At 68.8% G+C, this 55,065-nt stretch carries 55 protein-coding genes and 2 pseudogenes (2 of these 57 cut by a window edge); 31 read left to right on the top strand and 26 right to left on the bottom strand.

All coding sequences use genetic code 11. From position 1 onward, the window contains the following. Window positions 1–281, top strand: partial view of a KasA/KasB family beta-ketoacyl-ACP synthase gene (locus ACWEQQ_RS31900; protein WP_452350851.1) — the final stretch only. 964 nt of this gene lie to the left of the window's left edge; only the last 281 of its 1,245 coding nucleotides appear in the window; the start codon falls outside the window, past its left edge; it ends in the stop codon at window positions 279–281. A gap of 35 nt (window positions 282–316) precedes the next feature. Here ACWEQQ_RS31900 and ACWEQQ_RS31895 read toward each other — a convergent pair whose 3' ends face one another. From ACWEQQ_RS31895 to ACWEQQ_RS31885, 3 genes are all read right to left on the bottom strand, one after another. Next, window positions 317–730, bottom strand: coding sequence for a hypothetical protein (locus tag ACWEQQ_RS31895; protein WP_033091132.1), 414 nt, complete (start codon window positions 728–730; stop codon window positions 317–319). Beyond that, window positions 727–1,008, bottom strand: a complete 282-nt coding sequence (locus ACWEQQ_RS31890) for a ribbon-helix-helix domain-containing protein (RefSeq protein WP_354832698.1) — start codon at window positions 1,006–1,008, stop codon at window positions 727–729. The genes ACWEQQ_RS31895 and ACWEQQ_RS31890 overlap by 4 nt, the downstream gene beginning before the upstream one ends. A 971-nt stretch (window positions 1,009–1,979) precedes the next feature. Next, window positions 1,980–2,258 (bottom strand): hypothetical protein, encoded by a 279-nt coding sequence (locus ACWEQQ_RS31885; RefSeq protein WP_452344869.1) that lies wholly within the window; start codon window positions 2,256–2,258, stop codon window positions 1,980–1,982. 280 nt (window positions 2,259–2,538) lie between these two features. Here ACWEQQ_RS31885 and ACWEQQ_RS31880 point away from each other — a divergent pair, with 280 nt between their 5' ends. The 5 genes from ACWEQQ_RS31880 to mtnC all read left to right on the top strand — a co-directional run bounded on the left by ACWEQQ_RS31880 (window position 2,539) and on the right by mtnC (window position 6,944). Then, a complete protein-coding gene (locus ACWEQQ_RS31880; protein WP_452350850.1) occupies window positions 2,539–2,925 on the top strand; it encodes a TROVE domain-containing protein in 387 nt (128 codons plus the stop codon). 450 nt (window positions 2,926–3,375) lie between these two features. Further along, entirely contained in the window at window positions 3,376–3,576 is a 201-nt protein-coding gene (locus ACWEQQ_RS31875; RefSeq protein ID WP_452350849.1) for a hypothetical protein, read from the top strand. A 414-nt stretch (window positions 3,577–3,990) separates the two neighbouring features. Continuing rightward, window positions 3,991–5,652: an S-methyl-5-thioribose-1-phosphate isomerase gene (mtnA, locus tag ACWEQQ_RS31870; protein ID WP_452350848.1), complete on the top strand. Its 1,662-nt coding sequence runs from the start codon at window positions 3,991–3,993 to the stop codon at window positions 5,650–5,652. Between the two features lie 33 nt (window positions 5,653–5,685). After that, window positions 5,686–6,264, top strand: coding sequence for a 1,2-dihydroxy-3-keto-5-methylthiopentene dioxygenase (locus tag ACWEQQ_RS31865; protein WP_452350847.1), 579 nt, complete (start codon window positions 5,686–5,688; stop codon window positions 6,262–6,264). Then, window positions 6,261–6,944, top strand: coding sequence for an acireductone synthase (gene mtnC, locus ACWEQQ_RS31860; RefSeq protein WP_452350846.1), 684 nt, complete (start codon window positions 6,261–6,263; stop codon window positions 6,942–6,944). Before ACWEQQ_RS31865 ends, mtnC begins: the two co-directional genes overlap by 4 nt. Before the next feature lie 76 nt (window positions 6,945–7,020). Here the strand turns inward: mtnC and ACWEQQ_RS31855 are convergent, their stop codons facing one another. The 6 genes from ACWEQQ_RS31855 to ACWEQQ_RS31830 form a co-directional block, all read right to left on the bottom strand. After that, a complete protein-coding gene (locus ACWEQQ_RS31855; protein WP_354832684.1) occupies window positions 7,021–7,611 on the bottom strand; it encodes a GTP-binding protein in 591 nt (196 codons plus the stop codon). Then, the gene (locus ACWEQQ_RS31850) at window positions 7,592–7,969 is read right to left on the bottom strand and encodes a DUF742 domain-containing protein (protein WP_354832682.1); all 378 of its coding nucleotides are present in this window, start codon (window positions 7,967–7,969) and stop codon (window positions 7,592–7,594) included. Before ACWEQQ_RS31850 ends, ACWEQQ_RS31855 begins: the two co-directional genes overlap by 20 nt. Then, a complete protein-coding gene (locus ACWEQQ_RS31845; protein WP_040857697.1) occupies window positions 7,966–8,391 on the bottom strand; it encodes a roadblock/LC7 domain-containing protein in 426 nt (141 codons plus the stop codon). The genes ACWEQQ_RS31850 and ACWEQQ_RS31845 overlap by 4 nt, the downstream gene beginning before the upstream one ends. Next, window positions 8,369–10,987 (bottom strand): sensor histidine kinase, encoded by a 2,619-nt coding sequence (locus tag ACWEQQ_RS31840; RefSeq protein ID WP_452350845.1) that lies wholly within the window; start codon window positions 10,985–10,987, stop codon window positions 8,369–8,371. Before ACWEQQ_RS31840 ends, ACWEQQ_RS31845 begins: the two co-directional genes overlap by 23 nt. A gap of 166 nt (window positions 10,988–11,153) precedes the next feature. Next, a complete protein-coding gene (locus tag ACWEQQ_RS31835; RefSeq protein ID WP_354832678.1) occupies window positions 11,154–11,552 on the bottom strand; it encodes a roadblock/LC7 domain-containing protein in 399 nt (132 codons plus the stop codon). Beyond that, window positions 11,530–13,860, bottom strand: a complete 2,331-nt coding sequence (locus tag ACWEQQ_RS31830; RefSeq protein WP_452350844.1) for a sensor histidine kinase — start codon at window positions 13,858–13,860, stop codon at window positions 11,530–11,532. The genes ACWEQQ_RS31835 and ACWEQQ_RS31830 overlap by 23 nt, the downstream gene beginning before the upstream one ends. 171 nt (window positions 13,861–14,031) lie before the next feature. Here ACWEQQ_RS31830 and ACWEQQ_RS31825 point away from each other — a divergent pair. The 4 genes and pseudogenes from ACWEQQ_RS31825 to ACWEQQ_RS31810 form a co-directional block, all read left to right on the top strand. After that, window positions 14,032–14,271, top strand: a pseudogene (locus ACWEQQ_RS31825) (alkaline phosphatase); the annotation flags it as partial. A gap of 23 nt (window positions 14,272–14,294) precedes the next feature. Further along, window positions 14,295–14,540: a hypothetical protein gene (locus ACWEQQ_RS31820; RefSeq protein ID WP_452350860.1), complete on the top strand. Its 246-nt coding sequence runs from the start codon at window positions 14,295–14,297 to the stop codon at window positions 14,538–14,540. Window positions 14,541–14,858: 318 nt separating this feature from the next. Then, window positions 14,859–16,412, top strand: coding sequence for a succinic semialdehyde dehydrogenase (locus tag ACWEQQ_RS31815; RefSeq protein WP_452350843.1), 1,554 nt, complete (start codon window positions 14,859–14,861; stop codon window positions 16,410–16,412). Window positions 16,413–16,472: 60 nt separating this feature from the next. Further along, window positions 16,473–17,288 (top strand): class I SAM-dependent methyltransferase, encoded by an 816-nt coding sequence (locus ACWEQQ_RS31810; protein ID WP_452344861.1) that lies wholly within the window; start codon window positions 16,473–16,475, stop codon window positions 17,286–17,288. Between the two features lie 86 nt (window positions 17,289–17,374). On the opposite strand, the gene ACWEQQ_RS31805 is transcribed toward ACWEQQ_RS31810, so the two are convergent. From ACWEQQ_RS31805 to ACWEQQ_RS31795, 3 genes are all read right to left on the bottom strand, one after another. Further along, window positions 17,375–17,782 (bottom strand): DUF779 domain-containing protein, encoded by a 408-nt coding sequence (locus tag ACWEQQ_RS31805; protein ID WP_354832666.1) that lies wholly within the window; start codon window positions 17,780–17,782, stop codon window positions 17,375–17,377. Window positions 17,783–17,859: 77 nt separating this feature from the next. Beyond that, entirely contained in the window at window positions 17,860–19,377 is a 1,518-nt protein-coding gene (gene exaC / locus ACWEQQ_RS31800; protein ID WP_354832664.1) for an acetaldehyde dehydrogenase ExaC, read from the bottom strand. A 193-nt stretch (window positions 19,378–19,570) separates the two neighbouring features. After that, window positions 19,571–20,791, bottom strand: a complete 1,221-nt coding sequence (locus ACWEQQ_RS31795; protein ID WP_452350842.1) for a transcriptional regulator — start codon at window positions 20,789–20,791, stop codon at window positions 19,571–19,573. Window positions 20,792–20,972: 181 nt separating this feature from the next. Between ACWEQQ_RS31795 and ACWEQQ_RS31790 the strand changes: the two genes are divergently transcribed. After that, a complete protein-coding gene (locus tag ACWEQQ_RS31790; protein WP_452350841.1) occupies window positions 20,973–21,854 on the top strand; it encodes a TIGR03621 family F420-dependent LLM class oxidoreductase in 882 nt (293 codons plus the stop codon). A 12-nt stretch (window positions 21,855–21,866) separates the two neighbouring features. On the opposite strand, the gene ACWEQQ_RS31785 is transcribed toward ACWEQQ_RS31790, so the two are convergent. Together ACWEQQ_RS31785 and ACWEQQ_RS31780 are read right to left on the bottom strand one after the other, a co-directional pair. Continuing rightward, window positions 21,867–22,313 carry a nuclear transport factor 2 family protein gene (locus ACWEQQ_RS31785; RefSeq protein ID WP_452344858.1) on the bottom strand — a complete coding sequence of 149 codons (447 nt, stop codon included), beginning with the start codon at window positions 22,311–22,313 and terminating at the stop codon, window positions 21,867–21,869. A 131-nt stretch (window positions 22,314–22,444) separates the two neighbouring features. Next, window positions 22,445–23,665 carry an FAD-dependent monooxygenase gene (locus tag ACWEQQ_RS31780; protein WP_452350840.1) on the bottom strand — a complete coding sequence of 407 codons (1,221 nt, stop codon included), beginning with the start codon at window positions 23,663–23,665 and terminating at the stop codon, window positions 22,445–22,447. A gap of 73 nt (window positions 23,666–23,738) precedes the next feature. Here ACWEQQ_RS31780 and ACWEQQ_RS31775 point away from each other — a divergent pair, with 73 nt between their 5' ends. From ACWEQQ_RS31775 to ACWEQQ_RS31750, 6 genes are all read left to right on the top strand, one after another. Beyond that, a complete protein-coding gene (locus ACWEQQ_RS31775) occupies window positions 23,739–24,305 on the top strand; it encodes a TetR/AcrR family transcriptional regulator (RefSeq protein ID WP_452350839.1) in 567 nt (188 codons plus the stop codon). Window positions 24,306–24,352: 47 nt separating this feature from the next. After that, complete coding sequence (locus tag ACWEQQ_RS31770; protein WP_452350838.1) at window positions 24,353–25,003, top strand: ABC transporter ATP-binding protein; 651 nt, start codon at window positions 24,353–24,355, stop codon at window positions 25,001–25,003. Beyond that, entirely contained in the window at window positions 25,000–25,776 is a 777-nt protein-coding gene (locus ACWEQQ_RS31765) for an ABC transporter permease (protein WP_357005905.1), read from the top strand. Before ACWEQQ_RS31770 ends, ACWEQQ_RS31765 begins: the two co-directional genes overlap by 4 nt. A 118-nt stretch (window positions 25,777–25,894) precedes the next feature. Next, window positions 25,895–26,875, top strand: coding sequence for a terpene synthase family protein (locus ACWEQQ_RS31760; RefSeq protein WP_452350837.1), 981 nt, complete (start codon window positions 25,895–25,897; stop codon window positions 26,873–26,875). 150 nt (window positions 26,876–27,025) lie between these two features. Then, entirely contained in the window at window positions 27,026–28,189 is a 1,164-nt protein-coding gene (locus ACWEQQ_RS31755; RefSeq protein ID WP_452350836.1) for a polyprenyl synthetase family protein, read from the top strand. Window positions 28,190–28,343: 154 nt separating this feature from the next. Continuing rightward, complete coding sequence (locus ACWEQQ_RS31750; protein WP_452343611.1) at window positions 28,344–29,936, top strand: MFS transporter; 1,593 nt, start codon at window positions 28,344–28,346, stop codon at window positions 29,934–29,936. A 96-nt stretch (window positions 29,937–30,032) separates the two neighbouring features. Here the strand turns inward: ACWEQQ_RS31750 and ACWEQQ_RS31745 are convergent, their stop codons facing one another. Beyond that, entirely contained in the window at window positions 30,033–30,707 is a 675-nt protein-coding gene (locus ACWEQQ_RS31745) for a class I SAM-dependent methyltransferase (RefSeq protein WP_452350835.1), read from the bottom strand. An 86-nt stretch (window positions 30,708–30,793) separates the two neighbouring features. Here ACWEQQ_RS31745 and ACWEQQ_RS31740 point away from each other — a divergent pair, with 86 nt between their 5' ends. After that, on the top strand, window positions 30,794–31,528 hold the full coding sequence (locus ACWEQQ_RS31740; RefSeq protein WP_452350834.1) for a glutamine amidotransferase: 735 nt from the start codon (window positions 30,794–30,796) through the stop codon (window positions 31,526–31,528). Here the strand turns inward: ACWEQQ_RS31740 and ACWEQQ_RS31735 are convergent. The 7 genes and pseudogenes from ACWEQQ_RS31735 to ACWEQQ_RS31705 all read right to left on the bottom strand — a co-directional run bounded on the left by ACWEQQ_RS31735 (window position 31,476) and on the right by ACWEQQ_RS31705 (window position 39,111). Continuing rightward, on the bottom strand, window positions 31,476–32,789 hold the full coding sequence (locus ACWEQQ_RS31735; RefSeq protein WP_452350833.1) for a glycosyltransferase 87 family protein: 1,314 nt from the start codon (window positions 32,787–32,789) through the stop codon (window positions 31,476–31,478). The two genes, ACWEQQ_RS31740 and ACWEQQ_RS31735, sit on opposite strands and share 53 nt — an antisense overlap. Window positions 32,790–33,222: 433 nt before the next feature. Further along, entirely contained in the window at window positions 33,223–34,257 is a 1,035-nt protein-coding gene (locus ACWEQQ_RS31730; protein WP_379428833.1) for a zinc-dependent alcohol dehydrogenase family protein, read from the bottom strand. 194 nt (window positions 34,258–34,451) lie between these two features. After that, on the bottom strand, window positions 34,452–35,027 hold the full coding sequence (locus ACWEQQ_RS31725) for a YbhB/YbcL family Raf kinase inhibitor-like protein (RefSeq protein WP_452350832.1): 576 nt from the start codon (window positions 35,025–35,027) through the stop codon (window positions 34,452–34,454). Window positions 35,028–35,058: 31 nt separating this feature from the next. Next, window positions 35,059–35,544: a LeuD/DmdB family oxidoreductase small subunit gene (locus ACWEQQ_RS31720; protein ID WP_452350858.1), complete on the bottom strand. Its 486-nt coding sequence runs from the start codon at window positions 35,542–35,544 to the stop codon at window positions 35,059–35,061. Window positions 35,545–35,552: 8 nt separating this feature from the next. Further along, window positions 35,553–36,799: pseudogene (locus ACWEQQ_RS31715) on the bottom strand (aconitase/3-isopropylmalate dehydratase large subunit family protein). Window positions 36,800–36,802: 3 nt separating this feature from the next. Then, on the bottom strand, window positions 36,803–37,675 hold the full coding sequence (locus ACWEQQ_RS31710) for an isocitrate lyase/PEP mutase family protein (RefSeq protein WP_452350831.1): 873 nt from the start codon (window positions 37,673–37,675) through the stop codon (window positions 36,803–36,805). Next, window positions 37,672–39,111, bottom strand: a complete 1,440-nt coding sequence (locus tag ACWEQQ_RS31705; RefSeq protein ID WP_452350830.1) for an MmgE/PrpD family protein — start codon at window positions 39,109–39,111, stop codon at window positions 37,672–37,674. Before ACWEQQ_RS31705 ends, ACWEQQ_RS31710 begins: the two co-directional genes overlap by 4 nt. 101 nt (window positions 39,112–39,212) lie before the next feature. Here ACWEQQ_RS31705 and ACWEQQ_RS31700 point away from each other — a divergent pair, with 101 nt between their 5' ends. Further along, complete coding sequence (locus ACWEQQ_RS31700; protein ID WP_452350829.1) at window positions 39,213–40,238, top strand: Lrp/AsnC family transcriptional regulator; 1,026 nt, start codon at window positions 39,213–39,215, stop codon at window positions 40,236–40,238. Window positions 40,239–40,283: 45 nt separating this feature from the next. Here the strand turns inward: ACWEQQ_RS31700 and ACWEQQ_RS31695 are convergent, their stop codons facing one another. Genes ACWEQQ_RS31695 through ACWEQQ_RS31685 form a run of 3 tightly spaced genes read right to left on the bottom strand, consistent with a single transcriptional unit; the run spans window position 40,284 to window position 44,348 of the window. After that, complete coding sequence (locus tag ACWEQQ_RS31695) at window positions 40,284–41,756, bottom strand: hypothetical protein (protein WP_452350828.1); 1,473 nt, start codon at window positions 41,754–41,756, stop codon at window positions 40,284–40,286. Between the two features lies 1 nt (window position 41,757). Next, window positions 41,758–43,404, bottom strand: coding sequence for a sulfatase-like hydrolase/transferase (locus ACWEQQ_RS31690; RefSeq protein ID WP_452350827.1), 1,647 nt, complete (start codon window positions 43,402–43,404; stop codon window positions 41,758–41,760). Then, window positions 43,401–44,348, bottom strand: coding sequence for a haloalkane dehalogenase (locus ACWEQQ_RS31685; protein WP_452350826.1), 948 nt, complete (start codon window positions 44,346–44,348; stop codon window positions 43,401–43,403). The genes ACWEQQ_RS31690 and ACWEQQ_RS31685 overlap by 4 nt, the downstream gene beginning before the upstream one ends. A 67-nt stretch (window positions 44,349–44,415) precedes the next feature. Between ACWEQQ_RS31685 and ACWEQQ_RS31680 the strand changes: the two genes are divergently transcribed. From ACWEQQ_RS31680 to ACWEQQ_RS31670, 3 genes are all read left to right on the top strand, one after another. Next, entirely contained in the window at window positions 44,416–44,973 is a 558-nt protein-coding gene (locus ACWEQQ_RS31680; RefSeq protein WP_452350825.1) for a TetR/AcrR family transcriptional regulator, read from the top strand. A gap of 28 nt (window positions 44,974–45,001) precedes the next feature. Next, on the top strand, window positions 45,002–45,358 hold the full coding sequence (locus tag ACWEQQ_RS31675; RefSeq protein WP_452350824.1) for a DUF1330 domain-containing protein: 357 nt from the start codon (window positions 45,002–45,004) through the stop codon (window positions 45,356–45,358). A 72-nt stretch (window positions 45,359–45,430) separates the two neighbouring features. Next, the gene (locus ACWEQQ_RS31670; RefSeq protein ID WP_452350823.1) at window positions 45,431–46,060 is read left to right on the top strand and encodes a hypothetical protein; all 630 of its coding nucleotides are present in this window, start codon (window positions 45,431–45,433) and stop codon (window positions 46,058–46,060) included. A 171-nt stretch (window positions 46,061–46,231) separates the two neighbouring features. Here ACWEQQ_RS31670 and ACWEQQ_RS31665 read toward each other — a convergent pair whose 3' ends face one another. Next, complete coding sequence (locus tag ACWEQQ_RS31665) at window positions 46,232–46,615, bottom strand: hypothetical protein (RefSeq protein WP_452350822.1); 384 nt, start codon at window positions 46,613–46,615, stop codon at window positions 46,232–46,234. Between ACWEQQ_RS31665 and ACWEQQ_RS31660 the strand changes: the two genes are divergently transcribed. From ACWEQQ_RS31660 to ACWEQQ_RS31620, 9 genes are all read left to right on the top strand, one after another. After that, a complete protein-coding gene (locus ACWEQQ_RS31660) occupies window positions 46,586–47,113 on the top strand; it encodes a DAPG hydrolase family protein (protein WP_452350821.1) in 528 nt (175 codons plus the stop codon). The two genes, ACWEQQ_RS31665 and ACWEQQ_RS31660, sit on opposite strands and share 30 nt — an antisense overlap. Before the next feature lie 281 nt (window positions 47,114–47,394). After that, the gene (locus ACWEQQ_RS31655) at window positions 47,395–47,940 is read left to right on the top strand and encodes an arylsulfotransferase family protein (protein ID WP_452350820.1); all 546 of its coding nucleotides are present in this window, start codon (window positions 47,395–47,397) and stop codon (window positions 47,938–47,940) included. Between the two features lie 608 nt (window positions 47,941–48,548). Further along, window positions 48,549–49,889: a DegT/DnrJ/EryC1/StrS family aminotransferase gene (locus tag ACWEQQ_RS31650; protein ID WP_452350819.1), complete on the top strand. Its 1,341-nt coding sequence runs from the start codon at window positions 48,549–48,551 to the stop codon at window positions 49,887–49,889. Continuing rightward, window positions 49,886–51,040, top strand: a complete 1,155-nt coding sequence (locus tag ACWEQQ_RS31645) for an MFS transporter (protein ID WP_452350818.1) — start codon at window positions 49,886–49,888, stop codon at window positions 51,038–51,040. The genes ACWEQQ_RS31650 and ACWEQQ_RS31645 overlap by 4 nt, the downstream gene beginning before the upstream one ends. A gap of 15 nt (window positions 51,041–51,055) precedes the next feature. Beyond that, entirely contained in the window at window positions 51,056–51,991 is a 936-nt protein-coding gene (locus ACWEQQ_RS31640) for a sulfotransferase (protein WP_452350817.1), read from the top strand. A gap of 6 nt (window positions 51,992–51,997) precedes the next feature. Beyond that, on the top strand, window positions 51,998–52,822 hold the full coding sequence (locus ACWEQQ_RS31635) for an SDR family NAD(P)-dependent oxidoreductase (RefSeq protein ID WP_452350816.1): 825 nt from the start codon (window positions 51,998–52,000) through the stop codon (window positions 52,820–52,822). Beyond that, a complete protein-coding gene (locus tag ACWEQQ_RS31630; protein ID WP_452350815.1) occupies window positions 52,816–53,691 on the top strand; it encodes a family 3 encapsulin nanocompartment shell protein in 876 nt (291 codons plus the stop codon). Before ACWEQQ_RS31635 ends, ACWEQQ_RS31630 begins: the two co-directional genes overlap by 7 nt. 9 nt (window positions 53,692–53,700) lie before the next feature. After that, complete coding sequence (locus tag ACWEQQ_RS31625; protein ID WP_452350814.1) at window positions 53,701–54,990, top strand: NAD(P)/FAD-dependent oxidoreductase; 1,290 nt, start codon at window positions 53,701–53,703, stop codon at window positions 54,988–54,990. Between the two features lie 12 nt (window positions 54,991–55,002). Then, on the top strand, window positions 55,003–55,065 hold the beginning of the coding sequence (locus tag ACWEQQ_RS31620) for an aspartate/glutamate racemase family protein (RefSeq protein WP_452350813.1). 663 nt of this gene lie beyond the right edge of the window; only the first 63 of its 726 coding nucleotides appear in the window; it begins with the start codon at window positions 55,003–55,005; the stop codon falls past the right edge of the window.

Below are 55,065 nucleotides of genomic sequence, written 5' to 3'. Positions count from 1 at the left end.
CGAAGGCGATCATGACGGTCGCGCCACATGCCTCGGTGTACGCGCCCAAATCGGCCCTGGGCCACTCCATCGGCGCTGTCGGCGCCCTCGAAGCCATGCTCACTCTGCGCACGCTCAACGAGCAGATCGTCCCGCCCACACTGAATTTCGAGACCCCGGACCCGGATACCGAGCTGGATGTGGTGGCCGACAAGCCGCGCCATCAGGAACTCCGGTACGCGCTGAGCAACTCCTTCGGCTTCGGCGGCCACAATGTCACCCTCGCGCTGGGACGCGCCTGACCGATAGCCCTTGGGCCGCGGCCGGATTCGAAAGCTCAGGGCAACTTGTCCGTCTGGACACGCGGGTCCAGCTTGCGCAGCGTATCGGGGCGGTCGGTCAGGCACGGCCAATCCCGGCTCACCGCTTCGAGAGTCGCGTGACCCGCCGGAATGAGTGCGTCGGCGTCGGGGCGATCGGCGAGGGTGTCGCCCAGATGGTCACTGGCCGGGCGGTCGAGGGGCTGGATGACGGTGTTCGGCAGATCCAGCAGCACCGAGAGGATGTCCAGGCGGCCGGGCGGAATCAGCGCGCGGGCCGCGGCGAGAGCGGTGGCCGGAACGATGATGGTGTGGCCCGCGTCCGCGGTCGCCCATACCACCGATTGCACGTATGCCACGCGATGCGCCCAGGCGGTCAGCGCTGCGGTGTCGAACACGACGCCGCCCAGCGTCGGGGCGGCGGGGGTCATGCCGCGCCGGCGTGATCGCCGGGATCCTCCTTATCCGATAAGGGCGGCAACCCCTGCACGGCACGGGCGCGATTGATCAGATCCAGCGGCGGGCGGCCGCCGAGCGCGTTCTCCAGGCGGGCCAGCGATTCGGCCCGATCGACCCGGGCCTTCACGGATTCGGCGACGAACGCGGAGATCGAGGCGATGCGGCCGGTGCTGCGCCAATCGTCGAGGGTGGCAGCAATCTCCTCCGGCATCGTCACGGTGATCTTGCGGGTACGACGCGGTCTCGCCATACCGCGATGGTATCCCAGGCATACCGGAAAACCCCTGGCGACCGCACGGAATTTACACACTGGCCTGCAAGTTCGGTGAAATCCGTCCTGCTCGCGCCTACCCCGGATTACACCGGTTCGGCCGCGATTTCGATCCGAAACTCGGAGCCGATCCTGGAGCGCACTGCCCGCAACTGCCCGGGCATATCGGAGACGGATCGCCCGATTCGAACCGCCGCGGAGAGCGCGCGCCGTGTATCAGCCTGGCGCTCCTGGGCCGTTCTCGGACGCAGTCCAACCACTGCCGACCTGGTCGCCAGTCGGCGTGTCGCGCTACCGACTCGCGGGCAGGTTTTGAGGTCCCGCGATCCATCAGCAACCACACGTACCGGGCTGCAACGACGAGAGGACCCAACTCGTGACCGCCGGACACACGCGCGAATGCCAATGGGCGGGAGAGGAGCACGGTGACCCGGCCGCCGCTGGCGAGGAATGACATCGGCCGGCTGGTGCCTAAAGGTTCGGAGCCCCACCTTTGAACGCGCAGGTCAAACAGCATCCGGATCAAAGCCGACTTCAATCCGGAATTCGGGCGTACGGAAGCGATGTCGGCAGGCCGCGAAGCGACGAGATCGTCACGCCACCGGATGCGGTTCCGGCACCGCCACCGCGGTGGCATCCCGATCGGCCCGCACCCCACGAAACGACGAATGCCGTAGCAGACCTTCCGCACTGACCTCCCGGTATTCGATGTCGGCCGGTCCGGATTCCCCCTTCCTGGACCGGCTTTCGTCGTTTCCGGCGGTAGCAACGCGAGAGGGCCGAAAAGGACTCGGCCCCAGCCTGTTTGGCGTCGGCGCTTTCAAGCCGATAGATTGACCTGGACAGCCGTTGATGTGTCTCTGCAATTAGATGGTCGCCGCCGGTACGCCCCGCCATCGAATGCCCGGCGGCGGACCATGAGAGCCACTTCTCCGGTGAGACGTCCCCGGCTACAGCATTTCGGCGTACATGTGGCCGTCGAGGATTCCGAACTCGATCCGGCAGGGGAACGCCGACGGGTGCCCGGCCGCAACAGCGTGCAGGTTTCCCCCGATGACGGTGGTCGCCCAGTTTCGCAGCTGCTCGGGTAGCTGGTAGCGCGCGCCGTTGGTTGCCCGCAGATACAGGGTGTCGGCGCCGGCGGGGTCGTGGATGCCGACGGCGGCGACGTCGAGGATCATCCCTATCTGCTGCGGCGTGGCGATCATGGGTGGCTCGAGTGGTGTCATGCCAGGAAGATAATGCTGGTAGCGGGCGGTGCGGGCTGCTCTGGCCGATACGGTCCGATACGTCCGGGTCGGTCTCGGCTTCCGGCTGAACGCACCGAGACCTGCTGCAGCTGTCGCACCCGGAGACCGGTCAGGACGAGCGGCGCCGCCTGTTCGACTGGATCTGCCACCGCGACGCATCCCTCGACGGCCTGTGCCTGATCGAGGGCTTCGAGCGCGCCCAGACCGCGCCGGCGCAGCAGATCCCCGAGCTCTCCGCGAGTACCGGCTGTCATGGGAGATGCTGCCCGACGAGGCACTCAACGACCCGTACGTGTGGGAAGCGCTGCTGCACAACGGGATGCCGCAGACCGCGCTGATGCGCCAGCTGCCGCGCCTTACCCGCCTCGGCCTGTTCTCGCCGCTCGGCAGCCATGCGAACGAGGTCGCCGCGCGACTGGCCAACCCGGAGCGCCTGCGGAAGGCGCGCGTGCACCCGGTGAATGTTCTTGTCGCGCAGCGCACCTACGCCTCCGGTCGCTCCGCGCGTGGCGAAGGTATGTGGGAGCCGTCGCGCCCTATCGTCGATGCCCTCGACGGGGCGTTCTACGCAGCGTTCGAGGCAGTCGAGCCCGGATTCGACTCGGCGGTCCCGACATTGCTCGCGGACTTCGCTCGTGGTCTCTGACGGTCGCGCCGAGCAAGCGCGCGAACACCATCGGCTCGGTCAGGAGACAGACCGCCTCGGTGAGCAGAACACCGCTCGGCCCGCAACGCACTCATTCGCGCGTTGCGGGCCGAGAATCCGATCATTTGGACGTACGCGGCTCTTGCGAAGGCCGTCAGGTCCAGTCAGGAACTGATCGAGGCAATCGTTAACCGGCGCGTTCCCTCGGGCTGGCTGGCTAAGCCGCTGACCCAGGTCGGTGACCTCGTGCAGGGCGCGTACACCAAGCTGCGCGGCGGCGATACCTCCGGGGTGACCGACTTGCAGACTCGATCGACTCGATCGAGGCGCAGGCGAAGGGCGCGGGCGACGCGATCAACGAGCCCGCCAATACCGACCCAACTCCGTACCGAACTAACTGTCGGAACCGTTCCCGTCCGACATCCGGGCGGTATTCGAAAGGAGACGCTAATGCGCGACGCCGACGGCCATCCCATCTTCTCTCGATGCCTCGCCTGCACCAACCGCATCCACTGGGTGGAATGCCCGACCGGCGGGTCGTGGAAGCACGACAGGCATCCCGGCGACGACCACGACGCGGTCTCGCCGCTGCGTGTGCTGGAAGAGAGGGACGACAGCGGCAACTATGTGGTCGTGGGAACCACCATATGACCGCGCCCCTCCGTTGAGCACCGCCTGGGTCATCTCCGAACCCCGGGGTCTGAGTGCTGTAAAAGCCCTGATCGCATCGAATTTGGCGGTGTGTTTGTGATTGACAGGGGCGTGTTCCCTGAGGAACGCAGCGGTACCGCAGGATTTGAGTGGAAATCGACTGTCGATGTCTCCCCGGATCGACATCTTCCGCTCGGCGGTGCCGGTGACCTTCGGGCCGTCGACCCGACCACGCGAGCTGACATCGCCGTGAGACGCGCTACCCGTTCCCGGGGCATCCCGCACGAAAACCGGTCATTCGGATTGCGCTGATCCGAAACCTGCCGGTCAGGCGCGGATCCGAGTTCGATACGGTGGAGTGTGCCCACGGCCGTGGGCGTCGCCGCAATTCTCCAGTCAAGAGGGCAGAACTAGATGGATCAGAGTTCGATCGCGTGGGCCGACGGTGCGCTCGTCACTATCGACCAGCGGGCGTTGCCGCACGAGGTGCGGGAGCTTCGGATTACGACGGTCGACGAGGTCATCGATGCGATCAAGACTCTGGCCGTGCGTGGCGCGCCGGCGATCGGCGTGTGCGGCGCGTTCGGTGTGGTGATCGCGGCCCGTGCCGCCACCACCGACGGCGTGGTCGACGCCGGGCGGGTCGAGGCCGAGGCCGCGCGGATCGCGGACGCCCGGCCGACCGCGGTGAATCTGGCCTGGGGTGTGCAGCGCACGCTGGCCAAGCTTCCCGAGGGGCTGCAGGCCATGCTCGACGAAGCCCTCGACATGCTGGCCGAGGACGGGCGGGTGAATCTGGCCGCCGCCACCGCGGCCGCCGATCTGATCCAGCGGCTGTGCGCGGACCGCCCGCTGCGGCTGCTCACCCACTGCAACACCGGCCGCCTGGCCACCACCGCGTGGGGGACCGCCATCGGCGCGCTGCGGGTGCTGCATCAGCGGGGCGCGCTCGCCGAGGTGATCGTCGACGAGACCCGCCCGCTGCTGCAGGGCGCGCGCCTGACCGCGTGGGAGATGGCCGAAGCCGGTATCCCGCACCGGCTCACCATCGATTCCGCCGCCGCGTGGGCCATGGCCACCGAGCAGGTGGACGCCGTGGTCGTGGGCGCGGACCGGATCACCGCCGACGGGTCGGTCGCCAACAAGATCGGCACCTACATGCTGGCCATCGCGGCGCAGCACCACGGCATTCCGTTCATCGTGGTCGCACCCGAGTCGACGCGGGACATCTCCACCGCGAAGGGCTCCGACATCGTGGTGGAGCAGCGCGCCGCGGCCGAGGTGACCGGATTCGGCGGCGTCGCAACGGCTCCCGAGGGCACGAAGACGTTCAACCCGGCCTTCGACGTCACCCCGGCCGAGCTGGTGACCGCCGTGGTCACCGAGTTCGGGGTGCTCCAGGACCCGGCGGCCGCGCGGACTTCCGCGTCGGCGGCCACCACCCCGAAGTCTGCGGCGGGCGCGGAGATCGCGGAGATCGCGCGCGGCCTGTATGCCAGTGGCTGGATGCCCGGCACCGCGGGCAATATCTCTGTGCGCCAGGGCGATACGGCCCTCGTCACCGCCAGCGGGTTGTCGAAGGGCGAGCTCACCGCCTCCGACATGGTGACCGTCGCCGTGGTCGACTCCGAGCCCGTCGACGCTTCCGGCCGCAAGCCCTCGGCGGAGACCACCATCCACACCGCCGTCTACCGCACCCGCGGCGCCGACGCGGTCGTGCACGTACACCCGCCGCACGCCACGGCCGTCTCGATCACGACGGCCGGATCAGGCGTCACCACAGCGCGTTTCGCGGGCTACGAGCTCATCAAGGGCCTCGGCTCGGCCCGCCCGGATGTCATCGACATCCCCGTGTTCCCGAACCATGCCGATGTCCCGCAGATCGGCGCGGATATCGAGAAGTACCTGACCGAGCATCCGGAGGCCCCGCCGGTGCTGTTCATCGCCGGGCACGGCATCACCGCCTGGGGTTCGAGCCTGGCGCAGGCACGCGATCGCGCGGAGTGCCTCGAGGCCGTATGCCAGCTGACCACCTTGACCGGACACCGAGAGATTCCGGTGGGCGACCATGTATGAACTGAATACAGCGTTCCGAGAAAGGAACCTCCCATGACCCTGTTGCAGATCATGTCCGCCAAGGACGCCGGTGATGTGGTGCTGCGCACCGACGATGACGCGGTGATCGCCGCCGAGCTGGCCAAGCGCGGCATCACCTTCGAGCGCTGGCCGCTGCTGGAGGGTTTCAGCGTCGCCACCACCACCGAGCAGCTGCTGGCCGAATATCAGGGCCGCATCGACGAATTGAATGCCGACGGCCGCTACAAGTTCATCGACGTGGCGCGCATCCACCCCGACGACAGCGATCCGGAGTGGCCCGCCAAGGCGGTCGCCGCCCGCACCAAATTCCTGGACGAGCACCGCCACGCCGAGGACGAGGTCCGCTTCTTCGCGGCCGGCGCGGGCTGCTTCTATCTGCACCTGGGCGATGAGGTGCTGGCCACCGTGTGCACCGCGGGCGATCTGGTCTCGGTGCCGGCGGGCACCCTGCACTGGTTCGACATGGGCACCCGGCCGGAGTTCGTGGCCGTGCGCTTCTTCGAGGAAGAGGACGGCTGGATCGGCGATTTCACCGGCGACAAGATCTCGTCCGGCTTCCCGACCCTCGACGAACTGCTGGCCCCGGCATGATCAAGGCGGTCGTGCTCGATATCGAGGGAACCACCAGCCCGACCAGTTCGGTGCGGGAGGACCTCTACGGCTACACCCGCGACCGGCTCCCCGCCTGGCTGGCCGAGAACACCGGCGGCGCAGCGGATCCCATCCTCGAGGCCACCCGCGCCCAGGCGAACCGCCCCGACGCCGACGCCGCCGAGGTGGCCCGCATCCTCGTCGAGTGGCTCAATACCGACGTGAAGTCCGAGCCGCTCAAGGCCGCCCAGGGCATCATCTGCGCCGAGGGCTTCCGCAACGGGTCCCTGCACGGCGAGTTCTTCCCCGACGTACCGTCGGTGCTGCGTGCCTGGCGCGACGCCGGTCTGGAACTCTACATCTACTCCTCGGGTTCGGTTCGCAACCAGAAGGATTGGTTCGCGTTCGCCCGGGGCGGCGATCTGTCCCCGCTGATCAGCGGCCACTTCGACCTGTCCACCGCGGGCCCGAAGCGCGAAGCCTCCTCCTACGAGAAGATCGCGAGCGCCATCGGCGTCCCCGCCGACCAGATCCTGTTCCTGTCCGACCACCCCGACGAGGTCGACGCCGCCGTGGCGGCCGGCTGGCAGGCCATCGGCGTCACCCGCCCGGGCGAGCCGAACAGCCCGCGCGGTCCGCACCGCTGGATCGGCGACTTCGCCGATGTCGTGCCCAACTGACCTGCCGCACAAGCGAAGACGAGGCGAGCCCGTCCGGATTTCTCCGGGCGGGCTCGCCTCGCGTTCGGGACAGCTGTCAGCGCACGCCGGCGGTGGCAGCCCGGTCGATGAGGTACTCGACCAGCGTCATCAGCACGTTCTTGCACGAGCCGCGGTCGCGGGCGTCGCACAGCAGCACCGGGATTCGCTCGTCCAGGTCGAGCGCGTCGCGCACCTCGGCCGGGGTGTACAGGGGCGCGCCCTCGAAACAGTTGACGGCCACCGTGAAAGCGACGCCGCGGCGTTCGAAGAAGTCGATCGCCGCGAACGAGCCCTCCAGGCGGCGGGTGTCGGCCAGCACGACCGCGCCCAGCGCACCGCGCGCCAGTTCGTCCCACAGGAACCAGAAGCGGTCCTGGCCGGGCGTGCCGAACAGGTAGAGCACCAGGTTCTGGTCGATGGTGATACGACCGAAGTCCAGCGCCACCGTGGTGGTGGTCTTGCCCTCGACGCCGCGCAGATCGTCGACGCCGGCGGACAATTCGGTAATGAGTTCTTCGGTGCGGAGCGGAGTGATCTCGCTGATCGCCCCCACCATCGTTGTCTTACCCACGCCGAAGCCGCCCGCGATGAGGATCTTCACCGAGGCGGCCATGGGCTGGGCGGTATCAGAGTTTTCGAATGCCATCGAGTACCGCTCGCAGAATGTTGAGGTCACCGGGCGCGGCCTCGGGGGAGGCCGGGGCCCGGAAGTTGAGGATGTTGTCTGAAATCAGGTCCCCCACCAGGATTTTGGTCACCGCCAGCGGCAGCCGCAGGGCGGCCGAGACCTCGGCCACCGACAGCGGCAGCCGGCACAACCGGACGATTTCCGCATACTCCGGTTCGACACGACGCAGCGGTGGGGCGGCATTGGGTACCACCACCACCGTGAGCATGTCCAGATCGTGCCCCGCTCCCATGGTTCGGCCACCGGTCCGTGCGTAGGGACGCACGAGCGGACCGGCCGCGTCATCGAACCACTGTTCCCCCGGCCCCGGCCTCATGACAGTCGGGGGTTGCCTTGTCCGGCCAGATTGTGGCGCGGGGTGGTGGACAGGTAGTTGCCTACGCGCTGCACGGTCAGGTTCATCTCGTAGGCGACCATGCCGAGGTTGGCCTGTTCGGTGGCCTGCAGCGCGAGGCAGGCATGGCTGCCTGCGGCGGTCACGAACAGCACCGCGCGCTCGAGTTCGATGACCGCCTGGCGGACGCCGCCGCCGTCGAATCTGCCTCCGGCGCTGCGCGCCAGGCCGTAGAGGGTGGAGGACATGGCACCGAAGTGCTCCGCGTCCTCGCGGCTCATGGCGGAGGAGCGGCCCAGCAGCAGCCCGTCGGTGGAGTGCACCACCGCGTGACGGACGCCTGCGAGCCGGTCGACCAGATCATCGAGTAGCCAGTTGAGATCACCAGCGTTTGAGGTGGTCACCGTCGCCTTCCTGTCGTTCCGACTGTGTGCCTTCGAAGAAGGCCTGGGACTCAGGCCCGAACGAACCGGGGTCGGCCTGGCGGCCCTGCCTGGTTCCGTTTTCGATGGCGGAGAAAAGGTCTCGGGCCTGCTCGGCCGTGCGGGTGGCCTGGACCGCCGACTCGGGGGCCGACTGCTCCTGCGCCAATTCCGGTGCGAGACTTGCCTGCCGGCGCCTACGCGGGAGCGCGGGCCGGGCGTCGGAGCCAGTGTAATGGGAGCGCCCGAATTCGCGAGACCGGAAACCGTTTTCCACCGGCGGGATGGGTTCGGCCGGCGGATTCGGGTTCGGCCGCGGGTTGGTCGGCGGGTCGAACGGCGTTGCGGCTCCGAAGGACATGACCGGCGGCACCTGCGAGCCCGTGGACGGCCCGAACGGCTCGCGCTGGGGCGCGACCGGGGCCACCGGCGCGCTGGGCGCGACGGGCGGTTCCGGTGCGGCCGGGGGTGTGTAGGACTCGTAGCCGACGATGGGCAGCTCGTAGCTCGAGATCATCGACGCGGGGACCGCCGGCGCCGCGGGGAGCTGGGGCAGCGCGGCCACCGCCAGCGAGGCCGCGGACGGCTCGGCGGCGTCCAGCTGCCGCGGCACGACCGGGATCTCGCCGGTGCGGCCGGAGGGCTGCACGACCACGATGTTGGGCACCAGCACGATGGCCCGCACGCCGCCGTAGTCGGATTCGGTGAGCCGCACCGAGATCCCGTTACGGGCCGCCAGCTGGGCGACCACGAAGCGGCCGAGGCGGAAATCGTCGGGCAGCATGGCGACACCGAAATCGGGTGCGTCGCGCAGGATCTCGTTGATCCGCGCCAGCTCCTCCTCGGGCATACCCATGCCCTGGTCGATCACCTCGATCGCGACACCCTTGCCGACCACATTGCCGCGCACCTCGACCTGCGACTGTGGCGGCGAGAAGTGGGCGGCGTTGTCGACGAGTTCGGCGAGCAGGTGCACGAGGTCGGCGACCGCGCTGCCCGCGATGGACACGTCGGGCAGCCGCGCGATCTTGACGCGGGTGTAGTCGAGGGTCTCGCCGACGGCCGAGCGCACGATCTCGAGCAGCTGCACCGGATTACGCCACTGCCGGCCGGGCTGACCGCCCGCGAGAATGATCAGGTTCTCGGCGTTGCGGCGTTCGCGGGTGGCCAGGTGGTCGAGGCGGAAGTAGATGTCGAGCAGCGCCGGATCCTCCTGCGACGACTCCGCGGCGTCGAGGATCTCCAGCTGGCGGTGCACGATGACCTGGCTACGGTGGGCGATATTGAGGAACATCGCCTTGACGCCCTCACGGGTGCGGGCCTCGGTGACGGCGGCCGTCACGGCGGCGGCGTGGGCGTGGGTGAACGCCTTTGCCACCTGGCCGATCTCGTCGTGGCCGAAGTCCAGCACCGCGGCCTCGGCGGCGATGTCGACCGGCTGGCCCGTGCGCAGCTTGGCCATGATCTCGGGCAGCCGCTCGTCGGCCAGCACCAGCGTCTCGTTGCGCAGGCCCTTGAGGCGGCGGATGATCCGGTTCGCGAGCACCAGCGACACCAGGAAGGCCAGCCCGGACACCGCCAGCATGCCGCCGCCGGCGAGTGCGGAGTTGCGGGAATTGCTGTCGGCCACATCGGCGGCCATCTTCTCGTTGTGGCGGCTCATCTTCTCCCACAGGTGCAGGATCTGGGTGTTCAGCCGGGCAACGGTGTCGCGCCACTCCTGCGGGGTGAACGTCAGCGGTGCGACCTGCGGAGCGGCACCGGGTTTCGCGGGCGGCACCGTCATGGGATCGAGTGCTCGCGAGAGCAGCACGTTCTCCATCATGACGATCTTCGTCCAGTCCGGATCGTTCATGAGGGCCTGCATGTCGACGTCACCGTTGGTGCCGTCACCGCCGGCCAGCACGCCGAGGTTCACCCGGTAGGTGCCTGCCACGCGGGAGAATTCGATGGCCAGCTCGGGCGGCAGGGCGCCGCCAGCGAGCAGGACCTCGCCGACCGCGGCCTCGCGGGAGAGCATCTCGGCGGACTGCACGACCTGCAGGCCGTTGGCGACCTCCAGAGCGACTTCGGAACTGGGCGCGGTGTCGGCGACGATGCGGGTGCCGATCCAGACGAACTCGAGCAGCTTGCCGTAGAAGTAGTAGACGTCGGAGACCGACACCGCACTGGTGTCGATCTGGGTGCGCAGACCTGCCAGCTGGCGGGTCAGGGTGAGCAGCCCGCCGACGTCCCCGGTGACGGATTTCGGGCCGACCTTCTCCATGGCGGCGCTGACCGGGGCCATGCCCTGCAACGCGGTGTCGAGACGGGTGCGCGCCTGCGCCAACGACTTCGGATTCGCGTCATCGCCGCCACCCATCTGGGCGAGGGAGAGCTGGCGCTCCTGCTCCACCGCGGCGATCACTTCTCCGGTGGGCGGTCCCGCGGCGGACAACGCGTCCGCCCAATCCCGCGCGTGCTTGCCCTCGACCACCAGGTACCCCGCGCCACCCACGCCGATCACGAGCAGCGCCAGGCTCGGGACGAGTGCGATGGCGAGCACGCGGGTCCGGACCCCGAGCCTCGCTCTGAACATCGGGCAAAGGTAACGGGGCGTAAGTCACATATGCCCCACCGATCCCGTTGAGCGGGACTGAGGTTGACTTTCTCATTCATGTATGCGTGTGCATCGCAAATAATGCCCTCGATCAGCTACCTGCTGGCAACCGGAATTCCGGGCAGGACAGCACAATTCGCGACTCTCACGCACGCTGGCGCGGTGCGGCGGAGAGGAAGGATCCGACCCGCTGCACGGTCAGGTTCATCTCGTAGGCGACCATGCCGAGATTCGCGTCGGCCGCGGCCTGCAGCGCCAGGCAGGCATTGGCACCCGCCGCGGTGACGAACAGGACGGCGCGGTCGAGTTCGATCACGGCCTGCCGCACCCCGCCCGCGTCGAATCGGTGCCCGGCACTGCGGGACAGCCCGAACAGGGTCGAGGACATGGCACAGAAGTGCTCCGCGTCCTCCCGGCTCATCCGCGCCGACCGGCCGAGCAACAGCCCGTCGGTGGAATGCACCACCGCATGCCGCACGCCCGCGAGTTTGTCGACGAGATCGTCGAGGAGCCAGTCGAGATCACCAGCGGGGGAGGTGTTCACCATCGCCTTCCTGTCGGGTGGCGGGCGGCGCGCCGGGATCGGTCTGCCGCCCCTGTCGCGTGCCGTTCTCGATGGCCGAGAACAACTCTCGCGCCTGCTCGGCGCTGCGTTCGTCCGGCGCCGGGGCCGGAAAGTGCTCGGGGCCCGGATGCCCGGCCAACTCCGGCGCGAGATGCTCCTGGCGGCGGCGCCGCGGCAGCTCGGGCCGGAGATCGGCGGTGACCTGCGTATCCGGTGCGGGAAAGTCCGGTTCGGGCGGGCCCGGATGCCACGCATCGAATGATGCCGCCGCCGCTCGGAATTCCGGCGACGCGATCGCCGCCTGCTCGAGTTCGGCGCGGCGCTGCGGGGGCATGGCCTCCGTCCGCGGTTCCGCCGCGCCGAGCTCGCCCTCGATCAGCCCGGACGGGATGAGGACGATGGCGCGCGTGCCGCCGTAATCGGAATCGGACAGGCGCACCGAGATCCCGTGCCGGGCGGCCAGCCGCGACACCACGAACAGGCCCAGGCGGGAATCCGAGGACAGGCTGGTGACGGCGAAATCCGGTGGCCCGGCCAGCAGCTCGTTGAGCCGGGCCAGGTCGGACTCGGGAATACCCATGCCCTGATCGCTGATCTCGACCGCGACCCCGCGGCCCACCGAGGCGCCGGAGATCTCGACGCGGGACTGCGGCGGGGAGAAGGAGGCGGCGTTGTCGATCAGCTCGGCCAGCAGGTGGATGAGGTCGGCGACGGACCGCCCGGCAATGAAAGCCGCAGGCAGGCGGCCGGTCTGGACCCGGGTGTAGTCGGCGGTCTCGCCGACCGCGGACCGCGCCAGTTCCAGCAGCGGGACGGGATTGCGCCACTGGCGGCCGGGACGCCCGCCCGCGAGAATGATCAGGTTCTCGGCATTGCGGCGTTCCCGGGTGGCCAGGTGGTCGAGCTGGAAGTAGATGTCCAGCAGCTCCGGATCCTCCTGCTGGGATTCGGCCGCGTCGAGGATCTCCAACTGCCGGTGCACCACCACCTGGCTGCGGTGCGCGATATTGAGGAAGACCGACTTCACGCCCTCGCGGGTATGCGCCTCGGTGACCGCGGCGGCGACGGCCGTCCCGTGGGCGTGGCCGAAAGCCTCGGCGACCTGTCCGATTTCATCGTGGCCGAAGTCCAGGACGGGAGTTTCGGTCTCGATATCGAGGTGTTCACCGGCGGCCAGCCGGCTCATCGTCTCGGGCAGCTGCTCGTCGGCCAGGGCGAAGGTGCGGTCGCGCAAACGCCGGAGCCTGCGGATGATCCGATTGGCCAGCGCCAGCGCGACCAGGATCGCGCCCACCCCGACCACGACCATGCCCGCCCCGGCCGCCAGCGATTTCCTGGTGGTGTCGTCCGCGGCGGCCCCGGCCAGCTGCTGGGCCTCGGCGTTCTCCGCCTGCCAGAGGTTCGCCAGGCCGTGCGTGACCTCGCCGGCGCTGTGCTGCCATTCCGCGACCGAGATCGGGAGCGGTTGCAGCGCCGAGCGTTTGGCCGAGCCGTCCGACGGCACCAGAGTGTGCTGGGCCAGGACCGGCTCCACCACGCCCAGCTGCTGCCAGGCGGTGGTCGAGACCAGCGCCCGGGCCGCGGCGGCCTGCTTCTCGTCGGGTGCGCTGACGATGCCGTCGATCCGGGTGCGGTAATAGCCGACCAGGCTGAGGTATTCGGCGCCCAGCTCGGGGGAGAGGTCGTTGCCGTCGACGAGGGCCGCGCCCAGCGCGTTCGCGCGGCTCATGGCCTCCAGGCAGTGCAGTACGTCCGCGGCCTGGGTGAGCTCGACGGCGGTGGCGGCATCGGGCGCGGTCTTCTGTGCGACCTGCACGCCCGCCATGACGGCCTCGGGAATGTGGTTGTAGAAGGCGTAGGCGTCGGCCAGCCCGAGCGTGCCCGCATCGACGCCGGCGCGAATTCCGGCCAGCTGCTTGCTCATTTCGCCGAGGGCGCCGGTGGCCTGGCCCATGGACGCGGGCCCGATCCGCGACAGCGCCGACTGGGCCGGGGCGATCAGGCGCACGGCACTGTCGAGCCGCTGGCGTGCCGTCGTCAGCTGGCGCACATCGGAATCCATCCCGGCCACCCGCCACAGGGTCAGCTGCCGTTCGGCCTGCACGGCCTCGATCAGCTCGCGGGTGGGCGCGATGCCCGCCTGCATCTCGTCGGCCCAGGTGCGGGCCTGGTGTGAGCGGTCGATCAGGGTGCCGGCGACGCCGAGGCCGATGGCCGCCAACGCCACGCTCGGTACCAGCGCGATGGCCAGGATCCGGGTGCGGACCCCGAGCGTCGGAAAGCGCATCGCTGCAACGTAACTGCGCGGCGATGCGCTCGGCGGGTCGAGTCCTTTTGTGCGGGACGGGATTTGACACTGGCGAGACGAGTCCCCTAAGCCGGGAGGTTGCCTATACCCTGCGACTTCTTTGGAATTCGTTTACCTTCGAGCCAGCTGTGAGCTTCCCGCGAGACCAGAGTGGGCAAACTTTCAGCACTAGCTTCGTCCGCGCCCGGGACAGCGGGCCGCGCCCGGCGATCCGGGCGCGCGGACGGAGAATACGAAGTGCAGCACAGGAAACGCGCATGGCCGGCAGCCATCGCGGTCGCCACGGCCACGGTGTCGGCGGCGACACTCATGGAGCGGGCCAAGGCCGCCGGATTCGCGACCGGCAATGTCAGCACCGCCGAGATCACCGACGGCACACCGGCGGCCGGCACGCTCGTCCGGGTTGGTCAACGGTGCGGGACGCTCTCGCCACCACCTCCGATATCAGTGATGTGCTGGCACTGGAGGTGCACGCGGGCTTCTACGACGCGACCGGTCAGGTGGTGGGTGCGGGGACCTTCCAGCACGCCGACGCGGAACCCGGCGGTGGCGCGCACGCACGGAACCCGGATGGCATCCCCTTCACGACCACCGCGTCCCCGGCCGATGCGCCGATCTCCGCCGCGGTGCTGTCGATTCCAGTGCTGGTCAACGAATAGTCTTTTCCCGCAGCGCTTTTCATGATCCCGCGCACGCACCCCTCGTGCGTGCGCGGGATCGGGTCCGGTAGCCGGTGCTGCCTCACCGGCGATGGATCCCTGCCCGGGTACTGCTGGCTGTTTCTTCGTTCCGCGTTCATGAACGGTTACAGATTTCGCAGGTAGCAGCCAGAAACAAGGCAATCACGACATTTCGGCCCAGCTGGCCCTCCGGCCGAACCCGATCCGAGCGGGCGGAACCGCGCAGTCCCGGCCGGGCGCGGACGTGGCGGAGTAGATTGTGTGTATCCGCAAGTTACTCGCAAGTAGGAGGCAATGATGTCGGTGCCGGCTGCCGCGGTGTTCGAACGGTTGCGCTCGTTCGCGGCCGTGGATACCACCCAGGACCATGCGACCCGAGCGATCACCGAGGTGTTCACCGGCGAGACCCTGGGCTCGGTGCCGGTCGGGACCGCCGCCGATGTCACGGCCGCCATCGCCAAAGCGCGTATCGCGCAGGCCGAATGGGCCGCGCGCACGCCCAAGCAGCGGGCCGAGGTGCTGGATCGGTACCGGGCGCTCGTGGTCGAGAACCGCGAGTACCTGATGGACATCATCCAGGCCGAGACCGGCAAGGCGCGGTGGGCGGCCCAGGAGGAGGTCATCGGGCTGATGTTCGCGGCCCGCTACTTCTCCCGCGTGGCTCCGCAGCTGCTCGCCCCGCACGGTGCGGCCGGCGCGTTCCCGGTGCTGAACCGGGCCTCGGTGCGTGCGGTGCCCAAGGGCGTGGTCGGGGTGATCGCGCCTTGGAACTACCCGATGCTGCTGTCGGTGGGCGACTCGATTCCGGCGCTGCTGGCCGGTAATGCCGTGGTGGTCAAGCCCGACAGTCAGACCCCGTACTCCTCGCTGGTCAACGCCGAGCTGTTCGCGCGCGCCGGGCTGCCGCGCGATCTGTTCGCCGTGGTCCCGGGACCCGGCACGGTGGTCGGCACGGCCATCGTCGAGGACTGCGACTACCTGATGTTCACCGGTTCCTCCGCCACCGGCCGCACCCTGGCCGAGCACTGCGGGCGCCGCCTCATCGGCTTCTCGGCCGAGCTCGGCGGCAAGAACCCGATGATCGTCACCCGCGGCGCCGATCTGAACAAGGCCGCCAAGGCCGCGGTCCGCGCCTGCTTCTCCAATGCGGGCCAGCTGTGCATCTCCATCGAGCGGCTCTATGTCGAGCGTGAGGTCGCCGACCAGTTCACCGCGAAGTTCGTCGCGGCGGTGCGGGCGGCGAAACTCGGTGCCGCGTACGACTTCTCGCAGGATATCGGCAGCCTCATCTCCGAGGCCCAGCTGGAGACGGTCACCAAGCATGTCGCCGACGCGGTGTCGAAGGGGGCGAAGGTGCTCGCCGGCGGCAATGCCCGCCCGGACCTGGGCCCGCTGTTCTTCGAACCGACCGTCCTGTCCGACGTCACCGACGCGATGGAGTGCGGCCGCAACGAGACCTTCGGCCCGCTGGTGTCGATCTACCCGGTCGACTCGGTGCAGGAGGCCATCACCCGCGCCAATGACACCGAGTACGGCCTGAATGCCAGCGTGTGGGCGGGCAGCAAGGCCGAGGGCGAGCACATCGCGGCGCAATTGCACGCGGGCACGGTGAACGTCGACGAGGGCTACGCCCCGGCCTGGGGCACCACCGGTGCGCCGATGGGCGGCATGGGCATCTCCGGCGTCGGCCGCCGCCACGGACCCGACGGCCTGCTGAAGTTCACCGAACCCCAGTCCGTCGTGGTCACGCGGTTCCTGAACCTGGACGCCCCGCCCTTCATCCCGCAGAACACGTGGCAGCCGTTCCTCATGGCCATCGCCCGCGGCATCCGCTTCCTGCCGGGTCGCTGATCCTCCCGCTGGACCACCCGTCCGGCGTGCGTACACTGTACCCGTCGGAAGGGTGGTCGAATGCCGGAGAATCCGCTTGCCGCGCCGGGCGCGTGGGACCAGGTCGCTGAGAGTTACGACGACGTCGTATCGGACATGATGCGGCCGTTCGCGATTCGCGCATTGGAATCGGCCGAACTGAGCGGCCGGTCCCGGGTCATCGATGTGGCCACCGGGCCCGGCGTGCTGGCGCTGCTGGCCGCGCCGCGGGTCGCGGAGGTGGTCGCGGTCGACTTCTCCGAGGCCATGATCCGGCGGCTACGGCGCGCCATCATGCAGACCGGGGTCGGCAATGTGCTCACCGGCGTCGGCGACGGGCAGGATTTGCGCTACGCCAGTAACACTTTCGACGCCGCGTTCTCGATGTTCGGGCTCATGTTCTTCCCGGACCGGGCCAGCGGGTTCGCCGAACTGCACCGGGTGCTGCGACCGGGCGGCATCGCGGTGGTGTCGAGCTGGGCCCCGATCACGGACTCGCCGCTGATGACATTGCTGTTCGAGGCGTTCCAGGCCGGAATTCCGGGATTCCCCGCGCCCCAGCCGAATCCGGAGAGCCTCGAGAATCCGAACCTGTTCGAGAAGGAGCTGCTCGCGGCCGGTTTCACCGAGGTGGTGCTGCGGCCGCACGCGGAATCGTTCAGTTACGACAGCGCCGAGCAGATGTGGGACCGGCTGACCCGGGGCAGCGCGCCACTGCAGGCGACCCGCCGGCGCACCGACAAGGCCACCTGGGCAGCCCAGGAAAAGGTCATGATCGACTATCTGCGCGAGCACTACGTGCCGGGCACACCGCTGTCGACGACCGCGTGGCTGGGCACCGGTCGCGTTCCGCGATAAGGACTTCCGGGTTCGGAGCTGCCCGGAGGCTCCGTAGGTTTACGATGGCGCGGCCGACCCGGAGAAACCGGCCGCGCCACCTTCCTTCATCCGGCCAGCTCGTTGCCGCGCAGCGGAGCGGGAGCCGCTTCCAACGCCGCTGTCTCGGCATCGGTGAACAGGCGTGACCGGATGACGAATCGGACTCCCTCGGGGGCCTCGAGGGAGAAACCACCGCCGCGGCCGGGGACCACGTCGACGGTCAGATGGGTGTGGCGCCAGTACTCGTACTGGTCGGCGCTGATCCAGAACGCCGTGTCCGGGAAGACGCGGCCGAGCAGCACATCGGCCGCGCCCACCCGGAATTCGCCCAGGGGGTAACACATCGGGGAGCTGCCGTCGCAGCAGCCGCCCGACTGGTGGAACATCACCGGACCATGGTGATCGATGAGGTCCTGCAGCACGTGTGCGGCGGCCTCGGTGATGGTCACCCGGGATACGGAACCTGCTTTCATCACGCTCCTCGCAGACCTTCCGGCCTGTCCGACTCCGAATTACCGACAAGTTCTGAATGAACCGAATTGCTTGCGGTTCAGAAGAATCCGAGCTTGTTCGGGGAGTAGGACACGAGCAGGTTCTTGGTCTGCTGATAGTGGTCGAGCATCATACGGTGGTTTTCCCGGCCGATGCCGGACTTCTTGTAGCCGCCGAAGGCCGCGTGCGCGGGATAGGCGTGATAGCAGTTGGTCCACACCCGACCGGCCTTGACGGCGCGGCCCACCCGGTAGGCGGTGCTGCCGTCGCGGGTCCACAGGCCCGCGCCGAGGCCGTAGAGCGTGTCATTGGCGATGGTTACCGCTTCGACCTCGTTGTCGAAGCGGGCCACCGCTACCACCGGACCGAAGATTTCCTCCTGGAAGATCCGCATGTCATTGCGGCCCTCGAAGATCGTCGGTTCGATGTAGTACCCATTGGGGAAGCCCTCCACCTTGCGCATCTCGCCGCCGGTGAGGACCGTCGCGCCCTCTTTGCGGCCGATGTCGATGTAGGACAGGATCTTTTCGTACTGGTCGTTACTGGCCTGCGCGCCGATCATGGTCGTGTCGTCGAGCGGATTGCCGCCCTTGATGGCCTTGGTGCGCTCGAGGCAGCGGGCCATGAACTCGTCGTAGATCGACGAGTGGATCAGCGCCCGCGACGGGCAGGTGCAGACCTCACCCTGGTTGAGCGCGAACATCACGAAGCCCTCGACGGCCTTGTCGAGGAAGGCGTCGTCGGCGGCCATGACGTCGGGGAAGAAGATATTGGGGCTCTTGCCGCCGAGTTCCAGGGTCACCGGGATGATGTTCTCGCTGGCATACTGCATGATGAGTCGGCCCGTGGTGGTCTCGCCGGTGAAGGCGACCTTGGCGACGCGCGGGCTGGAGGCCAGCGGCTTGCCCGCCTCGACGCCGAAACCGTTGACCACGTTGACGACTCCGGGCGGCAACAGGTCGGCGATGAGCTCGATGACCAGCAGCAGCGAGGCCGGGGTCTGCTCGGCGGGCTTGATGACCACGCAGTTGCCGGCCGCGAGCGCGGGGGCCAGTTTCCAGGCGGCCATGAGGATCGGGAAGTTCCACGGAATGATCTGCCCGACCACACCCAGCGGTTCCTGGAAGTGATAGGCGACGGTGTCGGCGTCGATCTGGGAGAGATGGCCCTCCTGCGCGCGCACCGCGCCGGCGAAGTAGCGGAAGTGGTCGACCGTCAAAGGCAGGTCGGCGGCGAGGGTTTCGCGGACCGGCTTGCCGTTCTCCCAGGTTTCGGCGACGGCGAGCCGCTCCAGGTTCGCTTCGATCCGGTCGGCGATCCTGTTGAGGATGTTGGCACGATCCGTCACCGACGTGGCACCCCAGGCGTCGGCCGCCCGGTGCGCCGCCTCCAGGGCCATATCGATGTCCGCGGCACTCGAACGTGCCACCTGGCAGAAGGTTTCACCGTCGATCGGGGAGGGATTGTCGAAGTATCTGCCCTCGATCGGCGCTTTCCACTCGCCGCCGATGAAGTTGTCATAGCGGCGGTTGAAACTGACGATGCTCCCGTCGGTGCCGGGTTTTGCGTAGATCATGGCGCGGCTCCTGATCCCGTATATGCGGTGACGGGGGCCACTATGAACCGCGAAGGTTGGCGGGAGGTTGGCGCCGGGTTGGCGAAACGTTGCTGAGTCACTGCCGTCGAATATGGCTGCGGCAATGGACATTCCGGACAAGGTGGGCATATTCGTGGCACGGCGTGCACCTGCGCACGCGCTGCGGCATCGATTACGCGCGCAAGGCGGTGTGCAGGCGCGCGGTCGCCAGGGCGCGGCGGCTGTCGCCGTGCGGGAGCAGATGCAGCACGTGCTCGTGGATCTCGATGTCGTCCGGGCAGCGCTGGCCGAAACGCAGGGCGTGCTCGGGGTTGTGGTCGGCGAGCACGGCGGTGCGCAGGCAGACGTCGAGGTGTTCGCGCCACTGCGCGATGCCCGGAACGTCCGAATCAGGCAGCAGCGGACCGCGATACAGGCGGACGGCGGTGGTGAGGTCGCCCGCTTCGAGGGCGGCGAGCAGTTCGACCGCATCACAGGCGAGGGGTTCGGTGAGCATGTACCGGCGGTCGGCGATGCGGCCGTCGGTGGCGGCGCGCAGTCGGGAGACGTCGGCCTTGAGGGTGCTGGAGGACACCGACCGGTCGCCATAGACGGCCTCGTGCAAGCGTTCCGGCGTGAAGCCCTCGGGCTCCAGGGCGAGCAGGGTCAGGATCTCCAGCTGCCGGGGCCGCATCGCCATCTGCTTGCCCTGCTTGTAGAGGCGCGGCACCCCCAGCGACTCCAGCCGGGTATCACCGGCCGGGCGGGACTGTTCGGCATGTACTCGGGCTTCGATGGCTGCCACCAGGGCTCGGACCGTTGTGAGGATGAGCGGATGTGAGCGATCCCAATACGTCGACAAATCCAGCACGCCGAGCTGACGACCGTCGGCGGCGCGGATGGGCGCACAGTAACAGACCCAGCCGTGCAGCGCCTCCACCAGATGCTCGGCGGCCCAGACCGAGGTGGGGCGGCCGCTGTGCAGCGACAGCGCGACACCGCTGGTGCCCATGTACGGCTCGTCCCAGCAGCCGCCGGGCGCGAGATTGACCGATTCCGCCCGCCGCCGGACCGAGCGGTCGCCACAGCTGAAGAGCACGGTCCCCGTGTCGTCGGTGACCACCGCGACCATGCCCGAATCCTCCGACAGCGCCCGGAGCTCACCGGCCATCTCGGTGATGGGCGCGCGCAACGGCGATTCGGCCCAGCGCGAACCCAATTCGTCCCGATCGGTTCCGGGCGCCACCGCACGCGTCGGATCCACCGTGCGCAGCGACCGCTCCCACGACTCCGCCACCTCGTTGCGCAGCACCACCTCGGTGCCGGGCGGGCGGCCCGAGGAGGCCGTGGTCCACCGCACCCATGCCTTCTCCAACTCCGCACGCTGGTGCGAAGGAACCGGCAGCTGTGTCATGGCGCAAACTCCTCGCGGTGCGACCGGACCGAGCGATATCCCATGATGGCGCGCGGTCGCATCGCGCGGGCCGCATTCGCCGCAGTCCGTGCGCTAATTCGTTCCGGGCGGCTGCGCAGCCTTCGCCGCCCCGGTTCCGCGCCCTCGAACGGTTCCGGATTCCACTGGTAGACAAGAAGTCATGGTCCTCCCTTTCCGCTTCGGCGTGAACCTGCTGGCCCCCGCATCCCGCCCGGAATGGATCGAGAAGTGCCGTCGCGCCGAGGGACTCGGCTACGACGTCATCGGCGTGCCCGACCATCTCGGGCTGCCCGCGCCGTTCCCGGCGCTCATGCTGGCCGCGGATGTCACCGAACGGCCGCGGCTGAACACCTTCGTACTCAATACGCCCTTCTACAACCCGGTTCTGCTGGCCCGCGACGTGGCCGGGCTGGATCAGCTCACCGGAGGGCGGTTCGAGCTGGGGTTGGGGGCCGGGTACGTGCGGGCCGAATTCGAGGCCGCCGGAATGCCGTTCCCGCCGGCGGGCCGCCGCGTCGCCCACCTCGCGGAGACGGTCACGACGCTGCGCCGCCTCTACGCCGATCCGGAGTATCAGCCGCGTCCGGCGCAGCCGTCCGGGCCGCCGCTGCTCGTGGCCGGCTGGGGTGAGCGGGCGCTGCGGCTGGCCGCCGAGCACGCCGACATCGTCGCCTTCACCGGCGCGAGCTCGGCCGACAGCGGGCTGCTCACGCTCGCGGACGCCGACTCGACCGCGAAGAAGACGGACTATGTGCGCGGGCTGCTCGGAAACCGGGCCGGAGCCGTCGAATTCAACCTACTCGTGCAGGGCATCGCCGCACCGGCCGACCGCGAGGCCGCGGTCGCCTACCTCACCGAGCACCTGCCCTTCGGCTACACCGGCGCGCCCGAGGACCTGCCCGTGCTGCTGGTCGGCACCGCCGCGCAGATGGCCGAGGTCCTGCGCGAACGCCGGGAACGTTTCGGGTTCAACTACATCACCGTGCTCGAGCACAACATGGACCGGTTCGCGCCGCTCATCGAGCTGCTGACGGGGGAGTGATCCCCGCAGGACTCAGGTGCCCGGGACCGCGTCGGGGGCAATGAACATGTAGCTCTTCTCCTCCACCCGCTGCTTGATGCGCCATTCGCCGTCCATGCGCACGAAGGTGTCGTGATACCAGAGCCCGCACAGCATGAGCTGCCGCGTGCCGTCGGCGGCGGTGACCAGCATGGGGTTGTGGCACATGGTGCGGGCGGTGGCGTTATCGCCCTCCACGCGGATGGAGGAGTTACTGATCAGGTGCTGGAAGGCGGAGAAATTCGGCATGACGGTGGCGAGGAACTTCTTGGTCGATTCCACGTCACCGGCCGGGCCGCCCATGGCGGTGTAGTCGATGTGCGCGTCGGGGGTGAAGATCTCGTCCAGCAGTTCCCATTGGTGGGTGTCCACGGCGTGGGAATAGCGGACCATGAGGTCCTCTATTTCCAGGCGGTCCGAAATCTCCTGCAGGGACAGCATGGTGCCTCCGAGTGGTGCCGATAACTGTTCAGGGACGGTGGGCCAGCGTACGGCGAGGTGGGCCTTGATCTTGCCGTTTCCGAAAGATACGGGGATGCAATAGATCTCGCTCGGACCGGTCCGTCATCAGGTCAGACCGCTTTTTCGCCGATCCGGTAGTCCTTGGCCGCGATGGTCCGGGCCACCTTTTGCGGCGCGCCGCCGATGAGGCCGCGCCAGGGCAGGTAGGGGAGCAGGCGGACGTTCAGGTTGCGGAAGGCGATCATGGCCTTGGAGTTCGGGGCGTACCAGCCGCCGACGCCCGCGGCGAAGCGCTGGCAGGCGTCGACCATGGGTCGCATCTCGCGCTCGTAGGCGGCGAAGGCCACGCGGTGATCGCCTGCGGCGGCGGCCAATTCCCCGGCCAGCACATACGCGCCGACGAGGGAGAGATTGGCGCCCTGTCCCGAGAGCGGCGAGGCGCAGTAGCCGGCGTCGCCGACCAGGGCGATGCGGCCGGTCGACCAGGTGTCCATGCGGATCTGTGCCATGGCGTCGAAGTAGAAGTCCGCGGCGTCGGGCAGTTCGGCGAGCAGACGCGGCACCTCCCAGCCCTGGCCCGCGAAGATTTCGGCGAGGATGCGGCGCTGGGTCGCGGTGTCGCGGTAGTCGTAGTCGAGAGGCTTGGAGGCCCAGGCGAAGATGGCTTTGGCCTCGGTGTTGTGGCGGGCGCTGTAGCTGCCCGCGATCTTGCCGGGAGTGTTGTAGTCCAGTTCCCAGTGGTCGAGGTCCAGCAGGTTCGGGGTCGTGTAGATCGCGATGTAGTAGCCCATGTGGTGCAGGAAGCCGGACTCCGGGCCGAAAGCCAGCGTGCGCGTGTGGGAATGGACGCCGTCCGCGCCGATGACCAGGTCGAAGGTACGCGGCGCGGCGTGCTCGAAGGTGACGTGGACGCCGTCCTCGTCCTCGCGCATCGCCGCGATGGAGTCACCGAACAGGTATTCCACGCTGTCCCGGGTCGCCTCGTACAGCACTTCGGCCAGGTCGCCGCGCTGAATCTCGGTGTCGCCGTTGGCCCCGACGCCATTGAAGATTTCGGCGGAAATACTGGCGCGGGCCTTTCCGGCGGCGTCGACATAGGAGGTGCCGCGCTTGCCGGTGCTGCGGGCGTGGACCTGCTCGAGCAGGCCCATCCGCCGGATCACCTCGGTGGCGGTGCCGAGGACGTCGATGGCCTGCCCGCCCGGCCTCGGCGTGGGGGATTTCTCGACGATCGTGGGTGTGAATCCGTAGCGCTGCAGCCAGAACGCGAGGGCGGGCCCCGCGATGCTCGCGCCGGAGATGAGGACGTTCTTGGTGCTCGTCTGCTGCATGTCTCGACCATAGAACCGATTTGGGCATTTGCGCAAGACATTCGTCTCATGCACATGCGCTAGTCTGGCCGGCATGGGAAATCGTGAGGATCTGCTTGCCGGCGCGCGGCAGTGCCTGTTCGACAAGGGCTATGCCCGCACCACCGTGCGCGATATCGCCGCCGCCTCAGGGGTGAGCATGGCCGCCATCGGCTACCACTTCGGGACCAAGGAGTCGCTGCTCACCGCCGCCCTCGTCGAGGCCACCCGGGAGTGGGGCGACGAACTCGCGAGCACGCTGGGCGAGGCGGCCGACCCGGGCCCGGATCCGCTGCGGCACTTCGCCTCTCGCTGGGACGCGGTCCGCGAGTCCATCACCGAGCACCGTGGGCTGTGGGGAGCGACCTTCGATGCGCTCTCTCATCCCGAGACCCGGGCCCAGCTGGCCGAGCAGACCGACGAGTCGAGGTCGGGGCTGGCCCGGCTCTTCGGCGACAGCGGCGCGGGCGACACCGGCCGGGCTGTCGGCGCGTTCTATCAGGCGCTGCTGGTGGGGCTCGCGGCGCAGGCGCTCATCGACCCCGAAACCGCACCCACCGGAGCGGAACTCGCCGAAGGGCTGCGTCGGATCGCCGGGCTGCCGGCGGCTTCCGATGAGTAGGCGACCCCGCACCGCACCACCGATCCGGAGTGGGGCAGGGTGAGGCGGTGCCCAGCATTGTCTTGGACCGGGTCAGTCTCGGCCACGGATCGACCTCGGTACTCGTCGAGGCCGATGCCACCTTCGCGGCCGGGCGGTGCACGGCGGTGGTCGGACCGAGCGGGGCGGGCAAGACGACCCTCCTGCGGCTACTGAATCGGTTCGGGGAGCCCGACAGCGGCCGGGTGCTACTGGACGGGATCCCGGTGGCCGACCTGGATGTACTGGCGCTACGGCGGCAGGTGGGGTTGGTGCCGCAGCGTCCGGTGCTGCTCACCGACACGGTCGCCGAGGAGGTGCGCGTGGGGCGGGCCGTCGATTACGAGCGGGTGGGCGAATTGCTCGGGGCGGTCGGCTTGCCCGACGGGTTCGCTGCGCGCCGCTGCGCCGAGCTGTCCGGGGGTGAGGCGCAACGGGTTTGCCTGGCGCGGGCGCTGGCGGTGGAGCCGCGGGTGCTGCTGCTCGACGAGCCGACCTCGGCGCTGGACGGGGCGTCGGCGGTGGCGATCGGTGCGTTGATCCGGGCGCATGTGGCGGCCGGCGGCAGCGTGGTGCTGGTCAGCCATGATCCGGGATTCGTGGCCGAGGTGGCGGACGAGGTGTGGACGCTGGCCGCCGGGCGGCTCACGCGCGGTGCGGAAGCGGGGAATCAGCCATGACCCAGGGACTTTCGGTGCCCGACTGGACAGGCGTCGGCGCGTCGCTGGTCCTGGTCGCGCTGGCGGCGGCCATCGCCTACCGGCAGCAGCTGCATCTGACCCGCGAACTGCTGATCGCGGCGGCCCGGGCCGGGGTGCAGCTCGTCGCGGTGGGCGCGATTCTGCTGATCCTGTTCCGCCACACCGGATTGCCGGGCGCGCTGGGCTGGGTGGTCCTGATGATCGTCATCGCCGGGCAGGTGGCCGGGCGACGCGGGGCGGGGCTGCCGCATGCGACGCGCTCGGCGACCATCGGCGTGGCGTTCGGCGCGTCCATCACTCTGGGCGCGCTGATCGCGCTCGGCATCATCTCCACGCAGGCGCGGGTGGTGGTACCGGTGGGCGGCATGATCGTGTCGTCGGCGATGCAGTCGACGGGAATCGCTCTGCGCCGCCTGGTCGAGGATGCGCGCCGGGCCCGTGATGCCGTGGAAGCGCGGCTGGCACTGGGTCTTTCGGCGTACCAGTCGTTCCTGCCGAATCAGCGTTCGGCGCTGCGCACCGCGCTGATCCCGGCCATCGACTCGACCAAGGTGGTCGGTCTGATCAGTCTGCCGGGCGCGATGACGGGTTTGATTCTGGCGGGCGTGGATCCGCTGACGGCCATCCGCTATCAGATCGTCGTGATGTACATGCTGCTCGCAGCCACGACCCTGGCCGCGCTGGCGGCCACGCGGGTGGCCGAGCGGACCCTCTTCGACGGTGCACAGCGCCTGGTCCGGCTGCCCGACTGACGACCGTCAAGCCCGCAAAATCCTAATGAGTGAGATTTCAAATGCGAGCTCAAACGTCCGAAATGCCGTTATCGTTACGGTGCCGCCGGTAAAACGCTTGGGGGATAGGTAGTTTCGTATGGAAGCGATCGAGTTCTTCATGCCGTTCGACGCCGCGGGGGTCAATCCGGCGGAGCCGGAAGCCGAAGCGGGGATGTGGTCCTGGCTGGAGGCCTACGGGCTGGTTCCCACCGAGCCCACCCGGCGGCGCATGGAACGCACCCGCCCGGCGCGCATGTATGCCCTCTGGTGTCCGAGTGCGGACGCCGACGAGCTCACGCTGCTGAGTCAGTACACCGCATGGGCTTTCATCGTAGACGATCAGTTCGACATCGAAATTCCCGATCCACGCCGGTGCCTGGAGGCCATTACCGCCATCGAGGCCGTACTGGACGGTACGACAACACCTTCCGGCGTGCTGGCCGTCGCCTTGGCCGAGCTGTGGCCGCGGCTATGCCACGGCCGGTCGGCAGCCTGGCGGCGGAGCGTGCGCCGGGAGATCCACGACTGGCTGTGGACCTACTACACCGAGAGCGTCGGCCGGCTATCGGGCAATCTGCCCGACCTCGAGACCTACCGCGCACATCGGCGAGACGGCGTGGCACTGTTCGTGTTTCTCGATATCAGCGAACGCGCCGAGGGCGTGGACCTGTCCGCCGCCGTCCGCCACCTGCCCGCCATGCGCAGCCTCCGGATGGCGGCCGTCGAACACATGGGCCTGTTCAACGATGTGCTGTCGGTTGCCTCGGACGAGGCCTCCGGCTACCTCTACAACTCGGTACTGCTCGCGCAGTATCATCACGGGCACAACAGAGCTCAGGCCCGGCAACTGGTCAACGGCATGCTCTCCGAATGCGTCGAGCACATGATCGAGGCGGTGCAACGCCTGCCGACCGAGCTCGACGATGCCGGCCTCACCGGCCGCGAGCGGGCGGACGCCCTGGTCACCGCTCAGAATTACACCGTCTATGTGCGCGCCAACCACGACTACCACTATCAGGCGGCCCGCTACACGAGCGCACCCGCGGAGGCGCTCGAGCACGGCCTGCCACTGACCTGAAGCAGGAAACCTTCCGGCGTTGCCGAAACGAAATCCGCAGGCAACCCTCAGGTTTCAGACTGTGATGGGACCATGAGCTTCTTCTGAGCATGGCTGCCCAGCCGCCATCGGGTGGCTGCGGCAATCGTGTCCGAGCGAGCGGGGCCGATTATGCGAGCGTCGAAACCGATCCGATTCACCGCAGGACAGCACACCGACGGCAAGCGCCGGTGGGGCCTGTCCCGTCCGGCCGCGGCCGCCCTCGCCGACCGTGACGAAACCTGCGCCCGCACACTCGAATCCCTATCCCGCCCGCTCGACGTCGACACCGAGCGGAGAGCCCGCAGACGCCTGTCCGAGGCCCGGGTCGCCATCGATCCGGTGCTGCGCTCGGCGGTCGGCGCGCTGTCCGAACCCCTGGATGTGATGGCCGGGTATCACTTCGGGTGGTGTGATCCCGAGGGGCAGACGGTCGCCGGCGCGCAGGGCAAGGCGCTGCGCCCGGCCCTCACCTTCGCGGCGGCCGCGGCCTGCGGCGGCGCGGTCGAGGAGTCGGTGCACGCCGCCGCGGCCGTCGAACTGCTGCACAACTTCTCGCTCGTCCACGACGACGTCATGGACACCGATCCGTTCCGGCACGGCCGGCCGACGGTCTGGCGCGTCTGGGGCGAGACCAATGCGACGCTGCTCGGCGACGCGTTGCAGGCGGTCGCGCTCGGCGTGCTGTGTGACGGCGCACCCGAGACCGTCACCTCCGAGGCGGTCATCCGGCTGGCCGATGCCACTGTCACGCTGTGCCGGGGCCAGTACGCGGACTGCGCCTTCGAAACCCGGCCCACCGTCAGCGTGGACGAGTACCTGGCCATGGCCGCCGGGAAGACCGGCGCGCTACTCGGCTGCGCCTGCGCGCTGGGCGCGCTGTGCGCCGGGGCCGACCACCGCGTGGTGTCGGCCATGCACACCTTCGGCATCGAGATCGGGCTCGGGTTCCAGCTCGTCGACGACTTCATCGACATCTGGGGCGATCCGGAGATCACCGGAAAACCGGCGCACAGCGACCTGATTCACCGCAAACAGTCCTTCCCGGTGGTGTGCGCCCTGGAATCGGATACCGCGGCCGGCCGCGAGCTGGCCCGCCTCTACCACGCCCGCCACCCTATGACCGCGGCCCGCGCGGCCCGGGCGGCGGACCTGATCGAGCAGGCGGGCGGCCGCGAGCGCACCCTGCGCCGCGCGGCCGCCGCCCTGGACGCCGCGTTCGCGGCCCTGCCCGGCGATCTCGCCTCCGACGACCTCACCGCCCTGGCCCAGCTGATGGCACACCGCGATCACTAGGCCGCCGGGAGCGTCAACCCGATGTCACCGGGGGCGCCGGCGGTGCTGTCGGAGGTCCCCAACCATCGGAGCGGCGGCCGGGTTCCGGCCCCGCCCGTTCGGCCCGTCGCGAACGGATGCGCCGATGCCAGGACTGATCCGTACCCTCTGACGGATGAGCACACCCTCGGCGACCTCACCGTGGACACCCCTGCGCATCAATACTTTTCGCGCCCTGTGGATCGCCTCGATCGCCTCCAATGTCGGATCCTGGATGCACCTGGTGAGCGCCTCCTGGCTGATGACCACGCTGACCGGATCGGCCGCGCTGGTGGCATTGCTGTCCACCGCCAATGCCCTGCCCAGTTTCGTGCTGGCCCTGCCCGCGGGCGCGCTCGCCGACATCCTCGACCGCCGCCGCCTGATCCTGTTCACCCAGGCGTGGCAGCTGGTGGTGGCGGCGCTGCTCGGCGCACTCACGCTGTCGCACAGCGTGAATCCGGCCCTGCTGCTGACCGCGACGCTGCTGCTGGGCACCGGCGCGACCCTCGGCATGCCGGCCTTCAGCTCGATCACCCCCGAGCTGGTGCCCGCCGCACAGTTGCCCGCCGCGATCAGCCTCAACTCGGTGGCGATGACGGCCTCGCAGGCGATCGGGCCGGCCATCGGCGGCGTGCTGGTGGCCGCGGTCGGCTCCGGCGGCGTCTTCCTGCTCAATGCCGCGTCGTTCCTGGGAGTGCTTGCGGTGGTGTATGTCTGGCGCCGCCGGCCCACCGCGACGGCGCTGCCGCCCGAGCATCTCACCACCGCCATCCGCACCGGCCTGCGCTACGTGGCCAATGCGCCCGAACTGCGCGCGGTGCTGGTTCGCGCCGCCGCCTTCGTGCTCTGCTACGGCGCCCTGCCGTCCCTGCTGGCCGTGGTGACCCGCGTGCGTCTGCATCAGACGGCGACCACCTACGGTCTGCTGCTCGGTGTACTCGGGGTCGGTGGCGTGTGCGGCGCACTGGTGCTGCCGCGCATCCGGCACCGCTATTCCCCCGATCGGATCGCGCTGGCCTGCAGTCTGCTCTACGCCGCCTGCCTGCTGACGGTCGCGCAGCTCACCGCCTTTCCGCCCGCGCTGCCGGTGCTGTTCCTCGCCGGCATGGCGGGCATGGGTGTGATGTCGACGCTCAATATCGCGGCACAATCGGTGCTGCCCAGCTGGATTCGCGGTCGCGGACTGGCGGTGTTCCAGCTGGTGTTCCAGCTCGGCTTCGCGGTGAGCGCGGCCGGCTGGGGTGCGGTGGCCGGCACCGCGGGACTGCCCACGGCACTCACCGCGGCCGGGGTGGCGCTCGCGGCGCAGACGGTGCTGGGCCTGTGGTTCCGGCTCGCGGCCGCCGAGCAGATCGATGTCCAGGCCGCGCACGTGCTGGAACCGTACGTGCCGCTGTCGCTGGCCCCCGATGACGGCCCGATCATGCTCACCGTCGAGTACCGCATCCCCGCCGAGCACCTGGCCGACTTCCACGCCGCCATTCCGGACCTGCGGCGTTCCCGCCGCCGTGACGGGGCCATGCACTGGGCGATGTACTCCGATCCGGTCGACCCGGACCGTCACGTCGAGACCTTCATGAGCCCGTCGTGGGTGGAGCACGAGCGCCTGAGCCAGCGTGTCACCGGGACGGATGCGCTTGCGGTGCAACGGATTCGGTCACTGCACGTGGGCGAGGAGGATCCAGCGCTGCGGGCGCTGGTGAGCGACCGGGTACATCGGGGCTGAAGGCAACGGCTGGACTGAAAAACAAAGTACGTGTAACCCCGGGTTACACGTACTTTGTTTTTTCGGAAGAATTATTGATGAGGTAGGCGGACTGTATCAGAGCCTCCGGATGCGTGCCAGCCAAGCCGCAACATCCACCAGGCCCGCAGGGGACACCTCGAGGCCCACCGCCTGATCGGCGACGGTGGCGGTGACCCGGCCGCGGTAGCGGGTCGGTTCCAGGCTCTCCAGTTCCCAGCCCGCGCCGAAGGATTCCCGGATCACGGCGTCGCTGATGCGGGGACCGAAGCCGGGTTCGGCGTCGGAGAGCGCCAGGAGGTGGACCACGCCGCCGGGCTTGCAGACGGCGTGCAGGCTGCGGACGTAGGCGGCGCGGGCTTCGGGTTCGGTGCCGAAGACGTGGAACAGGGCGCTGTCGACCACAGTGTCGAAGGCGGGCGCCGAACCCGGAGGATCACCCGCGAAGTCGGCCTTGCCGCCGAGGGCCAGGGCATCGGCGACCTCGAAGCGGACGGCCGGGACGCCCTGGGCGGCGGCATTCGCGCGGGCGTATTCGATTGCGCTGGGGGAGAAGTCGACGCCCAGGACGTCGTAGCCGAGGCGAGTGAGCAGGATGGTGTGCTCGCCCGCACCGCAGCCCGGCTCCAGGACGCGGCCGCGGATCTCACCGGCGCGTTCCAATGCCACGATGGCGGGTTGCGGTTCGCCGATCACCCAGGGCGCGGTGTCCTCGTCGTAGACGGTGTTCCAGATTTCTACCGGTCGAGTCATGGTTCCACCCTGCAACCTCGAGCGCACTCGAGGTCAATCCCCGCATAGCTCCCAACTAGAGCGGACCGACCGCCCACAATGTGGACATGCCCAAGTCTTGCCTGCTGCTGCAGCTGCGACCCGAGCAAGCGGCCTCAGACCAGGAGTACGAAGCGATCCTCGACGCGGGCGGGCTCGCCGCCGCGGACGTGGTGCGGGTCGAGATGAATCGCGGGATGCCCGATCTCGAGCTCGAGGACCACTGGGCGGTGATCGTCGGCGGCGGGCCGAGCAACCTGAGCTACCCCGAGGCCAAGAAGTACGACTATCAGCGGGTCTTCGAACCCGAGCTGAAGAAGCTGCTCATCGAGATCGTGCGCCGCGACATCCCGTACCTGGGTGCGTGCTACGGATTGAGCATCCTCGCCGATGTGCTCGGCGGGCCCGTCGGCACCGAGCGCTACGGCGAGACCCCCGGCGCGACCACCATCGAACTCACCGAGAACGCGGCGAAAGACCCACTGCTGCACGAACTTCCGGACAGGTTCCGGGCCTTCGTCGGACACAAGGAGTCCTGCCAGGATGTTCCGCCGGGTGCGGTGCTACTCGCGAGTTCGGCCGTCTGCCCGGTACAGGCGGTGCGAGTCGGCGAGAACGTCTACGCCACCCAGTTCCACCCCGAACTCGACGGCCGGGGCCTGGCGCTGCGCATCGAAATCTATCGGCACGAAGGCTATTTCGACCCGAGCGAGGCCGACTCCCTGACCGAACTCGGGCACCGCGAGCACATCACGGTGCCACAGGAGATCCTGCGGCGCTTCGTCGCCCGGTACCGGGTATAAGGACGGGGCGAACCGGCGCGGAACCACGCCGTGTCAGCACGGCGGTGGCGGCGAAGAGGGCGAGCGTGAGCCAGAGGTAGGCGTTGTGGTCCAGGACGGCGAAGGGGCCGCGGCTCGGGAGGTCGAAAACGCTGCCGTAGTGCAGGTCCAGCAGCTCGAAAACACCGCCCGAGCAGACGAGGAAGACGGCGAGCAGGCCCGCCACGGTCGGCAGGGAGCGGTGGCGCAGGGCGAGGTCGGCCAGGTAGATGAGCAGAGGAGCCAGCCAGATCCAGTGGTGGATCCAGCTGTAAGGCGAGACGACCGTGCTGGTCAGGCCACACAGGACCACGGCGGGAAGTTCACGGCCGGTGACCGAGAGCCGGCGGGCCAGGATCAGGCAGACCACCGCGATGGCGAGAGCGGCTGCGGCCCACAGCAATTGGATGCCGCCGGCCGCGCCCAGGGTACGCGCGAGCATGCCCCGCAGGGATTCGTTCTGCGGGTTCTCGGGGACACCGACCCGGGCCGGGTCGGCGAAGGCGCCGCTCCAGAACGTCAGCGAATCCTTCGGCAGCACGGCCAGGCCGATCACCATGGTGGCGACCAGCGCGCCGGTGGCGGTGGCGGCCGCCCGGAATCGACGAGTCACCAGTAGGTAGACGATGAAGAACGCCGGGGTCAGCTTGATACCGGCCGCGATACCGGTCAGCACGCCTTTGCAGCGGGAGGAATCCGGCAGCGCCATATCGGCCAGCACCAGGAGCAGCAGCAGGATATTGACCTGCCCGAACGCCTCGGTCTCCCGGATCGGCTCACACCACAGCAGCAGCGCGGCAGCGGCAGGGCCCAGGATCAGCATGCGGCGGTCGCGCCGATAACCGAGCACCGACAGTGCCGCCCAAACGGATCCGGTGAGCATCGCGAAATTCGCGAGTCCCCCGGTCCAGGTGAAGACCGACCCGTGCAACCACGCCAGCGGCACGAACATCAGCGCCGCGAACGGGGTGTACACGAACTCCCACACCCCGCGCGTGTGCCCCCGCAACGGGGTGTCGTACACCGAAACATCGTGCACCACACGGTCTGCCGCGATCTGATACACGCCGAGATCGACCAGGTGCAACATCGCTCGCGGCGCGGCCAGCACCTGACCGAGGTAGTACCACCCGGCCAGTCCACCCAGCACCGCTACCAGCCACACCACGACCAGCGGAATCGAGCGCCGCTGCGGCGCACCCTGATTCGTGGCCATCACCTGTTCGGCCGTCGACAACGGCATCCACACACCCCCGCTTCCGGGCTTCCGATTGCCCGCCCCACCGTAGTGACGGGCCCACCCGATCGCCAGCCGGCCCCGGCGCGTGTTGACCGTCCGGGAGTGTCGAAATTGCCGGTTACAACCGGTCGGTGCACGGCTATGGGCCGTGCCGATCGGCGGCTGACCTTGGCCGAGGCGCACCGATCACACCCTGGCCAACCGCTCGATGGCGTCGCGGGCCATCGTCTCCGACGCGCCATTGTCTCCCGCCCGACGAGGCGTGACGAACATCGTCGTTGCGGCGGGCGGTGAAGCGCCCGGCCCGGCGTGTTCAGCGCCGCCCGCAGCTTGTCCTCGAATGCGTGCAGTGGGGCCGTCGAAATCGGGCGGGCGGTTTGTGCGCCGGCGCGGGGTCAGCGCCCGCGACCGCTCCTGACGGAGTGGAGGGATCGGCTCAGGCGCGGAGGAGGACCTTCAGGGAGCGACGGTCGTCCATGGCACGGTAGGCGTCGGGGGCGTCATCGAGGGGGAGTTCGGTATCGAAGACCCTGCCGGGGTCGACGGTGCCGTCGAGGACCGCCGGGAGCAGGGTTTCGATGTAGGCGCGGGCGGGTGCGGGGCCGCCGGTGAGAGTGATGTTGGGGCCGAAGAGGTCCCAGCCGACCGGGGCGTTGTTGTATTGCGGAAGGCCCACGCGGCTGATCACGCCGCCCGGGCGGACCACGCCCAGGGCCTGTTCGTAGGCGGGCATGTGGCCGACCGCTTCGATGACGACGTGGGTGCCGTCGCCCCGGGTCAATTCGCGCACCGCGGCGACGCCCTCGGCGCCCCGCTCGGCGACCACGTCGGTGGCGCCGAATTCGCGCCCCAGATCGGTGCGCTCCTTGTGGCGGCCCATGAGGATGATCCGGGGCGCACCCAGCTGCCGCGCGGAAAGGACGCCCAAGAGGCCGACCGCGCCGTCACCGATCACGGTGACCGTGGTGTCCGCAGTGACCCGGGCCTTCACGGCCGCGTGGTAGCCGGTGCCGTACACGTCCGACAATGTCAGCAGCGACGGGACCAGCGGCGACTTCTCTTCGACCGGTACCGGGACGAGGGTGCCGTCGGCGAGCGGCACGCGCACGGCCTCGGCCTGGCCACCGCGCACATCGCCTGCGTTCCAGAAACCGCCATGGCGGCACGAGGTTTGCAGTCCCTCACGGCAGAAGTCGCACGTGCCGTCCGACCAGGCGAAGGGGGCTATCACGAAATCACCCTTCCCGACCGTGCGGACCTCGCTTCCGACGTCCTCGACGACGCCGACGAACTCGTGCCCCATCGATTCGCCCTGCTCCGACACGGGCATGTTGTGGTACGGGTGCAGATCGGAACCGCACACGCAGCTGCGGACGACGCGGACCAGGGCGTCGGTGGGGTGTTGAACCACGGGATCGGGAACGTCGATGACGCGGACGTCACCGGCACCGTACATGTAGGTCGCTCGCATGAGACTCCTTCGCTCGGTACCGCTGCTGGTCAGGGTGGCGGGAAGTGCGCGGCAGCAGTCCGGCCCTTCCCTGTGGGCTGGTTGTTCAGGCGTTCCATGCGCTCTCCTTCGGCCGAAGGGGACGTCATAGCCAATTATTTGCCACCTGCCGATTCCGCTGCCGGCCGACCCGGTGTATCCCGATGATTCGCGTGTCAGGGCCGTTCGTAGCGGCCGGTGAGTTTGCCGCGGGCGATCACATGCCCGGCGACGGCTGCGAGCACGGTGGGCAACGTTGCGCCATCGGCCAATCCGCTCGGTTGGTCGAGCGCCAGGAACTGGAAGACGTAGCGGTGGGGTCCGTGACCGGGGACGGGGCGTGGACCGGCGTAGCCCCGGCGGCCGAAGCTCCCGGTGCCCACCCTGATGCTGCTGCTCGTCTCACCGTGATTCGAGCCGAGCGCTCCCTCCTGGACGCCGGTGATGCGCGGATCGATTCCGGTGAACACGCCGTGCACAACCGGACGACGCAGAGGCGCGTCGGGGTCCTCGATGATCAGGACCAGCTCGACGGCCTCGACCGGCACACCCGACCAGTGCAATGGTGGGGATACGTTGTCTCCCACTCCTGTTCCCGCGTGCAGACGCGGAATGTCCCCGCCGTCAGCGAAGGCGGCACCGCCCACCGTCAGGGTTTCGGGTGCATGCCGGACGGCCGGATCGAACCACGCGGTGCGGCCGATTCCGGCTCGCACCGGACGCAGAAGTCTCCCGATCACACGAATTGCCATGGCTGGTCCGATGCTGTGGGGTCGGTTGCGGTCACGACAGGAAGCCCTGCTCGGCCAGGCGTGCGAGAATCCCTCCGCTACTGATGATTTCCAGCAGCAACGGCGGCAGGGGACGGCCCAGGCCACTGATACCGGTGGACTCGTTTCTGTACCTGCCCGTCGCGAGATCGAAAGTGCCGGTCTGACCGTCCTGGAAGTGCTCGGTGATTCCGGGCGCGGTGATCGCGGGCAGTCCCGCATTCACGGCGTTGCGGAAGAACAGCGAGTTGAAACTCTCCGCGACCACGGCAGCGACGCCCAGCTGTTGGAAGAGGGCGGCGACCGGGCGCGAGGAGCCGACGCCGAAATTCGTTCCGGCGATAACGATATCGCCGGGGGCGATCAGATCGGTCCAGCCCGGGCGTACCTGGTAGAAGATGTGCCGGGCGGCCTCGGACAACTCGAGCTTCATGGCGAAGGCCGGATACATCGCGTCGGTGTCGAGGGAGTCGCCGAAGACCCAGACGCGGCCGGTGATGGTGGTGCTCATGCGGTGACACTCCGGGGGTCGGTGATGTGGCCGGTGATGGCGGAGGCCGCGACGGTGGCGGGTGCGGCCATGTAGATCTCGGCCTCGGTGCTGCCCATGCGGCCGGTGAAGTTGCGGGTGCTCGAGGTCAGGCAGACCTCGCCGGGTCCGACCACGCCCATGTGGTAGCCGAAGCAGGCGCCGCAGGTCGAATTGGTCACCACCCCACCGGCATCGGCGATGTCCTGCAGGTATCCCAGTCGCATGGCGTCCCGGTAGACCTGCTGGGAGGCGGGCGTGACCAGCAGCCGGACGCCGGGGGCGACGGTGCGGCCGCGCAGGATCTGCGCGGCGATGCGGAGATCTTCGAGCTGGCCGTTTGCGCAGGACCCGATGAACGCCTGGTCTTGCGCCGGGGCTCGACCTGCGAGACCGGAACCCCGTTGCGGCTCACCGTGCCCGGGCGGGCGACGTATGGTTCGAGGCCCGACAGGTCGATGGTACGGATGACGGCGTATTCGGCGTCCGAATCCGCGTCGGCGGCAACGAAATCCGTCACCCCGCGCGCGGCGAGAAACTCGCGCAGCAGGTCGTCGGCACCGAAAGTGGCGAAGTCGGCCGAGATTTCGGCGGCCTGGGTGGCGATCGTGCGCCGGTCGTTGAGCGGGACGGTCGGCAGGCCCGGCCCGCCGAATTCGAGATTCTGGTTGGTGGCGTCACCGTAGGTGTCGGCGAGATAGAGGAAGACGTCCTTGCCGCTGACCTCCGACGGGAGCGCGCCGGTGAGTTCGTAACGCACCGTGGGGGCGAGTTCGAACCAGGTGGCGCCGGTGCACAGGATGGAGTACACCTCGGCCGGCCCGAGCCCGCGGGCAGCGGTGTTGTACGCGCCGCCCGCGCAGGTGTGCGAGTCGGTGCAGGCGAGCACCTCGCCGGGGCGGGCCAGCCCGTTCTCGGCGATGACCTGGTGGCAGATGCCGTGCCGGCCGACATCGTAGAAGTGCTCGATCCCGAAGTCCGCCACGAACTTCCGCGCCTTCGGACCGCCCGCGGCATCCTTGAGCGACGGCGCCGGTACGGCGTGGTCCATCACGACCGCGACCTTGCGGGGATCATGGATGCGGCGGGGCTGCTGCCACAGCGTGGCGAACTGCAGATCGATCAGGACGCACATGTCGACGTCGACGGTCACGATGTCCCCGGGCCGGACCCGCGGCACCCCGGCCTTGCTGGCCAGCAGATTCTCGATCATGGTCATGCCCATGGGTCAGGCTCCTTCACGGTAGCGTTCGCCCAGCTCCGACCATTCGGCCAGACCGACGAGGTTGAAGAACTCGGCAGGTTTCGCGGGTAGCAGCGGCCCGGGATCGCGGCCGGCGAGGTCGGCCAGGCCGGTGAGCATCGCGTACGCCGCGGCGCCCAGCGGGAGCGAGGGGTGGATGGCGATCGAATAGCCCAGTTCCCGCAGGCGCGTGGCAGATTCGATCGGGGTGAGGCCGCCCAGGACGAGATTGATGAGCAGGGGCGCGGACACCTCCCGCGCTATGCGCTCGATCTCGGCGGTGCCCTGCGGTGCCTCGACGAAGATCACGTCGGCGCCCGCCGCCGCGTAGGCGTTGGCCCGGTCGATGGCGGCGTCGATACCGAGCGGGCCGCGCGCGTCGGTGCGGGCGATGACGACCAGGTCCGGATCCGTGCGCGCCTCCAGTGCCGCGGTGAGTTTGGTGAGGAACTGCCCGGCCTCGATCAGTTCCTTGTCGGGCAGGTGCCCGCACTTCTTGGGGAAGGCCTGGTCTTCGAGCTGGATCGCGGCGACGCCGGCGGCCTCGTATTCGCATACGGTGCGAACGACATTGAGCGCGGTGCCGTATCCGGTGTCGGCGTCGGCGAGCAGCGGGATGTCGCCGAGGACGCGCACCAGCATCCGGGCGCGCTCGACCATTTCGGTCTGGGTCACCAGCCCGATGTCGGGGAGTCCGAAACCGCTGGCGGCCACGCCTGCGCCGGTCAGGTAGGCGGCGGGGAAGTCCAGCCGGCGGACCAGGGAGGCGGACACGCCGTCGAATACGCCGGGGGCGACGATGATTTCGGCACGGTCGGCGAGGGCGGCGCGTAGTCGCGCCCGCGATGGGGAGGTCATCGGTGGTGATCCTGTTCCAGGTTGTCGAGGGCGCCCGCGACGGGCGCGGCGAGCAGGTCGGCCAGCTCGCGCAGATCGGCGAGTTCGTCGATGCCGAGCACTGCCCGCTGGATGGCGTCGAGCCGCTCGGGCGAAACCAGGGGACCGACGAGGGAGCGGTACTTGGCGACGAGTTCGTCGTCGGTGACCGGGTCGGCGGGGCCGCCGTGCGGTTGGACGATCCGCTGTGCGAGCACCGTGCCATCGGTGAGGGTGATCGCCAGTTCGGTGGCGAAACGTTCGTGGACAGGGCCGTTCTGGATGTTCTCGTCCAGTTTCACCTCGACCTTGCCGAGCAGCTCCCAGACATCGTCGGCGTCCAGCCGGGCCGGGGTGAACTGCGGCGGCAGCACCTGGCCGTCCAGCAGCGCGACCGCCGCGGCGTAGCCGAGATTCATCTGCGCGCCGATGGCCGTCAACGGCCGTTCCGGCTCCCACCAGCCGTGGTGGTAGACGGTGTGGCCGACGCGTATCTCGATGTGCGCGACCGACTTCGGGTCGATGTGGTGGCGAGCGCGCAGCTCCAGCGCCGCCTGGACGGTGCCGTGCAGCCCGCCCTGGGCCGCGTACGACTTCACCATGATGAGCTCGGTGTGCCAGCCCTCGCCCAGACCGGCGATCACCTGGGCGGGGTCCGGGTCGTGGCCCTCGCCGAAGACCGACAGGTAGCCGCCGTAGGGCCGATCGAAGACCTGCTTGATCCCGGTGTACCCGGCAGCGGCCAGACCGGCCGCGTAATAGCCGTTGCGCGCGGCGAATCCGTGCTGCATGCGCTTGGACATCGCCTCGTACTGGGCGGCCATCAGTCCGGCGGACTGGGTGCCCGCCATGCCGAGCGCGTCCTCGAGCCGGGCGGCATCGAGCACCCGCAGCTTTCCGGCAACCATTGCGGCGGTGTGGGTTCCGAAGACCGGGCCGCTGTGCCAGCCGCGGGAGAGCATCTGCGAGCCGTGCAGCGCCAATCCGACGCGCGGACCGACCTCGAACCCGGCGATCGCGGCGGTCAGGGCCGCGGCGCCGGAGACCCCGCCAAGCTGCTGGGTGGTTGCGAGCAGGACCGGCAGGATCAGGGAGGTGCTGTGCAGGGGCGCGAGCGGATGGAAATCGTCGAGCTCGAAGCCTTGGATGAAGGTGCTGTTCAGCAGAACCGCCGCGGGCCCGCTGGTGGTGGCCCCGGTTCCGATCACGGTCGCCGCGCCCGTGCCTTCCAGGTCCAGCACCGCCGAGGTGGCGACCCGGGACCAGGGCAGCTGCGCACCCACCAGACCGCAGGCCACACCGTCGAGCAGCAGGCGCTTGGCGCGGGTCCGCACCCGCTCGGGGATCTGCTCGGGCGTCAACTGCTCGACCCACCGGGCCAGCGGTATCGTGACGCCCGTCGCCGGCGATTCGCTCATGTCCTCAGTGAACGGCAGGCCATCGGTCTGTCCCCGAAATTGCGGGGGAGTCGCACAATGGGTGCATCCAGTGCGGGAAATCGACGGAACGGATCTGAGTCGTGCGGGACAGCAACCTCGACGAGGTCGACCTGATGCTGCTCGACGCGTTGCACGCCAACCCCCGGGTCAGCTTCGAACGGCTGGGCCCGGCGCTCGGGGTTTCGGCGGCAACCGCCGCCCGCCGGTGGCAGCGACTGTCGGAGTCCGGGCGGGCGTGGGTGTCGTCGGTACCCGGGCCGCAGGTGGCGCTGGTCGGCGCGGTGTGCGAGGTGCGGGCGCGGCCGGGCCGGGCGGTGGCCGTTGCCGCCGGGCTCGCGTCGATCCCGCAGGTCATGAGTGTCTACGGCACCGACGGCGATTTCGACCTGCACACCCTGGTGTTGGCCGACAGCCCGGCGGCCTTGAGCACGCTGCTGCTCGACCGGCTGCCCGCGGTGCCGGGCATCGCGCGGGTGCGCTCCACCGTGGCGCTGCAGTGGCACAGCGGCGTGCACTGGCGGCTCGGCGCGATCGACAGCGATCAGCAACGGTCGGTCGCCGAAGAGGGGAGTGGCGAGTCGCGAAAAGCGGTGCGCTACCGCACTTTCGAACCCGGCGACCGGGACCTGTTCCTCGCCCTCCAGCACGACGGCCGGGCCCGGTACCGGGATCTGGCCCGCGAGCTCAACACCTCCGAGCATCTCGTGCGCCGGCAGCTCGATGCGCTGGTCCGTCGCGGAATGCTGGCCTTCCGAACCGATTTCGCGCGCGGCGCGGGCGGCTGGCCGACCGAGTACGTGCTCTGGCTGTCGGTTCCGCACCGGGACCTGGACGCGGCCGGAACGGAGATCGCCTCCTGGCCGGAAACCCGGATCTGCCTGTCCACCGTCGGGCGGGCGAACATCATGGTGATGGCCCAGGTGCATCGCATCGCGGACCTGAGCGCCATCCTCGGCCGGATCGGCACCACGCTGACCGATGCGGTCGTCATCGACCAGCGTCTCGTGCTCCGGGCATTCAAGTCGTGGGGGCGGCTGCTCGATGGTTCGGGGCATGCGGTCGGCGTGGTGCCGGTCAACCCGTGGGCGGCGGTGGCGGACGCCTGAGGCGTGTGGATCGAGAACCGTTGCCGTGCAGCGGCTCTCGATCGCTCAGCCGTCGTGGACTGCGATCAGGCCCGGGATCACACCGAGATAGGCGGTGCTGTCCGGTCCGATGGCGATTCCGGCGTAGTTGTTGTTGAACCCGGGGCCGGTGCCGGTGAGCTGCTTCCACACCGTCGCCCCGGTGCGGAAATCCAGGGCCGTGAAGTACCAGGGATCGCCGGTCTCGGCGCCCTTGGTGTAGGTGTAGATCAGGCCGGTGGCGAGCGACAGCTTGGGCACGACGGTCGGTGCGGCCTCGGTCGTGTTGGCCCACACCTGGTGGCAGCCATTGCCGTCGGGGTCGATGTCGATGCGGGCGAAGCCGGGGGTGGTGGTCTTGCCCAGCAAGGCGGCCTCGGGACCGGTATAGCCGTAATTGTTTTCGACGATCAGCGCGTTTCCCGCGCTGATCAACGAGTTCTCGGTATCACTGGCGCCCGCCTCGAACACCGGCACGGCGCACACCTGCCGCTGCGCCACCCCGGGCGCGGTGCGGTAGACCACGACGTTCATCGGGTCGGCGTTGTCGGTGATGGCGACATAGCCGCCGGACAGGAGGGTGGGTGTGGTGCCGGTGCCGTCGTCGACCTGGCCGGGCTTGTGCTGTCCACTGTTGGCGTAGGTGACCCGCCAGGTGACGGCGGGTGCGCCGCCGGGCCCGGCATCGAAACGCAGCAGCTCGCGGTTGGTGGCGATGTACACGTCGCCGTCGTTGCCGACAGCGAAGGAGTTCTCGACCTCGCCCTCGGCGCCGTCGCCGAGCCGGATCGCCTGTGCCGCACCGGTGTTCAGGTCGAGGGTGCCGACCACGCCGTCGGTCCGGGTGACGAACCACAGCAGCCCGTTGCTGTCGGGCAGCGCCGAGTTGAAGGTCTCCCCGGGCCGCAGCACACCGGTCAGGTCGTAGTCGTGCGCGAGAGTGAATCCGTCGCCGCCGGCGTTCTCGGCGAACACCCGGATGTGGCCGTCGCGGGAGGCGATCACCGCGCGATCTTCGTTGTCCAGATAGAAGTAGGCGCCGCCGGTGAAATTGCCGAAGGCACCGGGCCGCAGGAACGCGCCCGGATCACCGGGTAACGCGCTGCGGCCCAGCACATTCAAGGTGACCGGGTCCAGCAGGTACAGCGCCGGGGACGGGCCGATGCAGGTGGTGACGATGCGCCCGGCGCGGTCGAAGGTGATCGACCCGCACTCCCCGCCGATCACCGCCGACACCACGCTAGGGTCGTGCCCGAGCGGTCCCGGGCGGGTGCTGGTGTTGCTCATCCACCCGTCGTCGTGGATACCGGAGCTGCCGTTGGGCGCGAGATAGGGATGTTGCGGCACCGGCGGTACATCGGTGACCGGTCGTGCCACAGCCGGATTGCCGATGAATCCGGGCGGTGACCCCGGTACCGCGGGAATCGGGACGGCGGCCGCGGTACCGGCCACGGTGGCGAGCAACCCGGCGGCGGCGCCGGTGACGAGGTTGCCCCGCACGCTATTTCGCACCGATACCGTCCCGCAGGAAGTCGAAGAGCTGCTCCCCGAAGGGTTTCGCGGTCTGGGTGTTGTAATCGTTCCATCCGTCCTGCTGGGCCTGCTGCAGGTAGGAGGGTAGCGGCTGGTGCAGTTCGGTGCCGACGGCTTCGTCGTGCAACCGGCTCATGGTGTCGCGCACGTCGCCGCCGACGGCCGCGACATTGTCCAGCTCGAGCTGCCCGTCGCGGGTCGAGTAGTCGTAGAGCTCGTATTCCTCCTGCTCGGCCGGGTCGATCTGCGCGGAGCCCGGCACCCAGTGCGAATAGCGGACGAACTTGGCGTCCGCGGTCCGCAGTGCGATCACGTGACCGGGTGCGTCGTCGTTGAACCGGACGGCCGCCTCCTCGATGGAATGCTCGTCGGTGGTGTGCAGGATCCACGGCCGTCCGGGTGCGCCCGGATCGGCGGCCACGGCGGCGATATCGTGCCGCCCGGCCAGGTGCGCGTAGCGGTCGTCGGCCCGCCACCCGTTGCCGCCGGTGCCGATGGTCAGCAGCAGCGCGGCCAGGTCGACGCTGGAGGTCAGCTGATCGCGGGTGCCGGGTGCGGGGGTGAGCCGACCGCGTGGATCGTGGATGAACAGGGGTACGCGAATGGCCTCGTCGTAGGCGCCGCCGCCCTTGCCGTGCAGGCCGTGCGAACCGGCGTAGTCACCGTGGTCGGAGGTGAACACCACCACGGTGTTGGCGGCGACCTCCGGCTGGGTCGCCAATTCGGTGAGCACGCGCCCGATCTGGGTATCGACCTGCTGCTGGAACCAGAGATAGAGGTTGCGCATGTCGATCCACTCCTGATCGGCCCCGGGCGTGCCGTAGGGCGCCAGCCCGAAGGTCACCGCCGAGACCTCCACCAGGGCCTTCTGCAGCCGCGGCTTGCGCGACAGCTGTTCGAGGCTCTCGAAATTGCCCGGCAGGTCGTTGATCCAGCGCGGAATGTTGTTGAACGCCAGCGTGCGTCGCGTCCACCGCGGCCACCACTGGATGTCGTGCGGGTTGACCAGTGACACCGTCGTGCACCAGGGGCCCTGTCCCGCATCGGTATTGAACCAGTCGACGAACTGGTCGACTATGCGTCCGTCCATCTGCAGGCCCTGTTCGGGCGCGCCGTTGGGCGAGGGGTAGGTGCCGCCGTCGAATCCGTAGCGGTCCAGGCCGCCCGGGGTGGTGTCGGCGTAGTGGCCCAGATGCCATTTGCCCCACCAGGTGCTGCGGTAGCCCTGCTCGCGCAACATGGACCCCCAGGTCGGGAAGCCCGCCGCCAGCTCCGACTGCGAGGTGGACAGGCAGCCGGTCTGATGCGAGTACAGGCCTGTCACCAGCGCGCCGCGCGAGGGCGTGCAGTCGTTGGCGGCCGTGTAGTGCTGCTCGAAGGAGACCGACTTGTTCCGCAGCGCCGCGATATTCGGCAGGATGGTGTCGAGCACCGACTGCTCGGGGAACCACACGGGGGTGCGCATCTCGTCGACCAGGACCACCAGGATATTGGGCCGGTCCGGATGGTTGTCCATGCGTCGCGGGGTCGCGGCGGCCGGGCCGGTGGCCGCGACCGCCGCGGCGCTGGCACCGGCCATGGCGCCGGTGCCGAAAAATCCTCGCCTGCTGATCATTTCGTGGATCCTCCGGTGGTGTCGGGAGCCGGGTTGGCGGCGATGAACTCGGCCACCACCGTCGCGAGCTGCGGGCCGCGGTCCTCCTGCAGGAAGTGACCGGCGCCGGTGATCGTGATGTGCGGCTGACCGGCCGCGCCGGGCACCCGCTCCTGGAAGGCGCGATAGCCGCCCGCGGTGATCGGATCACCGTCGGAGAAGGCGGTGAGCATCGGTTTCCCGAAGTGCTCCAACTGTTCCCACGCGCGCTGGTTGGCGGGGCCGGCCGGGTCGTCGGGGCGGGTGGGGACCAGCATCGGGAAGGCGCGCGCGCCCGCCTTGTAGGTCTCGTCAGGGAACGGGGCGTCGTATCCGGCCACCACCGCGGGCGACAGCTCGGTGCGGCAGCCGCCCGCGATGATGCCGCCGACAGGGAATTGGGGCGTCTCCTGGGAGAACCGCTGCCAGGCGGCGAAGGCATCGGTCAGTTTCGCCTCACCCGTGGGCAGGCCGGTATTGGCGACCACCACCCGGGCGAAGCGGTCGGGATGCTCGGCGACCAGCCGCAGGCCGATCAGCCCGCCCCAGTCCTGGCAGACCAGGGTGATGCCCGAGAGATCCAGGTGATCGAACAGCGCCTCGCGCACCCATTCGACGTGGCGGGCATAGGTGTAGTCGGCACGGTCGGCGGGCTTGTCGCTGCGGCCGAAACCGATCAGATCCGGTGCGACACAACGCTTCCCGGCCGCAGCCAGCACCGGGATCATGTCGCGGTACAGGAAGCTCCAGGACGGTTCGCCGTGCAGCAGCAGCACGATCTCGCCGTCGCGCGGGCCCTCGTCGAGGTAGTGCAACCGCAGCCGGGAATCACTGCCGTCGCCCGCCTCGATCTCGAGGTAGCAGGGTTCGAAAGGATAGTCGGGCAGGGCGGCGAACCGCTCGTCCGGTGTCCGCAATGCGTGCATGAGGGCGACGATAATCTTGTTGCATGCGGCGTGCAACTACCCTTCCGCGTGTGTAGGGTTGCCAATGATGGACGGACGGACCGCACGTGGAGCCAAGAACCGTCAGGCGGTGCTCGACGCGGCGCTGGCGCTGATGGAGGAGGGTAATCTGCAGCCCACCGCGCAGGCGGTGGCCGAACGCGCGGGAGTCGCGACCCGCTCGGTGTATCACCACTTCCGCGACCTGGAGACGCTGTATCTCGATGCCGCGCAGACACAGATCTCCCGGCACTGGGTACTGCTGATGGAACCTGTCACCGGCGACCTGGACGAGCGCATCGATCGCGTGGTCGCACTGCGGGCCGAACTGTTCGAGCGTGTCGCGGGCACCCGCCGCGCCGCCCTGCTGCGCGAACACGAATCCGTCGTCCTGTCCGAGCGACTGGACGAGAGCCGCGCCGCGCTGCGCGCCCACCTGCGCACCCACCTGCCCGAGCTCGCCGATCTCTACCCCCCGGCCCGTGAGTCCGCCTACGCCCTCTGCGCCTGGGAAACCTGGGACGTCCTACGCCGCCATCAGTCCCTGTCCGTCACCGCCGCCCGCGCCGCGGTGACCACAGTCCTCACCCGCCTGCTCACCGGCTGAGCGGGCCGCCGAAAGAAGGGCCACCCTCATGTCGATCACGCCCGACCCCGATCAGTTCACTCGCTTCGCCGCCACCACGGACGAGGGCCCCGTCGTCATGCTGAACCTCATCACCTTCCAGGACCGCACCGAATACGCGGCCTACGGCGCCGCCGTCCTCGCCCTGGTCGCACAGCAGGGCGGCCGCCTGCTGTGGCACGGCGAACCGCAGCAGACCCTGATCGGCGACGCCGACTGGGACTACGTCGCCCTCGTCGAATACCCCAGCCGCCGGGCATTTCTCGACATGGTGACCGCCCCCGAATACCAGCGCATCCACCAGCACCGCGAGTCGGGCATCGCCCGCACCGAGCTCATTGCCTGCCACCCTCTCGCCACCCACTGACCGCCAACGGGCAAGATCCGTGGAATATTCTCGACCCTGTCCCTCGGCGGCCTCTGGAGGAAGGACATTCCCATGGAATCCGACGACTACACCCGCACTCGCCGCAGTCTCCACGGTGTGGCCGAACTGCTGATGGCCGGCCCGCAGTACCGCGCCCACGGCACGATCAAGCTGCGCCCAGCCCCGGGCGGATTCAGCACGATCCATCCCCCACTGGTCGCTGTGGACGGCGACCTGCTGCGGGTCGACGGTTCGGTGGCCGGAAAGCTCAGCGGCACAACCTTCGCCGAACTGGCCTCCCACGCCGGCATCGATGCCGGCGCCCCCGCCGACCTCTACTCCGACAGCTCCGGCTGCACCCTCACCGACACCATCCACGTCGACCTCGACCACGCCCAGACCATCGCCCGAGCCTTCGACTGGGGTGACCGGGCCCTCCGCCGCCTGAACCCCACCGAACCCCCTGTCCTCTGGCCCGAGCACTTCGACCTCGGCATCACCGCAGACCGCATCAACTTCGGCGTCTCACCCGGCGACCCCCACATCCCCGAGCCCTACGCCTACGTCGGCCCCTGGGACCCCCACACCGGCCCCTTCTGGAACGAATCCTTCGGCGCAGCACACAGCCTCACCGCCCTGGGCACCGCAGAAGCCCTGTTCACCTTCTTCAGCGAGGGCTACCACCTCGCCACCGATTCCTGACCACCCGCGAGCGGGCCGATGTGGTGGTGCGCCCGGCACCGGCGGTTCCGCGACGATCGGAACCGGCTTGCTCAGGGGCCGTCCTGCGCCAGGGCCGTGGCCGCATCGCCGCCACCACCCGAACGCATTCTGGCCGTCAGTTGCGCAGCCGCCGATTCAGCAATGGCCAGGTCATCGGTCTTCGATGGCGCGTACGGCGGTGTCGATGATCGAGTGGATCTGGTCGTGGTCGAGGGCGGAGTCGGGGAAGAAGACCTGCCGGTGGGTGAGGCCGTCGATGAGGACGACGAGTAGGGCGGCGTCGGCGGTGGATACCGGGTGGTCGGCAGCGGCGGCGCGGTCGCGAACGAAATGCACGAATGTGTTGCGGTGCTCGTCGAATTTCTCGCGCAGTGGCCGATTGGTACGTGCTTCGCCGAGCAGGTGATGGCGGGCTACGACGCGGTCGGCCACCTCGGGCGTGGTCATGGCCGCGATGTAAAGGGTTGCGGTCTGGGCGAGTTCGACTGGTGAGCGAGACTGCTGGTGGGCGAAGAATTTCGCGACGACGGCCATGTCCCGCGTTACAAGCTGTGGCATCCGGACGCGCATCTGTTCGCGAGCCTGGAAGTCGACAAGACCGCCGAGGCGATCCCGGACCGAGCCAAGTACGTCGGCAATATCTCCTATGTCGATGAATATGTCGGCCCGAAGTTGCAGCAGTTGGCGATCGCTTTCCAGGAACCCACCGCGCACGGTTTCGATGTGCCCGACGGCCACACGCTGATCTTCGGCCGGGTCGGCAGCAGTGTCCTGCCGTTGGATGTGGGGTGGCTGGCCCATCAGGTCCGCCCGATTCCGGGGGGCTGCGAGATGCGCAGTCGCTTCTATCTCAACTTGCTCGGCCTGCACACCCCCAACCTTGCTCAGGCCGCCGCGGCCGTACAGCGGGGCGCGGCAACCGATCTCGACGTCGGTGTCGACCTCGCCCGCGAGTTGCTGATGCACTGCGGCCAGGAGATGCATCACCTGTCGACATTCCTGCCCGACCTGCATCGCGAGTTCGGTAGCTGAGCTCGGCCGGGGTGCTCGCCTGCCGAGGTTTCACTCCCGCACAACAAATATCGACTTCACTCTCAGGGCGGTCCCCATGCCAGCTCCCCATATTCAGACGTTGCTGTGTGCACGACGCCTGCCGATCACGCTCGCGGCCGCAACGGCATTCATGGTGAGCGCCGCGGTGCCCGCCGTGGCCGCGCCCGTGCTGCCGACCTTGCCGTACGGGGGCAGCTCCTACACGGGGAAGGTGAACGAACCCGGTGGCGCCGAGGGCGCGATCTTCTACACCAGCGGCGGTGAGCGCGGCCTCGTTGATTCCGGGGTTGCAGGGGCCTGCGCAGACCTTGCCGGGCGGGCAGCCCGCCAATATCGTCGCCGACCGAACCGGAAAGATCCTCGCGAGCTACACCCCGCCGGCCGGGCGGGATGTGTCGAATTTCCGCACACAGATCTACCAGGGCCGTAAGGTATTGACCTGGTGGCAGGGCAGCACGGTGGCCGGGCACGGCTCCGGTGTCGGCATCATCGCCGACGAGAACTTCCACACCCTCGCAACCGTCGATCCCGGCGGGGCGGGCGCGGACGTGCACGAGTTCCGCCTCACCCCCGACGGGCACGCCCTGGTCACCTCCTACTCGGAGGTCGACGCCGATCTCACCGCCATCAGCGGGCCCGCGAACGCGAGAATGTATGCCCCGGTAGCGCTGTTCGTCGACGTCGCAATCGGGAAGGAATTGTCCCGACGCATCTCCGAATTCACCCCGACCGGCGAGCTACTCTACGACGCGGTCCTGCCCTTCGGCACCTACCGCGCCTACCTCGACACCTGGCCGCTCCAGTGAAAGATCAACGAGCCGAGGTCATCCCGGCCCCGAGTTTTCCGCCCGAGCAACCAGCCTCCAGCCTTGGACGATCCGGCCGACCCAAACCGCCACTGACGGCGGACACCCGCGGGGGTCGAATCGGTCAGAAAATGACCCGCCAAATATGTTGCAGTACCACGCATTTGGCGGGTCATTGTGTCCCGAGGTTCGATGCCTAGACAGCCGGGACCGGTTGGTTCGCAACCAAATCGATCAAGGCCCGGCAGGGAAGTCGGGACGCTCGTTGCCCGACAGCTATTGCTGTGCAACGGATTCAAGATCGCCAGAAGAGTGGCCCCATCTTTCGATGTAACGAATCTGCCACTCGCACAGCGTATCCGGCGGCCATGCTCATGTCCGACAGGGACGCCTGCACCCAGTGAAGCACTGATTCTGTTGGGGCACAGTCGATTGCGGATATCTGCCAATTTCGGACGCGTGACCAGAAATTAACGATATTTCGGTCATGAATCCCGCAGGTTCGGCGTAGCGTGCCTTGAACATTCACCGAGGTTTCCGGTCTGAGAGTCTCGGGAGGCAAGCAGGCAAGTACCGCCGATTCCTGGTCGGTCGGTGCCATGAATATGATGGCGGACAATGTGATCGATGATTCGGCATCGGCCCAGACGGCACCGGACACGCAACCGGCCCATGGTGCGCGGCTGGCCCTGAACGGCGGTGATCCGGTACGGCGCATACCCTGGCCGACCTATGACCGGGGCGCGGTGTGCGTCCATCCCGAGGACGAGGAAGCGGCGCTGCGCGCGATTCGCAGCCATCTCTATTTCCGATACGACCATCGCCCGCCGCATGAGACCGAGTGCGCACGATTCGAGGCGGAACTGTGCCGCTACTTCGGGACCGCACACGCGCTGGCCACCTCGAGCGGTACCACCGCGCTGGCGCTGGCGATCATGGCCTCAGGAGTCGAACCGGGAGACCTGATCGCCTGTCCCGGTTTCACTTTCGCCGCCACACCCAGCGCCATCCTGCTCGCCGGATGCACGCCGTTCCTGGTCGACGCCGACGAGAACCTCCACCTCGACGTGGACGATCTGCGCCGGCGGTGGACACCGCGAATCCGGGCGATCGTGGTGGTGCACATGCGTGGCTTCGCCGGGGATATGAGTGCGTTGCTCCGATTCGCGGATGAGCAGGGCGTTCCGGTGTTCGAGGATGCTGTCCCGGCGCTCGGCGCGCAGTTGAACGGACGCAAACTCGGCACCTTCGGCCTGGCGGGCGCATTCAGCACCCAGTCGGACAAGTCGCTCAACAGCGGAGAGGGCGGCTTCCTCGTTACCGATGACAGCACCCTGTTCGCCCGCGCCACCGTGCTTTCCGGCGCATACGAGGGCCGGCTGCGGCGGCATTTCGCCGAGGGTCGGTCGCCGCTGGCCACCGATCTGGAGCTGCCGCTGTACAGCTTCCGCATGGACGAGATCCGGGCTGCGCTGCTGCGATCCGAATTGGATCGGCTGCCGAATCGGCTGGCCGCCTTCCGCGAGAATTACGACTATGTCGCCGCGGAGCTGGCCGACCTCGACGGCATTCGAATCCGGCAGCCGGTGGCGCCGGGCGCGTATCTGGGCGAGGCCTTCATCTTCCAGGTTGCCGAGGGTCGCGCGCAGTGGTTCGCACGTGCGCTGTGCCAGGAGGGTATCGAGGCGCGCAACCTCGGCTCGGACTCCGATCACAATATTCGCGCCTTCTGGAATTGGCGATTCCTGTTCCGCGGCAAGGACACCGCCGCCGTGCAGGCATCCCTGCCCAATGCGACCCGCTACCTGCAACGGGCCGTGGACATTCCGCTGTCCTCGACGCTGTCGCGGGCGGATTGCGATGATCTCGTCGCCGCGGTACGGAAGGTCGCGGCCGCGCTGACAACGACGGAGGTCGACGCGAATTCCTCGTGGGCAGGGCGGCCATGACGGCCTCACCCGACACCGGAACGCTGCCGCGGCTCGCGCTCGCCGAGGTGTTCGGCGGATTGTTCTGCGGCTATCTCGGCTTGTCCGCGGCCATTCCGGCGCTGCCCGACCATGTTCGTGACCGGTTCGGCGCGGGCGATCTGAGCGTGGGGCTCGTGGTGACGGCCACCGCCCTGACCGCGCTGCTCACCCGGCCCGTGTTCGGCGGGCTGGCCGACCGGCACGGCTATCGGCAGGTCATGCGGTTCGGCGCGCTCGCCATCGCGGTCGGCGGGCTGCTGTACTTTCTGCCGCTCGGCCTGGCCGGGCTGATCGGGGTGCGGCTGCTGATAGGTGTCGGCGAGGCCGCGCTGTTCGTGGCGGGTGCGGCCTGGACCGTCACGCTCGCGCCACACAATCGGCGCGGCCAGCTCATCGGGCTCTACGGGGTAGCCATGTGGGGCGGCATCTCGGCGGGGACGGCGCTCGGTGCGACCCTGCGGCACTTCGGGATCGGGGCGGTGTGGGCGCTGTGCGCGGTCGCGCCGCTCGCCGGACTCGCCCTGATCAGCAGTGCCGGGCCCGAGCCGGAGGTCGCGCGGTCGAGCAGCGGTCGCGGGCTGATGCTGAAGCCCGCGGCGCTGCCCGGTCTGGCCCTGGCCCTCGCCGCGGCGGGCTACGTGGGGCTGGCCGCTTTCATCATCCGCGACCTGCAAGTGCGCGGAATCGGCTCCGGCGCCGTCGTTTTGGCTGTCTTCAGCGCGGTGTACGCGGGTACGCGGCTGGTCATCGGAAAGCTGCCGGACCAGCTCGGACCGCGGCGCGTGGGCACCTGGTCCGGGATCGGCGAGGCGGCCGGGCTGCTGATCGTCGCGTGGTCGCCGAACCTGCCGGTGGCGGTGCTGGGCGTCATCGTCATGGGTGTCGGCTTCTCACTGCTGCACCCTTCGCTGGCGTTGATGGTCATGAACAAGGCCGAGAGCTCGAAACAGGGGGCGGCACTGGGGGCTTACACCTCGTTCTGGGATCTGGGGCTGTTCGTCTGGGGCCCGGCGACCGGTGCCATCGCGAGCGGGCTCGGCTATCCCGCCGTGTATCTGGTCGGCGCGGGCTGCGCGTTCACCGCCGCGGTCATGGCCTACACGATTCGGCAACCGGTCACCAACGAGTGAGAAAGGAGGCGGCAGATGAGCAGCGCGCCCCCGGTCAAGGTCCTGTGCGTCACCGGATGGTGCCGCAACGGCAGCACCATCCTCGGCAATATCCTCAATGAGATTCCGGGCGTATTCCACGTCGGGGAACTGCATTTCCTGTGGAAAAATGCCGCCGGGCGCGGCGTCAACGAGCTGTGCGGCTGCGGGCACAAGCTCGTCGACTGCCCGTTCTGGTCCGCCATCCTGCCGGTCGGCAGGCCCGACGGGGCCACTCTGGAAGGCCACGCGGACACGGTGATTCGGCACCAACTCGGCTACGTCCGCACCAGGCACACGTGGCAGGTGCTCGAGCGGGGCCTGCGCAATGAGCCGATTCGCGCGCATGCGGACCTGCTGACCCAGGTCTACCGCGCCATTGCCGAACGCAGCCGGTCGCGGTTGATCGTCGATACCTCGAAGATGCCGGGGGAGGCGGCACTGCTGTCGTACCTCGACGGGATCACCCCGTACTACCTGCACCTGGTGCGCGATCCCCGGGCCGTCGCCCAATCATGGAGCAAGCCGAAGGAATACGTGTACGCCATGTCGGCGGCCAGGAGCACCGGTTACTGGAGCGGCTTCAACCTCGCGTCACACGCGATCGGCCGCCGGTATCCGCGGCGGTCACTGTTCCTCCGATATGAGGACTTCATCGCCGATCCGGCGGGGACGGTCGACACGGTGCTGCGACTGTGCGAGATCGATCCGGCGGCCAACCCGATGACCGACCGGACGATCGAGCTGCACGCCAATCACACGGTCACCGGGAACCCGGACCGGTTCAACACCGGCACCACCGTCATCCGTCCGACCGACGACTCGTGGCGCCGCGCGCTGCCGAACTCGGGCAAGGCAACGGTGACGGCGCTGTCCTGGCCGCTGGCGATCCGGTACGGGTATCTGATCCCCGGTCGACATGGGAGAGGTTGAGCGACAGTGGATCTGGGGCTGACGGACAAGGTCGCACTCGTCGCGGGCGGATCGAGCGGCATCGGGCTGGCGATCGCCGAGGAGCTGGCCGCCGAGGGCGCGCATGTCGCCATCGGAGCCCGCGACCCGGTACGACTGGCCGCCGCCGAATGCGCGATCACAGCGATGGCACGTGGGCGAGTCCACGCAACACGCGTGGACGTCACCGACCCTGAAGCGGCTCTCCGCTGGGTCGACGAGGTCGCCGCGGAGTTCGGTGGACTCCACATCGTCGCCGTCAGCGGCGGCACACCGCCCACCGGGAGCGCGACGGCCTTCGAGGCATCCGCATACCGGGAGGCGGTCGACACGGTCCTGATGCCCGCGGTCGAGCTGGCGTTGGCGGCCTTGCCGCACCTGCGGAGTGCGCGGTGGGGCCGCGTACTTCTGGTGGCATCGGAGACCGCGGTGGTCCCCATCGGCGGACTGGCCCTGTCCGGAGTGAGCCGGGCGGCGATCGTGCGGTTCGCGCAGGCCCTCGCCGCGGACGTCGGGCGCGACGGCGTGACCGTCAATGTGCTCGCGCCGAGCGCGACCCGCACTCCGCTGCTGGAACGGGTCCTGGCGCAGGGCTCCGCGGACCGGCTGATCGAGGCGGAGTTGGCCGCCGTCGGCAGCAAGACCGCGGTGGGCCGCATCGCCCAGCCCGACGAAATCGCCGCCCTGGCAGCGTTTTTGGCCAGCGAACGGGCCGGCTACATCACCGGCACCGTCCAGTTGATCGACGGCGGCTCGAGCGTGCTCGGCGCGTCCTCATCGCATTACACCGTTTCCCAGGAGGGGACATGCTGAAGGCAGATTCGATCAAACAGACCCTGGCGCAGGTGGTCGCGGACCGCGAACACGAGCTGTCGCCGGGCCGGATGTTCGTCGAGGCATGCGGGCAGCACGGGCTGGACGCGGCGGTCGAATACGACGTGACAATCACCGATTCCCTGACCAGCTCGCGGCGCAAACCCCGCAATCCGGCCCGCACTATGCTCAAGACCATCGACCTGTCGCGCGATCCACGTCAGTTCTATTGGCACGAGAGCGCACCCGCTCCGGGCGACACCTCCATCGTGGGCGCGGACGTCCGCCGCGAGCTGGCCAGCAGATTCCACAAGTCGCCGATTCCGGAGCTGCTCACCACCACGGCGTGGGTGCAGGTCCCGCCGGATTTGTGGAAGGACCCCGACACCTTCGAGAATTTCCTCAACTACCGCCTGATCGTGCGCTTGTGCACCGCCGAGAACCACACCATTATCAGCGGCGCGGGCGGGCTGCTGGGCATGCCCGAGATCGAGCGGATGACCGAGCGGGGACCCTTCACCTCGACAATCCTGCGCGCCTGCAACGAGATCGAGCAGATGGGCGGCACCGCCGACGGCATGATCATCAACCCGGTCGACTACTACCGTGCCATGGGCAGCGGTCGGCTGATGGACGACCTCGAACAGAACGGTGTGTTCATCGTCCGCACCAGGCTGGTCGAACCGGGGACCGCCATCGTCGGCGACTTCGGCCACGGCGCACAGCTTTTCGACGCGGGACGTTCGGTGATCCGATTCGCCGAGCCACCCGCGGGCACCTTCACCGAGCCGGGGATCGCGCTGAAGGCCGAGATCTACGAGCGGGTCGTGGTCAATCTGCCGACGAACTTCTTCGTCGTCAGCGTCTAGGTCGCGCTCGTGACGCTCGAGGAGGGAACCCCCGTGCGCGAGGACCCGGATGTGGTGGTCATCGGCGGGGGAGTCGTCGGCCTGTTCTGTGCGCAACAGTTGCGTCGGCGCGGGGCGACTGTCACGGTGCTCGAGCGCGGTGCGCTGGGCGGACCGCAATCGTGCTCGGCCGGTAACACGGGATTCGTCGGCACCCACGGTGCCGCACCCCTGGCCGAACCCGGCATGCTCGCTACCGCCGTTCCGGGTGCGACGGATCCGGACGCGCCCTGGTACATCGAGCCCCGCCCGGACGCCGAATTGTCGCACTGGCTGCGGCATTTCCGGCGCGCCTGCTCGGCCGAGGCCGCGGCGAACGGATTCCGGGTGCTGATCGGGATGAAGACGCGCAGTCTCGCGATCCTGCTCGAGCTGTGCGCTTCGGAGAACATGGCGGCTCTGTTCGAATCACCGGGCATCGTGTTGGCTTTCAAGACCCCGGCGGGCTTCGACGAGGCGAGCCGGACCGTGGCGCGCACTGTTGCCGGTGGTGTCCCGCTGCGGGTCCTCGGATCCGGTGAGCTCGACGAGCTCGCGCCGAAGACGACGTTCGATATTCACGGCGCACTGTACAACCCCGAGGGTGCATATCTGCGCGTCCCGGAATTCCTCGTCGAATTCGGCCGGGTTCTGCGCGGTTCGGGCGTAGAGATCCGCGACCACACCGAGGTCACCGGCTTCGGCATCCGGGACCGGAATATCGTGCGGCTCCGCACCACTCGCGGGGAACTACGCCCCGGCAATGTGGTCATCGCGGCAGGCGCATGGAGCGCCGAGTGCGCCCGCATGGCGGGAATGGATCTGCTGCTGCAACCGATCCGTGGCCACAGCCTCACCGTGGCCATGCCGCCCAGCGCGCCCGGCCTGCCGGTGCTGCTGAGCGAGGCCAGAGTGGCGATGGTCCCGCTCGGCGACCGGCTGCGGATCGGCGGACAGCTCGAGCTGACCGGGATGAGCTGCGCGGTCTCCGAACACCGGCTACGGGCGCTGCGGCGCGCCGTGCGCGAATTCCTGCCCGACTTGGAGGAGACATCGATCCTGCAGAGCTGGAGTGGATTGCGGCCGTGCACCCCGGACAGCCTGCCCCTGATCGGTCCCGCCGGTGATCTCCGCAACCTCCTCGTCGCCGCCGGACACGGCCATATCGGCATGGGGCTCGCGCCCGCCGGCGGTGAACTCGTCGGTCAGCTCCTGGCGGGTGAGCAGCCATTCACCGACCCGATCCCGTTGCGGCCGAATCGTTTCGGCGCACCCACCTGAAACGGCGACGGCATGGCAGACAGAATGGACGTGCGGATCGGTGTCCTGTGTCTCGACACAGCGTTCACCAAGCTC

It is taken from the genome of Nocardia sp. NPDC004123 (assembly GCF_053603795.1).
Note: the sequence above shows the minus strand (reverse complement) of the source record. Positions and strands in the feature narration are given on the sequence as shown.

What these genes read in the sequence shown, in the direction of transcription:
- ACWEQQ_RS31895 (WP_033091132.1), bottom strand. Translation starts at nt 730, where the DNA reads ATGACCCCCGCCGCCCCGACGCTGGGCGGCGTCGTGTTCGACACCGCA.
- ACWEQQ_RS31890 (WP_354832698.1), bottom strand. Translation starts at nt 1,008, where the DNA reads ATGGCGAGACCGCGTCGTACCCGCAAGATCACCGTGACGATGCCGGAG.
- ACWEQQ_RS31885 (WP_452344869.1), bottom strand. Translation starts at nt 2,258, where the DNA reads ATGACACCACTCGAGCCACCCATGATCGCCACGCCGCAGCAGATAGGG.
- ACWEQQ_RS31880 (WP_452350850.1), top strand. Translation starts at nt 2,539, where the DNA reads ATGCTGCCCGACGAGGCACTCAACGACCCGTACGTGTGGGAAGCGCTG.
- ACWEQQ_RS31875 (WP_452350849.1), top strand. Translation starts at nt 3,376, where the DNA reads ATGCGCGACGCCGACGGCCATCCCATCTTCTCTCGATGCCTCGCCTGC.
- mtnA (WP_452350848.1), top strand. Translation starts at nt 3,991, where the DNA reads ATGGATCAGAGTTCGATCGCGTGGGCCGACGGTGCGCTCGTCACTATC.
- ACWEQQ_RS31865 (WP_452350847.1), top strand. Translation starts at nt 5,686, where the DNA reads ATGACCCTGTTGCAGATCATGTCCGCCAAGGACGCCGGTGATGTGGTG.
- mtnC (WP_452350846.1), top strand. Translation starts at nt 6,261, where the DNA reads ATGATCAAGGCGGTCGTGCTCGATATCGAGGGAACCACCAGCCCGACC.
- ACWEQQ_RS31855 (WP_354832684.1), bottom strand. Translation starts at nt 7,611, where the DNA reads ATGGCATTCGAAAACTCTGATACCGCCCAGCCCATGGCCGCCTCGGTG.
- ACWEQQ_RS31850 (WP_354832682.1), bottom strand. Translation starts at nt 7,969, where the DNA reads ATGAGGCCGGGGCCGGGGGAACAGTGGTTCGATGACGCGGCCGGTCCG.
- ACWEQQ_RS31840 (WP_452350845.1), bottom strand. Translation starts at nt 10,987, where the DNA reads ATGTTCAGAGCGAGGCTCGGGGTCCGGACCCGCGTGCTCGCCATCGCA.
- ACWEQQ_RS31830 (WP_452350844.1), bottom strand. Translation starts at nt 13,860, where the DNA reads ATGCGCTTTCCGACGCTCGGGGTCCGCACCCGGATCCTGGCCATCGCG.
- ACWEQQ_RS31815 (WP_452350843.1), top strand. Translation starts at nt 14,859, where the DNA reads ATGTCGGTGCCGGCTGCCGCGGTGTTCGAACGGTTGCGCTCGTTCGCG.
- ACWEQQ_RS31810 (WP_452344861.1), top strand. Translation starts at nt 16,473, where the DNA reads ATGCCGGAGAATCCGCTTGCCGCGCCGGGCGCGTGGGACCAGGTCGCT.
- ACWEQQ_RS31805 (WP_354832666.1), bottom strand. Translation starts at nt 17,782, where the DNA reads ATGAAAGCAGGTTCCGTATCCCGGGTGACCATCACCGAGGCCGCCGCA.
- exaC (WP_354832664.1), bottom strand. Translation starts at nt 19,377, where the DNA reads ATGATCTACGCAAAACCCGGCACCGACGGGAGCATCGTCAGTTTCAAC.
- ACWEQQ_RS31795 (WP_452350842.1), bottom strand. Translation starts at nt 20,791, where the DNA reads ATGACACAGCTGCCGGTTCCTTCGCACCAGCGTGCGGAGTTGGAGAAG.
- ACWEQQ_RS31790 (WP_452350841.1), top strand. Translation starts at nt 20,973, where the DNA reads ATGGTCCTCCCTTTCCGCTTCGGCGTGAACCTGCTGGCCCCCGCATCC.
- ACWEQQ_RS31785 (WP_452344858.1), bottom strand. Translation starts at nt 22,313, where the DNA reads ATGCTGTCCCTGCAGGAGATTTCGGACCGCCTGGAAATAGAGGACCTC.
- ACWEQQ_RS31780 (WP_452350840.1), bottom strand. Translation starts at nt 23,665, where the DNA reads ATGCAGCAGACGAGCACCAAGAACGTCCTCATCTCCGGCGCGAGCATC.
- ACWEQQ_RS31775 (WP_452350839.1), top strand. Translation starts at nt 23,739, where the DNA reads ATGGGAAATCGTGAGGATCTGCTTGCCGGCGCGCGGCAGTGCCTGTTC.
- ACWEQQ_RS31765 (WP_357005905.1), top strand. Translation starts at nt 25,000, where the DNA reads ATGACCCAGGGACTTTCGGTGCCCGACTGGACAGGCGTCGGCGCGTCG.
- ACWEQQ_RS31760 (WP_452350837.1), top strand. Translation starts at nt 25,895, where the DNA reads ATGGAAGCGATCGAGTTCTTCATGCCGTTCGACGCCGCGGGGGTCAAT.
- ACWEQQ_RS31755 (WP_452350836.1), top strand. Translation starts at nt 27,026, where the DNA reads ATGCGAGCGTCGAAACCGATCCGATTCACCGCAGGACAGCACACCGAC.
- ACWEQQ_RS31750 (WP_452343611.1), top strand. Translation starts at nt 28,344, where the DNA reads ATGAGCACACCCTCGGCGACCTCACCGTGGACACCCCTGCGCATCAAT.
- ACWEQQ_RS31745 (WP_452350835.1), bottom strand. Translation starts at nt 30,707, where the DNA reads ATGACTCGACCGGTAGAAATCTGGAACACCGTCTACGACGAGGACACC.
- ACWEQQ_RS31740 (WP_452350834.1), top strand. Translation starts at nt 30,794, where the DNA reads ATGCCCAAGTCTTGCCTGCTGCTGCAGCTGCGACCCGAGCAAGCGGCC.
- ACWEQQ_RS31735 (WP_452350833.1), bottom strand. Translation starts at nt 32,789, where the DNA reads ATGCCGTTGTCGACGGCCGAACAGGTGATGGCCACGAATCAGGGTGCG.
- ACWEQQ_RS31730 (WP_379428833.1), bottom strand. Translation starts at nt 34,257, where the DNA reads ATGCGAGCGACCTACATGTACGGTGCCGGTGACGTCCGCGTCATCGAC.
- ACWEQQ_RS31725 (WP_452350832.1), bottom strand. Translation starts at nt 35,027, where the DNA reads ATGGCAATTCGTGTGATCGGGAGACTTCTGCGTCCGGTGCGAGCCGGA.
- ACWEQQ_RS31710 (WP_452350831.1), bottom strand. Translation starts at nt 37,675, where the DNA reads ATGACCTCCCCATCGCGGGCGCGACTACGCGCCGCCCTCGCCGACCGT.
- ACWEQQ_RS31705 (WP_452350830.1), bottom strand. Translation starts at nt 39,111, where the DNA reads ATGAGCGAATCGCCGGCGACGGGCGTCACGATACCGCTGGCCCGGTGG.
- ACWEQQ_RS31690 (WP_452350827.1), bottom strand. Translation starts at nt 43,404, where the DNA reads ATGATCAGCAGGCGAGGATTTTTCGGCACCGGCGCCATGGCCGGTGCC.
- ACWEQQ_RS31685 (WP_452350826.1), bottom strand. Translation starts at nt 44,348, where the DNA reads ATGCACGCATTGCGGACACCGGACGAGCGGTTCGCCGCCCTGCCCGAC.
- ACWEQQ_RS31680 (WP_452350825.1), top strand. Translation starts at nt 44,416, where the DNA reads ATGGACGGACGGACCGCACGTGGAGCCAAGAACCGTCAGGCGGTGCTC.
- ACWEQQ_RS31675 (WP_452350824.1), top strand. Translation starts at nt 45,002, where the DNA reads ATGTCGATCACGCCCGACCCCGATCAGTTCACTCGCTTCGCCGCCACC.
- ACWEQQ_RS31670 (WP_452350823.1), top strand. Translation starts at nt 45,431, where the DNA reads ATGGAATCCGACGACTACACCCGCACTCGCCGCAGTCTCCACGGTGTG.
- ACWEQQ_RS31665 (WP_452350822.1), bottom strand. Translation starts at nt 46,615, where the DNA reads ATGGCCGTCGTCGCGAAATTCTTCGCCCACCAGCAGTCTCGCTCACCA.
- ACWEQQ_RS31650 (WP_452350819.1), top strand. Translation starts at nt 48,549, where the DNA reads ATGGCGGACAATGTGATCGATGATTCGGCATCGGCCCAGACGGCACCG.
- ACWEQQ_RS31645 (WP_452350818.1), top strand. Translation starts at nt 49,886, where the DNA reads ATGACGGCCTCACCCGACACCGGAACGCTGCCGCGGCTCGCGCTCGCC.
- ACWEQQ_RS31640 (WP_452350817.1), top strand. Translation starts at nt 51,056, where the DNA reads ATGAGCAGCGCGCCCCCGGTCAAGGTCCTGTGCGTCACCGGATGGTGC.
- ACWEQQ_RS31630 (WP_452350815.1), top strand. Translation starts at nt 52,816, where the DNA reads ATGCTGAAGGCAGATTCGATCAAACAGACCCTGGCGCAGGTGGTCGCG.